Consider the following 55279-nt stretch of genomic DNA (forward strand, 5'->3'; position numbering starts at 1 on the left):
GCGACCAACAGCACGGCCCGCCAGCCGACATGATCGGCGACGAGGCCGGAGAAGGTAGCGCCCGCCATCTGTCCGATGATCATGATAACGAGGAAACGGCCGAGCATGATCTGCCGCTCGGCCATCGGCGCGCGATCCCCGATCGCCGCCATCGCCGCCGGGATGACGCCGCCCGCCATCACGCCGCCGGCAGCGCGCAGGATGAGCAGGACCCAGAAGCTCGTGGCGAAAGCCGCTAGCACCGACAGCACGCAGAGTAAGGCGAGGCAGGTCGAGATGCTGCGCAGCTTTCCGACCGAGTCGGCGATCGGCCCGAGGAAGGGTTGGCCGAGCGCGTAGCAGCCGGAGAAAGCCGTCGCCAGGAATGCGATCTGGTGCACGCTCTGGCCGAACTCGAAGGCGAGCGTCGGCACCAGCGGGTCGATCAGCCGCATCGTGAACGTCGATGCGAATCCACATAGCCCGAGGACCGGGATCAGGGCACCGAGATCGGACCTGGACGCCGGCGCGGGCTCAGACATAGGCGACGGCTGGGGCCGGGCGGTTCTTGGCGAGGCGGTCGAACCCCTGCAGCTCGGCGATGAGGCCGTGGAACTCGGAGAGCGGCACCATGTTCGGGCCATCCGAAGGCGCGCGGTCGGGGTCGGGATGCGTTTCGATGAAGAGACCGGCGACGCCGACGGCGACCGCCGCGCGCGACAGCACCGGCACGAACTCGCGCTGTCCGCCCGTCGAGGCTCCCTTGCCGCCCGGCTGCTGCACGGAGTGCGTGGCGTCGAAGATCACGGGTGCGCCGATCTCCGCCATGATCGGCAGCGCGCGCATGTCGGTGACCAGCGTGTTGTAGCCGAAGGAGGCACCTCGCTCGGTCAGCATGACATTGGAGTTGCCGCTTTCGGTCACCTTCGCCGCGACATTGACCATGTCCCAGGGTGCCAGGAACTGGCCCTTCTTGACGTTGACGACGCGGCCGGTCTGGGCCGCCGCTACGAGCAGGTCGGTCTGGCGGCAGAGAAAGGCCGGAATCTGCAGGATGTCGACGACCTCCGCCACCGGGGCGCATTGGGCGGCGTCATGCACGTCGGTCACGACGGGGAGCCCCGTGCGCGCGCGGATTTCGGCGAAGACGGGCAAGGCGGCTTTCATCCCCATGCCGCGGGCGCCCCTGACGCTGGTGCGGTTCGCCTTGTCGAAGGAGGCCTTGAAGACGAGTCCGATGTTGAGAGCGGTCGCGATGTCCTTCAGCGCCAGGGCGCATTCCAGCGCATGGTCGCGGCTTTCCATCTGGCAGGGACCGGCGATCAGGGCGAGCGGCAGGGCATTGCCGAAGCGCACGGGCCGGGCGAGATCCTCGCCGATGGTGACGACGGCGTTGGGGGTCATGGCGATTTCCTTCATCCAGCGGCCCGAGGGGCTTATGTCCGGCGGGTACGATGGGTCAAGCGGCGGGGCGCTTGGCTGCCATGTCGCGAAGAGTTGGGTGCAGGAGGCGGGAACGGGCTGGCGAAGCGGCGGAGAGGTCTGTAAATTCGCAAGCGAAGCACTATCTCGGGTGGGAACGCAGGATCGATTTGGACCGGGTTTCGGCAGGCATGGCGCGGACGGGGACGATGCAGGCAGGCAAGGACACAGCAATGCGAGCCGATCCGACATCGCCCGTGCGGGCGGGTTCGGGCGGGCTTGTCATGGCTGATCGTCCCAAGCGCGCCGGACCGCCTGTCGATGGCGGGCGCGACGGCACAGGCACCGCGGTGCTGACCCGCACCCGCACACGCAAGCCGAACCTCTATCGTGTCCTGCTGTTGAACGACGATTACACCCCCATGGAGTTCGTCGTTCACGTTCTGGAGCGGTTCTTCAACAAGGACCGCGCCGAAGCGACGCATATCATGATGCATGTGCATCAGAACGGCGTCGGCGAATGCGGCGTCTTCACCTACGAGGTCGCCGAGACCAAGGTTACGCTCGTCATGGATCTTGCACGCAAGCACATGCATCCGCTGCAATGCGTGATGGAGAAAAAGTAGCCTTGGGTCCGATCGCACACTCCGCAAACAGATAGGAGCGCTCCCCTTGCCGAGTTTCTCGCGCAGTCTCGAACAGGCGCTTCACCGGGCTCTGGCCCTGGCCAATGAGCGCCGTCACGAATACGCCACCCTCGAACATCTCCTGCTCGCCCTGGTCGACGACCAGGACGCGGCCGCGGTCATGCGCGCCTGCAGCGTCGATCTCGACCTGCTGCGCCGCAACCTCGTCGACTACATCGACTCGGAGCTGACGAATCTCGTCACCGACGGCCGCGATGATTCCAAGCCCACCGCCGGATTCCAGCGCGTGATCCAGCGCGCGGTGATCCACGTCCAGTCCTCGGGCCGCGAAGAGGTGACCGGCGCCAACGTGCTCGTCGCGATGTTCGCAGAGCGGGAAAGCCACGCAGCCTATTTCCTGCAGGAGCAGGACATGACCCGTTACGACGCGGTCAACTACATCAGCCACGGCATCGCCAAGCGCCCCGGCGCCAGCGAGAGCCGCCCGGTGCGCGGCTCCGAGGAGGAGGGCGAACCGCAGCGCGAGCAGCGCTCCGAGCAGGGCAGCAGCAGCGAGGACAAGGACAAGAAGAAAAAGGAAAGCGCGCTCGACGCTTACTGCGTCAACCTGAACCGGAAGGCGAGGGACGGGCGCATCGATCCGCTGATCGGCCGCGAGGCCGAGGTGCAGCGCACGATCCAGATCCTCTGCCGCCGCCAGAAGAACAACCCGCTGCTGGTGGGCGACCCCGGCGTCGGCAAGACCGCGATCGCCGAAGGCCTCGCCCTCAAGATCACCCGCGGCGAGGTGCCGGAGGTCCTGAAGGACGCTACCGTCTTCTCGCTCGACATGGGCACGCTGCTCGCCGGCACCCGTTATCGCGGCGATTTCGAGGAGCGCCTCAAGCAGGTGATGAAGGAGATCGAGCAGCACCCCAAGGCGATCATGTTCATCGACGAGATCCATACGGTGATCGGCGCGGGCGCGACCTCGGGCGGTGCGATGGATGCCTCGAACCTGCTGAAGCCGGCGCTCGCCTCTGGCACGCTGCGCTGCATCGGCTCGACCACCTACAAGGAATACCGCCAGTATTTCGAGAAGGACCGGGCGCTGGTGCGCCGCTTCCAGAAGATCGACGTCAACGAGCCGTCGGTGCCGGACACGATCGAGATCCTCAAGGGCCTCAAGCCCTATTTCGAGGAGTTCCACAAGCTGCGCTACACCAACGACGCCATCAAGGCGGCGGTGGAGCTGTCGGCGCGCTACATCCACGACCGCAAGCTGCCTGATAAGGCGATCGACGTCATCGACGAGACCGGCGCCTCGCAGATGCTGCTGCCGGAGCACAAGCGCAAGAAGACCATCGGCGTGAAGGAGGTCGAGATCGCGGTCTCGACCATGGCCCGCATCCCGGCGAAGACCGTCTCCAAGGACGATGCCGAGGTGCTGCGCAATCTCGAGCAGACGCTCAAGCGCACCGTCTATGGCCAGGAGAAGGCGATCGAGGCGCTGTCCTCCTCGATCAAGCTCGCCCGCGCCGGCTTGCGCGACGGCGAGAAGCCGATCGGCTGCTACCTCTTCGCCGGCCCGACCGGCGTCGGAAAAACCGAGGTGGCGCGCCAGCTCGCCTCCTCGCTCGGCGTCGAGCTGATCCGCTTCGACATGTCCGAATACATGGAACGCCACACCGTCTCGCGGCTGATCGGCGCGCCTCCGGGCTATGTCGGCTTCGACCAGGGTGGCCTGCTGACCGACCAGATCGACCAGCATCCGCATTCCGTGCTGCTGCTCGACGAGATCGAGAAGGCCCATCCGGACCTGTTCAACATCCTCTTGCAGGTGATGGACCACGGCAAGCTGACCGACAACAACGGCAAGCAGGTCGACTTCCGCAACGTCATCCTGATCATGACGACCAATGCCGGAGCCGCCGACATGGCCCGCAACGCCTATGGTTTCACGCGGAGCAAGCGCGAGGGCGACGATACCGAGGCGATCAACAAGCTGTTCGCGCCGGAATTCCGCAACCGGCTCGACTCCGTCATCTCCTTCGGCCACCTGCCGAAGACGGTGGTCGCCCGCGTCGTCGACAAGTTCGTGCTCCAGCTCGAAGCCCAGCTCGCCGACCGCAACGTCACTATCGAGCTCTCGGACGAGGCCCGCGAATGGCTGGTCGAGAACGGCTATGACGAGGCGATGGGCGCCCGGCCGATGGCCCGGCTGATCCAGCAGACCATCAAGACCCCGCTTGCCGACGAGGTGCTGTTCGGGCGCCTCAAGAATGGCGGTGCCGTCAAGGTGGTGGTCGTCCAGTCCGAGACCGGCATCAAGGTCCTCGGCCTCGAATTCCCGGACGGGCCGGCGAAGCCCAAGCCCGAGAAGGATGTCGAAGCCGCGACCGCCAAGAGGTCGCCGAAGCCGCGCGCCAAGGCGGCGGCCGGCGGCAAGGCGGCGAAAGCCACGCCGCGGCGAAGCCCGAAGGGCGGAGCCGGGCCGGATGACGGGCCTGGTACACCGCCCAAGGCCTCCGGCCGTGCTGCGGTCCGTACCGTGCCGAAGGTTCCGCTGACAAAGGCCTGAGAACGTGTTGTTCAAACGCAAATCCGCGACCCTCGCCGCCGAAACCGGCGAGGGCGTGCCAGCCACCCAGGCACAGGCCCGCCCGGCGAGAGAGAAGCTGGGCTGGTTCGAGAAGCGCGACCGCCGCCGGCGCCGCCGCAAGATCTTCGAGGAAGTGCTCGGCTGGATCCTCGTGCCGGCCTTGGTCTATCTGATCTATCTCGGCATCAAGGCGGTCGGCGGCATTCCCAAAGAGCTGATCGACTTCGCCAATGAGCTGATCGCCGTGGCGATGAAGGGCGGCAAGAGCTGACCGGCGCACGCGGCTCTGCGAGCAATGCAGGGCCGTCACTCCCTGCGACGCCTTGGCGAGCCTTCCCGGCATAAGCCATAGGGACAACAGGCCCGGCTCCCGCGCGGGCGGTTTCGTTTTCCCGAGGCTGCTCGCAGCAATGATCCGATGAGCGTATCCGCAGACTGTAGCTGGCAGCGCGTGGCGCTGGCCGGCATGCGCGATGCGCTGCTGCTCCCGGCCTGGATCGTCGGCTTTGGTCTGATCGGCATCGGCTCTCTGGCGCGCGACGTCGGCTATCCCGTCGATGTCGCCGTGCTCTCGACCATCCTGGTCTGGGCCGGCCCGTCGCAGGTGCTGTTCTTCGCCTCGATCGCCGCTGGCGCCGCCTGGAGCGCCATCGCGATCGCCATCGCCTTCGCCTCGCTGCGCTTCCTGCGGATGACGATGGCGATCCTGCCGCTCCTGCGCCGGCCGGGCCAGAGCGTCTGGCAGCAGCTTTTCCTCGCGCACTACGTTGCCGTGACAGCCTGGACGGAAGGGCTTCGCCGGCTGCCGGGCATCCCGGTGAACCAGCGCGTGGCCTATTTCCTCGGCTTCGCCAACACCTGCATGGCGGTGAGTGCGATCGGAACCTTCGCCGGGTATTACCTGCTCGACGCGCTGCCGATTCCGTTTGCGGCCGGGCTGCTCTGCCTGACCCCGATCTTCTTCCTGGTCTCGCTGACGGCGGGGCTGCGTCATCGCGGCGACGTCACCGCATTGGTCTTGGGGCTGGCGCTCGCGCCGATCTGCGAGCGTTTCATTGGCGGCGGCTTCGATCTCATCGTCGCCGGCTTGAGCGCCGGCAGCATCGCCTTCCTGGTCGGCCGCCGGCGCAGAGTGGCCGCATGACCCAGCCGATCGCCCTGCTCGACGGGCCGCTGTGGCCTTATCTCGCGCTCATGCTCTTCGCCGTGCTGCCGACCGAGATTTGGCGCTGGCTCGCCGTCGGATTCGCGCGCGGGCTCGCCGCCGATTCCCCGCTGCTCGAATGGGTGAGGGCGGTCGCCACGGCGCTGCTCGCCGGCATCGTCGCCAAGCTGATGGTCTCGCCGCCGGGGGCATTGGCGCACGCACCGCTGTTCATCCGCGTCGCCGCGCTCGCCACCTCCGCCGCCGTGATGGCCATCAGCCGCCGCCGGATGATGCTGGCCGTGCTTTCGGGCGAGGTGGTGCTGATCGGGGGCGTCTGGCTGTTCGGGGCGGTCTAGCTGGTGGTCGCGTTGAGCCGGTCCCGCACGGGACCGAGCTTGTCCGGGTTGCGGATGACGTAGATCGCCTGGATCTGCCCGTCGCGGATGTCGAGCACCACGGCCTGCTCCGTGTCCGTTTCGGCGCTGATATAGCCGGGCATGCCGTTGATCAGCACCGGCTCGTAGCGGGTCACGAAGCCCTGCTGTTCCGGCTTGCGGGCGAGACCGGCGAAGAAGCGGCCGATCTTCTCGCTCCCGAAGATCGGGTTGAGCACCGAGTTCGCCTTGCCGCCGCCGTCGCCATGGAGCACCGCGTCCTGTGCGAGCAGGCCCTTCAGCGCGGTCGGATCAGTGCTGTGGGCGGCCTCGAAGAAGGCGGTCGCATAGCGTTTCGCCTCCTCGGGCGAGAGCGGATGGCGCGGCCCATCCTGCCGCGCATGCCGGCGCGCCCGCGAGACGAGCTGGCGGCAGGCTGCCTCGCTGCGCCCGAGCGTGTCGGCGATCTCGGAAAAGGGCAGGTCGAAGACATCGTGCAGCAGGAAGGCGGCGCGTTCGAGCGGCGACAGGCGCTCCAGAGCGAGCTGGAGCACATAGGGAACGTCGAGCCCCTCATCACTATTGGACGCGCCGCCGATCTCCTCTATCAGCGGCTCGGGCAGCCATGCCCCCACATAGTTCTCGCGCCGCCGCCTCGCCGATTTCATCAGGTCGAGGCAAAGCCGCGTCACCACGCGCCCCAGCCAGGCGCGCGGGTTCGCCAACGCTTCCGGGGCGGAATCGTGCCAGCGCAGCCAGGCGTCCTGCACCACATCCTCGGCGTCGCTGAGCGAGCCGAGCATGCGGTAGGCGAGGCGGGTCAGATAGGACCGATGCGCCTCGAAGAGGCTGGCGGGTGCTGTTGTCATGCTCCGGTGGCGTCGGACGGCTCAGGCCGCTGCGGCCTTCGGAGCCCTGTCGTTGGGATGGTGCGAGCGGAAGCCGACCGCGACCCGGTTCCAGACATTGATCGTGCCGATGAGCAGCGTGAGCTTGACCATCTCCTCCTCGCTGAAATGGCGCAGCGTCTCTTCATAGTCGGCATCCGGCGCGTGGGTCTGCGGCAGAAGCGTCAAGGCTTCCGTCCAGGCCAGTGCGGCGCGCTCGCGCGGGGTGTAGAGGGCGGATTCGTGCCAGGCGCTGAGCAGGTAGAGCCGCGCCTCGCTCTCGCCGGCCTTGCGGGCATCGGCCGAATGCATGTGCAGGCAATAGGCGCAGCCATTGATCTGCGACGCCCGCATCTTGACGAGCTCGATCAGGCTGTATTCCAGGCCGGAATCCTTGATCGCCGATTCGAGCGCGATCAGCGGCTTCATGACATCGGGCGCGACTGTGTAGGGGTTGAGACGTTTGCTCATCGTGGTTCTCGCTGGCAGTGCGGCTCCCGGCCTTCAGGTTCGGCCTCAGGGCCGGGAGCGTCAAGAGGTGGAGGTCAGGCGGCAGCCCTGGCAGGCTTGTCGGCCGGATGGCGCGAGCGGAAGCCGGCATTGATCCGGTTCCAGGCGTTGATCGTGCTGATCGACAGCGAGAGATCGACGCATTCCTTCTCGCTGAAATGGGCGCGGAGTTCCGCAAAGGCTGCGTCGCTCGGGCTCGCTTCCGACAGTCGGGTCAGGGCCTCCGTCCAGCCGAGAGCGGCCTTCTCGCGCGGCGTGTAGAGCTCGGATTCGTGCCAAGCGTCGAGCAGATAGAGCCGCGCCTCGGTCTCGCCGGCCTTGCGGGCGTCCATCGCGTGCATGTGCAGGCAGTAGGCGCAGCCGTTGATCTGCGACGCCCGCATCTTCACCAGCTCGAGCAGGCTGTGCTCGAGCCCGCTCTCATTGACGTAATTCTGCGTCTTCAGCAGCGCTTCGATCGCTCCGGGCGCGACCTGGAAGGCATTGAGGCGTTGGCTCATGGTCATCTCCATCGGTTGATGACGATAAGACGAGGCAGCCTCCGCCCCTGTGACATCCGCCGTCAGATTTTTTTCAGGGCCTCGCGAATTTTCTCGGCATTGTCAGCCAGCACCTCGTTCTTCTCCATCGCGCCGGTGTGCGGCCGCAGCGCCACGCCGTCGAAACGCGGCATGACGTGGACGTGGAGATGGAACACGACCTGCCCGCCGGCGGCCTCGTTGAACTGCTGGATGGTCACGCCCTCGGCGGCGAAGGCGGTCTTGACCGCCAGCGCCAGCTTCTGCGTCGACAGCGCGACGGCCTTCAGCGCCTCGGCCGGCGCGTCGAATACGTTGCGGCAGGCCGCTTTCGGGACCACCAGCACATGCCCGTCGGCGCGCGGCATGATGTCCATGATCGCGATCGTCTCGGCGTCCTCGTAGACGGTGTGCGAGGGCAGCTCGCCGCGCAGGATCTTGGCGAAGACGTTGGACGGATCATAGGCGGTCATGGCGGTTCCGGACGGCTGGACGCGGTACATGCAACCTGTGGCCCGCTCGCGAGGGCGTCAAGGCCGCGAAATCGGACCCGTCCTGCGTCAGGCACCCAGCGACAACGTCGTCTCGACGGCGCTGTCGAGCACGAGATCGTCGCAGGCGCCCATGACCTGCAGCTCCATCACGGTCAGGCGCAGGAGCGGCTCGTTCCACCAGCGCGAGACGATGTCGGCCAACGCTGCCGTCTCGGCGGCATCGAGATCGTCGACGAGATTGTAGAGGCCGACGAGCCAGAGGTCGCCGGGCGGACGCCCGAACGCGGCTTGCGCGGCCTGCAGCATGTTCCTGCCGCCGCGCTTCTCCGGATAGACGGCGAGGTAGAGTCGGCCGCGATTGACGTTGCCGGAGAACAGCCCGCGCAGCTCCACGGCGAAAGGTCCCACCTGCCGGAGTGCCCTGGCGGTCTCCTCGGCGATGGCCGGCGGGTGATCGAGGCCGAGCGAGCCGCAGACCGTGGCGTGGAGCCTGTCCTGTCGCTTTGGAAGGATGTCCCAGGCGATCTTGCGGGCGAAAGGCGCGGCCTTCAGGTCCTGCTCCAGCGCGACAAAGGCGGGCGAGGCACGTAGCGCTGCATCCTCGACCGGCAGCACCAGCGAGAACACGCGCGGGTGCCGCCCCATCTCGTAGAACCCGTCCGCACGCCGGGCGATCACGCCCGGATGCTCCGGCGCGACCAGCGGCAGATGTGCCAGCCGGTAGCTGTCGTCGAGCCGAAGCGGTGTCGAGAAATCGGTGAGGCTGCGCCGGTAGCCGAGTTCGGCATCCCCGCAGAAGCTCGACGCGGCCGGCGCGGCCGCAATGCCCGGGGCGTCATTCATCGGCCGTATCACTCTTGCGGAAGGGGCTTTCAGCGGCGAGCGCCAGTTGTGCCGCTGCGATCTGCTCGCGCTCCTGCGCGATGTAGGCCGCGACCGGACGGCGCAGGCCGGGATCGGCGATATGGTGCAGGGAGCGGGTGATGACGGGCCTGTAGCCGCGCGCCAGCTTGTGCTCGCCCTGTGCACCGGCTTCGACGCGGGTGAGCCCATGCGCGATCGCATAGTCGATGGCCTGATGGTAGCAGACCTCGAAATGCAGGAAGGGGTGATCCTCGATGCAGCCCCAGTTGCGGCCATAGAGCGTGTTGGCACCGCGGAAGTTGATCGCGCCCGCGATATAGCGGCCGGCGCGCCTGGCCATGATCAGGACGACGCGCTCGCCCATCGCCGCGCCGACTTGCGAGAAGAAAGCACGGTTGAGATAGGGGCGGCCCCATTTGCGCGAGCCGGTGTCCTGGTAGAAGCCGAAGAAATCGTCCCAGACCGCCTCGGTGAGATCGCGGCCCGACAAAGCTTCGATGGTGATGCCGGCGGAGACGGCCTCGCGCCGTTCGCGCTTCAGCGCCTTGCGCTTGCGCGAGGCCAGCGTGGCGAGGAAGTCGTCATAGGTGCCGAAGCCTTCGTTCTGCCAATGGAACTGCAGATCGTTGCGTTCGAGATAGCCGGCCTGCTTCAGCGCAGCGATATCGGGCTCCTGCGCGAAGGTGACATGGACGGAAGAGGCTTGCGTCTGCGCGCGCAGCGCTTCCAGCCCCGCGATCAGGGCCGCGCGGGCTTCCTCAGCGCGCGGGCCGTCGGCGACGAGCACGCGCGGGCCCGTCGCGGGCGTGAAGGGCGCCGCCACCTGGAGCTTGGGGTAGTAGCGACCGCCCGCGCGCTCATAGGCGTCGGCCCAGCCATGGTCGAAGACATATTCGCCCTGGCTGTGGCTTTTCAGGAAGCTCGGCGCGGCGGCGAGGATCTGCCCCGCGCCATCCTCGACGACCAGATAGGCGGGCGACCAGCCGCTGCGCCCGCCGGTGCAGCGGCTCTCCTCCAGAGAGGTGAGGAATTCGTGGCTGACAAAGGGGTTGTCCCGGTCGATGGCCGGGCCCGGGTAAGCGCTGCCGGGCACCGAGACGGCATCCAGCAGCGCGTGAGGATTGGCGCAGGCGTTCCACGCGCCTGCGGGGACGGCCTTGAGGGAGGTCGCGACACGAACGGTGAGATCGCCGCCCTCAGGCTCGCTCAAGGGCGAAAACCCTCGAAGACCATCTGGTCGGCGTATTTCGCCGCCCGCTGCCGTTCCCCCGGCGTGCGCACGGTCCAGCTCATCAGCGGCAGGCCCAGCGCGTTGCGGCAGAGATAGGGCGCGGCGCTTTCGAGATCGACGACCTTCCAGGACAGGAAATGCGGCCGGCTCTCGGTGAAGTGCAACAGATTGGCGAGCGCGTGTTTCCGCTCCGGGGAGAGCCTGTCGTAGTCCCCATAGTCATAGGCGTTCATCGCCACGATGCCGCGCGGAATGTCCGGCGCGAGTTCACGCAACGCGGTCACGATTGCGGGATCGAAGGATTTGATCACGATCGGATGATCCCGGTAGCCGGCGACAACCTCGACGGTCCGGCGCGTCAGCGCCAGATTGCCGTCGAAGCGGCTCTTGATCTCGATGACGAGTGGCACCCGCCCGCCGATCAGGTCGAGGAAGGCCGAGAGCGTCAGGATAGGGTCGTTGCTGCCTTTGAGCGTGATGGCGGAAAGTGCTTCGGCCTTGCGCTCGACGACCGCGCCGGTCTCGCCCGTCAGGCGGTCGAGCACGAAATCGTGGAACACGACCGCCTCGCCATCGGCGGTGAGCTGGACGTCGCACTCTATGCCGAAGCCGCCGGCGATCGCAGCCTGTGCGGCCGAAGGGCTGTTCTCGATCACACCGGCGGCAAGATCGTGCAGGCCGCGATGGGCGATCGGCCGCGCGATCAGCCAGCCGAGATCGGGCCGGCCAGCGTCCCTGGAAGCCTGAGCCATCAGATGATCTCGAACATCGCTTCGACCTCGACTGCGGCATCGGCCGGCAGCTCGGCGACGCCCACGGTCGAACGGGCATGGCGGCCCTTGTCCCCGAGCACTTCGACCATCAGGTCGGACGCGCCGTTCATGATCGCCGGAAGCGCGGCGAAATGCGGGGCGGCATTGATGAAGCCGCCGAGGCGGACACAGCGCACGATGCGGCCGAGATCGCCGTCGAGCGCGGCCTTGGCCTGGGCCAGCACGTTGATGGCGCAGAGCCGCGCGGCTTCCAGCCCGGCCTCGTTGAAGATCTCGGCGCCGAGCTTGCCCTTGTGCGAGTCGGACAGCTTGCCGTCGAGGCCGAAACAGATCTGCCCCGAGATGATCAGAAGATTGCCTGTGATCACGTAAGGCACATAGTTGGCGACGGGCGCGGCCGGGCTCGGCAGGGTGATGCCGAGTTCGGCGAGACGGGTTTCGACGACGTTCATGGCGTGGCTCCGCGAGCGAGGCAGGGTCTTTCGAGACGGTCTTTCATGGCCGAAGCCCGGACTGCCCGCAAGCATCGCGCCATGCCGCCTCGGCAGGGCCGCTGCGCCGCTCGCGAAACGGTGTTTCGCCATGTTTGCGCCATTGCCGCAATGCACCTAGATTTCCAACGAGGACGGAACGGAAAGCGGCGCATGAACGGAACAGGTTTGAGGCTCGCGGCTTACGCGGGCCAAGTCGGTATCGCAGCGTTGATGCTGGCCGCGGCGCCGGCCTGGGCGCAGGGAACGGCGGCTCAATCGGGGGCGGATCGCGTGATCCTCGCCCCGCATCGCGCGGTCTATGATCTCGTGCTCGACAACGCCAAGCCTTCCGGCAACATCGAGACGGCGCGCGGCCGCATTGCCTTCGAGTTCACCGGCGATGCCTGCGAGGGCTATGCCCTGTCGTTCCGGCAGGTCACGCAGCTCGGCACCGAAGCCGGCCCGCGCGTCATCGATGCCCGCACCACCAGCTTCGAGGCGGGCGACGGCGCCAGCTACCGCTTCAAGACCGAAAGCTCGTCCGGCGGCGCCAAGCCTGAGACCGTCGACGGCACCGCCGCGAAGAACGGCGGCGGCTACGAGGTGAAGCTGCGTCAGCCCAAGGACGAAACCCATCGGGACGGAAGCGACGCGCTCTTCCCGAATGCCCAGATGAAGGCGGTCATCCAGGCCGCGCGCGCCGGCCAGCATACGCTGAACGTGCGGCTCTATGACGGCGCGAACTCCGGCAAGGAGGTCTACGACACGCTTTCGGTCATCGGAAAACGCATCGAGAGCGAGCCGACGGAGAAGCCGCTGCAGCGTCCCGAATTCGAGAAGACCGCGCGCTGGCCGGTCACGATCTCGTATTTCAAGGTCGGCTCGGGTGAATCGACGCCGTCCTATACGATCTCGTTCGAGCTCTATGACAACGGCGTCACCGGCGCGATCAAGCTCGACTATGGCAGCTTCGCGCTGCGCGGCACGCTCACGCGTCTGGATCTTCTTCCACAGGAAGCTTGCGCGAAGTAGCCGGATCGCCCGAGCGCCGCTGCGGCAGCCTGAGGCTGAGCCCCTTGCCGATCGCTTCGTCGCCGAAGCGGGCGCGCAGCTTGTCGAGCGCGCCTTCCATCGCCTTCAGGCGTGGCGTCGCCGTGTCGGCGAGGTCGCCATGGTCCGCTTCAGCGGGCGGGCTGAAATCGCTCGTGCCGATGCCGATCAGGCGATAGCGCGGTCCTGTGCATTCGCGCTTCAGCAGATCGCGGCCGGCGGCGAAGAGCCGCGCGGCAAGCTGTGTCGGCTCGGGGAGCCGGGTGGCGCGGGTGATGGTGTGGAAATCGGCCGTCTTCAGCTTCAGCGTGATGCTCCGGCCGGCAAGCTCCTGCGCTTTCAACCGTTTCGAGGTCTTCTCGCAGAGCCGCCACAGGATCGGCTCCAGCTCGTCGAAGCCCGAGAGATCGACATCGAGCGTCGTTTCGCTGGAGACGCTCTTCGTCTCACGCTCCGGCGTGACCGTGCGCGCATCGATGCCGTTGGCGAGGTTCTTCAGGCGGGGTCCGTCCTTGCCGGCGAGCCGGAACAGCTTCTCGACCGGCGCCTCGCGCAGATCCCCGATCAGCTTGAACCCGCCTTCCGCCAGCTTCGCGACGCTCGCCGGGCCCATGCCGGGGATGAGGCTGACCGGCTTGTCGGCGAGGAAGGCGACCGCTTCGCCGCGGCCGATGATCGAGAAGCCCCGCGGCTTGTCGAGGTCGGACGCGACCTTGGCCAGGAACTTGGCATAGGACAGGCCGACCGAGATGGTTATGCCGAGCTCGGCCTCGATGCGCCTGGCGAAGCGCGCCAGCGTCGCGGCGGGGCTGGCATGATGCAGCCGTTCCGTGCCGGACAGGTCGAGGAAGGCCTCGTCGATCGAGAGCGGTTCGACCAGCGGCGTCAGCTCGCGCATCATCTGCCGGACCTCGCGGCCGACGGTGACGTACTTCGCCATGTTCGGCTTGACCACTACCGCTTCGGGGCAGGCCTTCAGCGCCTTGAACATCGGCATGGCCGAGCGGACGCCATAGGTGCGGGCGATGTAGCAGCAGGTCGAGACGACGCCGCGCTTGCCGCCGCCGACGATCACCGGCTTGTCCTGCAGGCTGGGATCGTCGCGCTTCTCGATCGTCGCGTAGAAGGCGTCGCAGTCGATATGGGCTAGGCTGAGCGTGTCTCGCTCGGCGTGGCGGATCAGGCGCGGCGAGCCGCAGGCCGGGCAGCGCCGCAACGGTTCGGGTCCATCATGGTCCGCCAGGCAATCGCGGCACAGGCTGCGCAGCGAGAGGGCTGACGCGCTCAAGCGAAGTCGTCCGGCTCCGGCCCGGCGAGCAGGCGGCGCGCTTCGCCGACTCTTTCCGGATTCAGCCTTAAATTCTCTGCAAACTCTAGCAGTAGCGAATCGCTGCCCGAGATATGGTCGAGCACGGCCGCCAGGAAGCCGGGTTCGCTCGCAGCGGAGCGGAGATTCGCGGGGCCGAGGCCGGTCGTGCTCAGGAACGGCTCGATCCGCTCCGGTGCGGCGGCAAGGAAGCCGAGGGCACGCAGTGCCAGCGCTTCTGCGTCCTCGTAGGTCAGTCTGAGTGCCATGGGGCTTGGAGTCGCGTATCCGGTTTGCGTTTCGTCAACTGCTCGCGTGCTACTGCAATCATCCAACGACGCCGCCATTTTGGGAAGACCACCGCCTCACGGCGGGTATCCCTGGCGCAAATGAAGGGCGGCCTGATGAAGACGGTTCTGATCGTCGAGGACAACGAGCTTAACATGAAGCTCTTCAACGATCTTCTCGAAGCGCATGGCTATGCGACCTTGAAGACGTCGGACGGCATCGAGGCCATCGAGCTGGCGCGGACGCATCATCCGGCGCTGATCCTGATGGATATCCAGCTTCCCGAAGTCTCGGGCCTCGAGGTCACCAAATGGATCAAGGAGGACGACGACCTCAAGATGATCCCGGTGGTCGCGGTCACCGCCTTCGCGATGAAGGGCGACGAGGAGCGGATTCGCGAAGGTGGCTGCGAGGCCTATCTTTCCAAGCCGATCTCGGTCGCGAAATTCCTGGAGACAGTCCGCACCTATGCCGGTGCGGCCTGAGCGACCCTAGAGCGATCCATGCCCGCCCGCATTCTCGTCGTCGATGACATAGCCGCCAATGTGAAGCTGCTCGAGGCCAAGCTTTCGGCCGAGTACTTCGCCGTGGTGACGGCATTGAGCGGCGCCGAGGCGATCGCGATCTGCGAGCGCGGCGAGGCCGACATCGTGCTGCTCGACGTCATGATGCCCGGCATGAACGGTTTCGAGGTCTGCCGCCGGCTGAAGAGCACGCCGGCCACCGCCCATATTCCCGTGGTCATGGTGACGGCGCTGGACCAGCCGCGCGACCGCCTGCAAGGACTCGATGCCGGGGCCGACGACTTCCTGACCAAGCCGCTCGACGATGCGGCTCTTTTTGCGCGTGTCCGCAGCCTGGCAAGGCTGAAGGCGATGACGGACGAGCTGCGCGGCCGTGCCGTCGCCTCGGTCCGGCTCGGCATCGCCGATCCGCTGGTGGCTGCCGCCGCCGAGACGGGGCTCAATGGCCGCATCCTGCTGGTCGAGGACCGTCCGCATGTGGTCGAGCGGCTTCAGAACGCGCTTTCGGCCTTCCACGCGGTCGAGGTCGAGAGCGATATCCAGCAAGCCGCTGTGCGGGCAGCCGAAGACAGCTTCGACAGCGTCATCATCAGCCTCGACTTGAAGGACCAGGATGGCTTGCGGCTGTGCAGCCAGCTGTGTTCGCTGGAGCGCACGCGCAACATCTCTGTGCTCCTGATGGGGGAGGTCGAGGACCGCGCCCGCATCCTGCGTGGCCTCGACATCGGCGCGCATGACTTCCTGATGCGTCCGATCGACCGCAACGAGCTTCTTGCCCGCGTCCGTACCCAGGTGCGCCGCAAGCGCTTCACCGAGCGGCTGCGCGACAGCGTGCAGTCCTCGATGGAGATGGCGGTGATGGACCAGCTCACGGGCCTGTACAACCGCCGCTTCATGGACAGCCGGCTGGCGATGATGTTCGACGAGTCGGCTTTGCGCGCCCGTTCGCTGGCGATCCTCGTGCTCGATGTCGACCACTTCAAGGCGGTCAACGACAGCTGGGGGCATGATGCCGGCGATGAAGTGCTGCGCGAATTCGCCGACCGCGTCCGTGCCTGTACGCGCGGCATCGATCTCGTCGCCCGCATGGGCGGCGAGGAGATCGTCGTCGTCCTGCCCGATACCGGGCGCGATGCCGCCTGTCAGGTCGCCGAACGCATCCGCGAGAGGGTCGAAAGCGAGCCATTCGCGATCCAGAACAAGACGCGCGACATCAGGGTCACGGTTTCGGTCGGCGTCGCGAATCGTCGCGCGGGGGATGCCTCCTCGGCCGATATCATGAAGCGCGCAGACGACGCCGTGTATCGGGCGAAAGCCAACGGCCGCAATCGCGTCATCGTCGCCAGCGCTGCCTGACGGCGCTCCCGGCGCCATTCCCAATTCCGAAGAGGCGTAGGAGCGGCTCGGGTCGATCCAGCGGCGGCTTCGGCCGCGTCGATCGTTCGGGCTTCGGCGCGCTTCGGTGAGGGTTCTCATCCAATGCGCGAAGAACCGCGGGCAAGATTCTGAAGTTATTTTGACAATTGCCGTAGAGTCAGGTCGGCATCCCGGAAATTTAAGATTAGCAGGTAGGGTTAACGATCGATGAACATTAGCGAATCGGTCGGATTTGATTGATTCGGATACGCTGCATTGTAAGGGTTCTTGCGAGGCAGCGATCCACGGATCGCTCCCAAATGCCCCTCGGGTGCTCAGGTCCGCCGCATCTCCTGGGAAACCGGAGGGCTCGGTCGGTCGGTGACGGAATTCTGGCCTCCTCAGAACCGCCGCCGGCCGGCCACCTCGTTTTTCGGCGCAGGGTCAGTGACCGAAATAGCCGGCAATAGCTGCCGGCAGCCAGTATCCCACCGCGCCGAAAGCCGCGAGCAAGGCGATCAGGCCGAGTGCCGCCGCAGCGCGTGTCGTTAGGAAACGCGAGGAATCGATCTCGACCAGTAGTTTCAGCAGCCCTCGCAACATGCCGTTCGCGCCCTGTCGCGCCTGCCGATCTCGTTCACCGCACATCCGAGGCGAAGGCCGGCCCTTGAGGGGAACGTGGCCTCGCTGGTCATGCGTCGAAAGATTCAGGTCGCGTGACCTCGTTGAAGGGTCATCTGGCCGGCGCTTTCCCGAAAGAGTCAATGGCGGATGCTGCTGGGCAGCTCCCGGGGGAGGCAGGCTCAAAATTCTCGTGCTCGATGGCTATCGACGGCCTGTGGCCGGCCTCGAGCTGTTCAGCTTTGCGGAGGCGGCTGTTGCTGCTCTGTGGCTTCGATGAAGCCATGTCGGGCGACGAGCGTCATGATTTCCCTGGCTGCGGCTTCAGGGATGATCGCGTCCAGCACGATATGTACACAATTAGGAGCATACCGCTTGGCCGAAAACTCGAAGGAGGAGCGCTGGCCTCGACGAGCCTTCGGGTTCCAGCCGCGGGAAATCAGGAGCGAATCCAATCGCTTGCCGAATTCGCCGAGCTCGAGATCCAGCCCGGCTTCAGAGAGTTCGTCCATGTCGGGCTGCTCCACAGGTGTCATGCAGCCTTCATCAACGCGATTCTGCTCAACAAATTCATTTACAAAACATTAAAATTCTAGCTATTGCCGCGCGGGGAATCGGGGGCAGTAGCGTCATGGTCGAAGCCTTGTTGGTGGCCGTCCTCATGCTGGGCACGGGCCTGTTGTCGTGGCTCATCGCCGATCGCACGCATCTGCCGCTCGAAATCTAGCCGCTTTGGCCGCTCGATAGGGCTTTGCGCTCGCTCGATCCGTGGGTGCTGGCGACGAAAAGCACACTGAAATCCAGGCAAGAAAAAACCGCCCGAAAGGGCGGTTTTATGTTGTGCCAGATCGGTAAGGCCAAGCCTTACTTGATCTTGGTTTCCTTGAACTCGACGTGCTTGCGCGCGACCGGGTCGTACTTCTTCTTCGACATCTTCTCGGTCATCGTGCGCGAGTTCTTCTTCGTTACGTAGAAGAAGCCCGTGTCGGCGGTCGAAAGCAGCTTGATTTTGATCGTCACGGCCTTGGCCATGGGACTATCCTCGAACCATGCGGGCCGTCGGCCCTCGGAAAAGAAAATGGCCGGGCGAACCCGGCAAACCGTCAGCGCGGGGAATGCCGCAACGGGCCGGTGAAGTCAAGAAAGAATAACGATTGGACGACGTCGGGCCCGTATGGACAGGCATCTGCGCCGTCAGAGCTCCTCGCGCACGAAGCTGCCGCGCTTCTCCCAATAGAACGGAACCGGCAGATAGGGCGCAAAGCCCCCGGCAATGCGGGTTTCGACCTCCTGGATGATCACCTTGGTGATCGTCGGCAGGTCGAGTTCCTTGGCCTCGTCGAAATCGACCCAGACAAGATCCACGAGTTCCGAATCGGGGCCGATCACGCCTTCGACCTTCTTGGCGACGGCCGAGGCGTCGATCGTGAAGAAGCGCGTGTCGAAGCGCTTCGGCCGGCGCGGCGGCGTGATCGCACGGGCGACGAAGGTGACCGCAGAGAGATCGGGGAAAACGCCCTGCGCCGCAAAATCGGCCCAGCTTCCGGGCGGCGGACTCTCGGGCGCGCCGAATTCATCCGAGCCGAAGAGCAGCCCGGTCTCCTCGAAGGTCTCCCGGATCGCCGCGAGCGCCAGCGCGCGCGCCTTTCCGGCGCTCGGGCGCAGGCAGCGCTTGCCGAGGCGGTCCTCGCAGATCTGCGGCACCGCACCGGTCGCGACCATGCGCCGGTCGCCCTCGTCGAGGCGTCCACCGGGGAAGACGTATTTGCCCGGCATGAATTTGTGGCTTGCATGGCGCTTGCCCATGAGCACCTTCGGCCGCGCCCCGCTGCGGTCGAGGATCATCATGGTGGCGGCGTCCTTGGGCCGCAGATTGACCCCGGTTCGTGCCCGTTCGGCCTGGGTCAGGGTGACGGTGTGATCGGTCATGACGCGGTTCGTTTCAGGCTTGGGGGCCGGGTGAGGGCAGGGGCTGGCGATCGGGCCTGTCGGGCTCGCCGCCGAAGCCATGCATGCGCACGGCCCATTGCAGGCCGACGACACCGCCCTTCACGGGCTGCATCAGGACCAGCGACAGGATCAAGGTGAGCACCGGCCAAAGCGCCATGTGCCACCACATCGGCCAGTCGGCGTATTTCTCGGCGAGCAGGATACCGCCGACCACGATATGGCCGACGATGGTGATGACGATATAGGGCGGCAGGTCGTCGGCGCGCTGGTGGTGCAGGTCCTCGCTGCAGGCCTCGCAGCGGTCGACCGGCTTGAGGAAGGCGCGGAACAGGCGGCCGCGCCCGCAATGCGGGCACTGGCCCTTCAGCCCGCGGGCCACGGCCTGGCGCCAGTCGCGAGTCTCGACATGCATGCCTGCGCTATGGATCTGGACGCCCATCACCGCCTCTTGCCGGGCTTTCCCCAGTTCGGCTTGCCCTTTTTGGCAAAGCTGGCCGGCCGGCTCTCGCCATATGGCGCGCCGCCGCGCCGCTTGCCAGCGCGTCCCGTCGCCACAGTCCGGCCGGCGGAGAGCAATTCGAAGCGCAGAGCGCCCGCCACGGGGGCTGCCTCGACCAGCTTGACGTGCACCCTGTCGCCCAGCCTCCAGCTCTCGCCGGTGCGTTCGCCGATGAGGGCATGCGCGGCCTCGTCATAGCGGTAGTAGTCGCCGCCCAGTGTCGAGGCTGGAATGAAGCCGTCTGCACCGGTCCCGTCGAGCTTCACGAAGAGCCCGGCCCGGTTCACGCCGCCGATGCGTCCGTCGAAGCTGGCGCCGATCTGGTCGGCAAGGAAATGCGCGATCTGCCGGTCGGTGGTCTCGCGCTCGGCCGCCATGGCGCGCCGTTCGGCGGCGGAGATGCGCGTCGCGACCTCGCGCAGTTCGGCAAGCGTCGTGCTCTTCGGCAGGCCGTCATCGCCGAGCCTGAGCGCGGAAATCAGCGCGCGATGCACGATCAGATCGGCATAGCGCCGGATCGGCGAGGTGAAATGGGCATAGCGGCGCAGGTTGAGGCCGAAATGGCCGTAATTCTCGGCGACGTATTCGGCCTGGGCCTGCGTGCGCAGCACCACCTCGTTGATCAGCGTCTCGTTTTCCGAGCCCTTGATCATGCCGAGGATGCGGTTGAACAGCACCGGCCGGAGCGCTCCATCCTTGGGCAGCTTGATGCTGATCGAGGCCAGCACCTCGCCGAGCGCGCGCATCTTCTCGAGCGAGGGCTCGTCATGACAGCGATAGATCAGGAGGCTCCCGGCCTTCTCCAGCGTTTCGGCCGCCGCGACGTTGGCGAGGATCATGAACTCCTCGATCAGCCGGTGCGCCGCCAGCCGTTCCGGCGTGATCACGCGATCGACCGCACCGTCCGGCTTCAGGACGAGCTTGCGTTCCGGCAGGTCGAGTTCGAGCGGCTGGCGCTGATCGCGGGCGCGGGCCGCGATTCCATAGGCCGCCCAGAGCGGCATCAGGATGCTCTCGCGGATCGGCCCGGTCTTGTCGTCGGGATTGCCGTCGATCGCGGCCTGGGCCTGCTGGTAGGAGAGCTTGGCGGCCGAGCGCATCAGGATGCGATGGAAGGAATGGCCCTTCTTCGACCCGTCCGCCTTCAGCACGAGCCGGACGGCGAGCGCCGGCCGATCCTCGTGCTCGCGCAGCGAGCAGAGGTCGTTCGAGATCCGCTCCGGCAGCATCGGCACGACACGGTCGGGGAAATAGACCGAGTTGCCGCGCTCCAGCGCTTCGCGATCGAGCGCCGAGCCTGTCCGGACGTAGGCCGCGACATCGGCGATGGCGACGGTGACCACGAAGCCGCCGGGATTGTCGGGGCTTTCGTCGGGCGCCGCATGGACGGCGTCGTCATGGTCCTTGGCGTCGGCGGGGTCGATGGTGACGAGCGGCAGGTCGCGCCAGTCCTCGCGCCCCTTGAGACTGGCGAGCGGCGCCTCGGCGGCTTCCTTGAGGGCGGCCGGCGGGAATTCATGCGGGATGCCGTGCGCATGGATCGCGATCAGGCTGACCGCGCGCTCCGACTTGATCGAGCCCAGCCGCTCGCGCACCTGCGCCTCCGGCGGGCCGAACCGGCTCTCCCGGCGTAGTGACACCGAGACGAGGTCGCCGTCCTGCGCGTCGCCGGTGCGGCCCTTCGGAATGATGGCTTCTCGCTCACGCGCCTTCTTGTCGACCGGCACCAGCCGGCCCGAGCCGTCTGGCAAGGCGCGGAAGATGCCGAGAATGGCGGCCTTGGCCTTGCCCATCACCTTCAGGACGCGGCCGGAATAGCCGAAGCCCTCCACGCCGCGCAGCCGCGTCAGCTTAAGGATGACCTGGTCGCCGACACCCGGCGCGGGCGCGGCGGTCTTTTCCTTCCGGCGCCCTTCGCGCGACCTCTCGATCAGGATCTGCGGCGGGGCGCCATCCTCGGCTTCGTTCCATTCGAGAGGTTGGGCGATGAGGTCGCCCTCGCGGTCGCGGCGCTTGATCTCGGAGAGCATCACGGGCGGCAGCGCGCCGCGCGGATGGACGGGGCGCTCCTTGCCGTCGCCGCCGATCTCGCCCTCCTCAGCCATTTCCTTCAGCAGGCGCTTCAGCCAGATCTTGCCGCCCTGATCGAGCCCGAAGGCCTTGGCGATCTCGCGGCGGCCGACCTCGCGGCCAGCGGCGCGCTCCTCCTCGATGAAGTCGAGGATGGCTTCGCGGCTCGGCTCAGGAACGGTCACGGCCGGGGCTCATTTGGCGGAGTAGGAAAAAACCAGGACACGGCGCCTGTCTGCCATGCCTTGCGCTCTCGCGCCAGCATTCGCCAGAGCATCGGACCGAAAAGTGGGTCCCGATTTTCGGAGAAATCCGATGCGGCAACAAATATCTGCGTCAAAAGAAGAAGGGCCGTCCTTTCGGACAGCCCTTCCATTGTCGAACCGCGATCCAGCGAACCGGATCAAAGGTGCGAAAACTCACGCGGAACACGAACCCCGGGAAGAAGAGGTCCAGGTCCACCCGCTTTGCACCAGCGGCTGATGACAATGAGACACTGGATCACCTCCTTTCAGTTGTTACCGACGAAGATGAGGCTAAGGCGATTCTCCGGGACTCGTAAATGCCAAAAAAAGCGCTGTGCCCCGCTATGCAAAGCCAGTGCGTGTCGATGAAATTCCGGGCAGATGCTGCGATGCATAAACAAGTGGCAAGGCATATGTCTATAAAATAGGCGGATTCGGCCTTGGATGCCGGATGATTGCGTAACGGCACGACGCTTTCGCAGGAAGTTCGGCAAACGCGACGCTGGCAGCAGAGATTTGCGTCACTTGGATGACGTTGGGCACGCTTGGCACGGCGCTTGCCAATACCCCTCACGGGCCAGGGAGGCCTGCCGGCGTCGAGGGGCGCCGCCAAACAAACATCCTTCGGGAGATGTCCGTGAACAGCAATCGTCGCGAATTCCTCGGCACGGCTCTGGCCGGTGCCGCTTTCCTCGGATCCTCCTATCTGCCGGCGGCGGCGCAGCAGGAGACGATCAAGGTCGGCATCCTTCATTCGCTCTCGGGGACCATGGCGATTTCCGAGACGACGTTGAAGGACGTCATGCTCATGCTCATCGAGGAGCAGAACAAGAAGGGCGGCCTCCTCGGCAAGAAGCTGGAGGCCGTCGTCGTCGATCCCGCGTCGAACTGGCCGCTCTTCGCCGAGAAGGCGCGCGAGCTGATCACCAAGGACAAGGTCGCGGCCACCTTCGGCTGCTGGACCTCGGTGTCGCGCAAATCGGTGCTGCCGGTCTTCAAGGAGCTCAACAACATCCTGTTCTACCCCGTCCAGTACGAGGGCGAGGAGAGCGAGCGCAACGTCTTCTATACGGGCGCCGCGCCGAACCAGCAGGCGATCCCCGCCGTCGACTATCTCGCCAAGGAGGAGAAGGTCGAGCGTTGGGTGCTGGCCGGCACCGACTACGTCTATCCGCGCACGACCAACAAGATCCTCGAGGCCTATCTGAAGTCCAAGGGCGTGAAGGCCGAGGACATCATGATCAACTACACGCCCTTCGGCCATTCCGACTGGCAGACCATCGTCTCCGACATCAAGAAGTTCGGCTCCGCCGGCAAGAAGACGGCGGTCGTCTCGACCATCAACGGCGACGCCAACGTGCCGTTCTACAAGGAGCTCGGCAACCAGGGCATCAAGGCGACCGACATTCCGGTCGTCGCCTTCTCGGTCGGCGAGGAGGAGCTTGCCGGCATCGACACCAAGCCGCTGCTCGGCCATCTCGCCGCCTGGAACTATTTCCAGTCGATCAAGACGCCGGAGAACGACGCTTTCATCAAGCAGTGGCAGGCCTTCACCAAGAACCCGAAGCGCGTCACCAACGACCCGATGGAAGCCCATGTCGTCGGCTTCGCCATGTGGGTGAAGGCGGTCGAGAAGGCCAAGACCACCGACGCGGACAAGGTCATCGACGCGCTGCCGGGCATCGAGGCGCCGAACCTGACCGGCGGAATCTCGAAGATGCTCCCGAACCACCACATCACCAAGCCGGTCTTCATCGGCGAGATCAAGGACGACGGGCAGTTCGACGTGGTCTGGAAGACCACAGGCCTCGTTCCGGGCGACGCCTGGTCGAAGGAGCTCGACGGCTCGAAGGACCTTGTCGGCGACTGGGTCGACAAGAAGTGCGGCAACTTCAACGTCAAGACCGGCAAGTGCGGCAGCGCCTGATGGGCTGCATGTGAGATCATGAAGGGGAAGGGCGGCACGGGAAAATCCCGGCCGCCCTTCATTCACCCGCCCTTCCACCTGCGCTGTTCGCCACCGCTCCGTCGTCCCGGCCGGAGCGAAGCGCAGAGCCGGGATCCATGCCTGAGCTCTTTCCGGGAGGGGTTCAGGCATGGATCCCGGGTCGCCCTCCGGGCGCCCGGGATGACGTGAATGCGGAAGCTGGTCTCAATGTCCTTACTTCACCGCCTGAAGCACGCGGTCATCATTCTTGTGGCGCTGGCCGCGGCCTCGGTGGCGTCCTTCGCGCAGACGGCCGACGAAGCCTTCGCGCGGCTCGCGGCGGACAGCTATTCCGACACCTCCCGTGCGATCGAGATCCTGATCGCGACAGCGCATCCCAATGCGGCCGTGATCGTCGAGGCGCTGAGCGACGGGCGCCTGCTCGCCGGTGGCGGAGCCGTTGTGGTCAAGACGCCGACGGGTGGCTTTGTCGATGCCCGGACCGGGCAGGCCCTGACCTCCGCGCCAGAGGGGCTGAAGCCGGTCCGCCTCAACAACGCCGTGCGCCGGACCGTGCAGGCCGCGCTCGGCGGCCTCGGCCTGCTCAATCCCGATCCCGGCAAGCGCGCGGCTGCGGCGGAAGCCGTGTTCAAGTCGCGCGACGCCAGCCTCCTGCCGGTCGTCGAGGCTGCCATCGGCAAGGAAAACGACCCGCGCGCGCTTGCCGCGCTGCGCCAGGCCCAGGCCGCGATCCTGATCGCCAAGCCCGACGCTCAGCCGCTCGACCGGGTCGCGGCCGTCGAGGTCCTGCGCGAGCGGGGCGACCAGGATGCGCTGGCCGCGCTGCGCGGCCTATCCGGCGAGGTATCTCCTTCGCTGAGGGATGCGCAGACGAGGGCGATTGCCACCATCGAGGGCCGGCTCGCGCTTTGGCGCGTCGCGCAGAACCTCTGGTACGGGCTCTCGCTCGGCTCGGTGCTGCTGCTGGCTGCGATCGGCCTTGCCATCACCTTCGGCGTGATGGGCGTCATCAACATGGCTCATGGCGAGATGGTCATGCTCGGCGCCTACACCACCTTCGTGGTGCAGGAGCTGATCCGCACCAATGCGCCCTGGCTGTTCGACTGGTCGCTGGCCATCGCCCTGCCCGCCGCCTTCATCGTCGCCGGTGCGGTCGGCATCGCGATCGAGCGCGGCGTCATCCGTTTCCTCTACGGTCGCCCGCTGGAGACGCTGCTGGCGACCTGGGGCATCAGCCTCATCCTGCAGCAGGCGGTCCGCACCGCCTTCGGCCCGACTAATCGCGAGGTCGGCGCGCCGTCCTTCATGTCGGGCGCCTTCGAACTCGGCGGGCTCGCCATCACCTATAACCGGCTCTGGATCATCGTCTTCGCGGCGCTGGTCTTCGGCGCCCTGCTGGCGATCCTGAAGCTGACGCCGATGGGCCTGCAGATGCGGGCCGTCACCCAGAACCGGCGCATGGCCTCTGCCATGGGAATCCGCACCGGGCGCATCGACGCGCTGACCTTCGGGCTCGGCTCGGGCGTGGCGGGGCTTGCCGGTGTCGCGCTCTCGCAGATCGACAATGTCAGCCCGAACCTCGGCCAGAGCTACATCATCGACTCGTTCATGGTCGTGGTCTTCGGCGGCGTCGGCAATCTCTGGGGCACGCTGGTCGGCGCGATGACGCTCGGCGTCGCCAACAAGCTATTGGAGCCTTACGCGGGCGCCGTGCTCGGCAAGATCGCGTTGCTGGTCTGCATCATCCTCTTCATCCAGAAGCGCCCGCGCGGCCTGTTCGCGCTGAAGGGCAGGGCGGTGGAAGCATGATCACCCGCTTCCTCCTCCAGAACATGGACAAGCGCGGCGGCATCTTCCTCGCCATCCTGCTCGGCCTCGCTGTCCTCGTGCCATTGGCGAACCTGCTGCTTCCGCCAAGCTCGCCATTCCATGTCCCGACCTCGACCATGTCGCTCTGGGGCAAGTATCTCTGCTATGCGCTGCTCGCGATCTCGCTCGATCTCGTCTGGGGCTATTGCGGCATCCTGAGCCTCGGCCACGGCGCCTTCTTCGCGCTCGGCGGCTACGCCATGGGCATGCATCTCATGCGCCAGATCGGCGCCCGCGGCGTCTATGGCAATCCGATCCTGCCCGATTTCATGGTCTTCCTGAACTGGCAGGAGCTGCCCTGGTATTGGTGGGGCTTCTCTTCATTCCCCTTCGCCATGCTGATGGTGCTGCTGGTGCCTGGCCTGCTCGCCTTCGTCTTCGGCTGGTTCGCCTTCCGCTCGCGTGTCACCGGCGTCTATCTCTCGATCATCACCCAGGCGCTGACCTACGCGCTGCTGCTCGCCTTCTTCCGCAACGACATGGGCTTCGGCGGCAATAACGGCCTGACCGATTTCAAGGACATCCTCGGCTTCAACATCCAGGCGCAAGGGACTCGCGCCGCGCTGTTTTCCATGACCTGCGTGATGCTCGCCGCCGGCTTCCTGATCGCACGCGGCATCGTCGTCTCGAAGCTCGGCAAGGTGGTGATCGCGATCCGCGACGCGGAATCCCGCACCCGCTTCCTCGGCTACCGGGTCGACCGCTTCAAGCTCTTCGTCTTCACCGTCTCCGCCTGCATGGCAGGCGTCGCGGGCGCGCTCTACGTGCCGCAGGTCGGAATCATCAATCCCAGCGAATTCGCCCCGGCCAACTCGATCGAGACCGTGATCTGGGTCGCGGTCGGCGGGCGCGGCACGCTGGTCGGCGCGGCGCTCGGCGCGGTCGTGGTCAACTGGTCAAAGACCGTCTTCACCTCGGGCTTCATGGCGCCCTACTGGCTCTTCGCGCTCGGGGGCCTCTTCGTCGTCGTCACGCTCTTCCTGCCCAAGGGCATCCTCGGCACGGCCGAAGCACTGTGGGCGCGCCGCCGCAAGCCCGAACCGACCCCGGCCGCCGAGCCGGCCCCGGCGGAGTAAAGGCGATGAACGCTCCCGTTCCCGGCGCCCTGACCTCCTCGCTGCTCTATCTCGACGGCGTCAGCGTTTCGTTCGACGGCTTCAAGGCCATTCGCAATCTCTCGCTCACCATAGCGCCCGGCGAGATGCGCGCGATCATCGGCCCCAACGGCGCCGGCAAGACCACGATGATGGACATCATCACGGGCAAGACGAAGCCCGACCTCGGCACGGTGATGTTCGGCGGCACCGTCGACCTGACCAGGCTCGACGAAGCCGCGATCGCCAATCTCGGCATCGGCCGCAAGTTTCAGAAGCCGACGGTCTTCGACTTCCACACAATCGAGGACAACATTCTGCTGGCGCTGAAATCGAAGCGCACGGTCGGCAAGACGCTGTTCTGGAAGACCGAGGAGCCGCAGCAGAAGCGCATCGACAACATCCTCGGCATCGTGAAGCTCGCCGACAAGCGCGACCGGCTGGCCGGCTCGCTCTCGCACGGCCAGAAGCAATGGCTCGAGATCGGCATGCTGCTGGCGCAGGACCCGAGGCTTCTGCTCGTCGACGAGCCCGCCGCCGGCATGACGGATGGCGAGACGGCGCAGACCGCCGTGCTGCTCAAGGAGATCGCCAGGGATCATTCGGTGATCGTCGTCGAGCACGACATGGGCTTCATCCGCGAGCTCGGCGTTAAGGTCACGGTGCTGCACGAGGGCTCGGTGCTGGCCGAAGGACCGCTCGACCAGGTCAGCGCCAACGAGCGCGTCGTCGAAGTCTATCTGGGGCGGTGAGGATGATGAGTCTGTCTTATTGCTCTTACCGTCGTCCTAGCTTCACCGTCATCCCGGCCGGAGCGAAGCGAAGCGCCGGGATCCATCTTCGAGCCACGACGGTGCTCTATGATGAATCCCGGATCTGCGCGGCTTCTCCGCTTGTCCAGGATGACGGCGCCTTCTCTTCCGACGTTTTGGCTGGGATCGGGTCGAGCCCATGCTGACCGTCGAAGCCATCGATCTTCATTACGGTGCCGCCCAGGCCCTGCGCCGCGTCTCGGTCGCCGCCGAGGCCGGCAAGGTCACCTGCGTGATGGGCCGTAACGGTGTCGGCAAGACCTCGCTGATGCGCGCCATCGTCGGCCATCAGCCGATTTCCGGCGGCCATATCCGCTTCGATGACGAGGACATTTCCGGCCTGCGCAGCGAGGATCGCGCGCGCGCCGGCATCGCCTATGTGCCGCAGGGGCGGGAAATCTTCCCGCTGCTGACGGTGAAGGAGAATCTGGAGACGGGGTTCGCGCCGCTGAAGCGCAAGGACCGCTATGTCCCGGATGAACTCTTCGACCTGTTCCCCGTGCTGAAGTCGATGCTCGGCCGGCGCGGTGGAGACCTCTCGGGTGGCCAACAGCAGCAGCTCGCCATAGCGCGGGCGTTGGTCACCCGGCCCAAACTGCTGGTTCTCGACGAGCCGACCGAGGGCATCCAACCCTCGATCATCAAGGATATCGGCCGCGCCATCGACTATCTCCGCCAGAAGGGCGGCATGGCGATCGTGCTCGTCGAGCAGTATTTCGACTTCGCCCGCGACCTTGCCGACACGATGTTCGTGATGGATCGCGGCGAGGTCGTCCTCTCCGGCCCTATGAACGAGCTGGACGGCAATCAGGTGCAGCGGCTGATCCAGGTGTGAGGGCGAGACCCGCTGATCAGGAGTCAGCGGGTCCAGCCAAGCTTCGCTTCACGCTGCGAGATCACGCGCCGCAAACACCTCATTTGCCGCGAAAAGCCCGTTGAGCGCTGCGGGAAACCCGGCATAAACAGCCATCTGCATCAGGATTTCGGTGATCTCCTGGCGCGATAGGCCGACATTCAGCCCCGCCTCGATATGCACCTTGAGCTGCGGCGCGGCGTTGCCCATGGCGGCCAGCGCGGCGATCGTCGCGACCTCCCGGGAGCGCAGGTCGAGGCCGGGGCGCGAATAGATGTCGCCGAACGGGAATTCGAACACGTAGTCGGCGAAGTCCGGCGCGATGTCGGCGAGCGCGGCGATCACCTTGTGGCCAGCCTCGCCGTCGATTTCAGCGAGCGCGCGCTTGCCGCGTTCGCGCCGGCTGCTTGTGGGGTGGGAAATGTCTTGCGTCATGGTCGTCGATCCTCTTCTCCACGTCGGCATAGCCGGCGATCTTGGTGTCGAGGACGAGAAGGCAGGCGCCGAGTTCGGCGATGCGGGTTCGGACCTGTTCGCGATGTTGCTCCAGCAGCGCGCGTCTTTCGGCTTCGGTGTTTGCACCCCGTTCCCTCAAGGCAGCGTAACGCAGCATATCGCGGATCGGCATGCCCGTGGTCTTGAGCCTGCCCAGGAACTCGGTCCAGGAGAGGATCGAGGCATCGTAGTCGCGTTGGCTCGACCGGTCCCGGTCTGCATAAGGCAGAAGCCCGATCCGCTCGTAATAGCGGATCGTATGGGCCGTCAGCCCCGAACGCCGGGCCAGTTCGCCGATCTTCATGGCCGCCTTCTTCTCGTCGTGACGCCCCGGAAGCTACGAGTTCGAGCGCACTCTAAGTCAACAGCGCAGCCGAGAAATTTTTCGACGCCTCGAGAGGGTGCTCAAAACGCCAGCGGCGCGTTGTCGACGACCTCCTTCATCACGAAGAAGGTCCGCGTCTGCCGCACGCCGGGCAGCGCGATCAGCTTGTCGGCGTGAAGCTTGTTGAAATCGGCCATGTCGCGGACCCGGATCTTGAGGATGTAGTCGAAGTCGCCGGCGACGATGTGGCAGTCCAGGATCACCGGCATGCCCCGTATGGCGGCCTCGAAGTCGCCGAAGCTCTCGGGCGTCGAGCGGTCGAGCACCACGCCGACGAAGGCGAGCGTCCCCATCTCGACCTTATGCGGCGACACCTGCGCCCGGACCGAGGTGACGTAACCCTCCGTGAACAGGCGCTGGATCCGGCGGTGGCAGGTCGCGGCGCTGGTGTTCACCCGCTTGGCGATCTCGGCATTGCCGAGCCGCCCGTCCGATTGCAATAGGCGCAGGATTTTGAGGTCGGTCCGATCGAGATTCAGAGTCATGAAAGAATCTTCCAGATTGAGGCCATATTCTGGGATCGCAGCTATAGCGAATGCCACTATTACGTTGATCGGAGGCAGAAAGATGCCTCACTTCGGAAGGACGTTCCAGCCGCTTTTCAGTAGGTTTCCGGCCATCGAACCCGATGAAGGACCGGCTGCCATGCGGAGTAAATTCGAGCGTTATCCCCTGACATTCGGCCCGACGCCGATCGAGAAACTGCCGCGCCTTTCGGCTCATCTCGGCGGCCAGGTCGAGCTCTTCGCCAAGCGCGAGGATTGCAATTCAGGATTGGCGTTTGGCGGCAACAAGCTGAGGAAGCTCGAATATATCGTTCCCGACGCGATCGCCTCGGGTGCCGACACGCTGGTCTCGATCGGCGGCGTGCAGTCGAACCACACCCGCATGGTCGCCGCCACCGCCGCCAAGATCGGCATGAAGTGCCGGCTGGTGCAGGAGAGTTGGGTGCCGCACGACGATGCGGTCTATGACCGTGTCGGCAACATCCTGATGTCCCGCGTCATGGGCGCCCATGTCGAGCTGGTCGATGAAGGCTTCGACATCGGCATCCGCGCGAGCTGGGAAAATGCCCTGGCGGATGTGAAGGCGAAGGGCGGCAAGCCCTACGCGATTCCGGCCGGAGCTTCCGTCCATAAATACGGCGGGCTCGGCTATGTCGGCTTCGCCGAGGAGGTGAGGGCGCAGGAGGCCGAACTCGGCTTCACCTTCGACTATATCGTCGTCTGCACCGTTACGGGCTCGACCCATGCCGGCATGGTCGTCGGCTTCGCCGAGGATGGCCGCCAGCGCAACGTCATCGGCATCGACGCGTCATTCACCCCGGCCCAGACCAAAGCGCAGGTGCTCGAGATCGCGCAGAACACCTCGGCCTTGATCGGCGGCAAGGAGATCGTCGAAGCGGACGTCGTCCTCAATGAGGACTACGCCTATCCGGTCTACGGCGTACCCTCGCAGGAGACCATCGAGGCCATCCGCCTGTCCGCCCGGCTCGAAGGCATGATGACCGACCCCGTCTATGAGGGGAAATCGATGCAGGGCATGATCGATCTGGTGAGGAAGGGGTTCTTCCCCGCGGGCTCGAAGGTGCTCTACGCCCATCTCGGCGGCGTACCGGCGATCAACGGCTACAGCTACACCTTCCGAAACGGCTGAGCCGCGATGGAAGCGCTGCTTCTCCTCGAATACGACGCGCAGCCGTTCAGCACCCGGCCAGCGCTGCTCCGCCGGGTCGAGGCGCTGGCTCTGGCCCGCCAGGGCCGGCTGCGCTTCGTCGCCAGGCAGCGGATCGCCGGGGGCATGGTCCGCGAGATCATGGCCATCGATCTTGCGAAAACGGGCGACGCCAGCGCGATCCTGGCGCGCTGGCAGGCGGATTCCGCATTTCCGGGTGGGGTCGATACGCGGTTGCTGACGATCGAGCCGGTCCGTGGGACAGAGCCGCCCGAGCCGCTCTTCCCGTGAACGCATCAGCCGTGCAGCTTCAAGCCCTTGATGATCTTGTCGATCTCCTTGCGCTCGGCGTGGAGCGCGAGGCCGACAAGGTCGAGCTCGGCGGTCGGGACGGCGGCAACAGCTGCACGGTTGTCGACATCGTTGCCGGTGGCGAAAAGAGCGTTCGTGTAGAGATGGGGCCGGACGCCGCGCTGCTGGGCTCGCTGCAAGACACCCGTCAGTTCTTCGGCGGTCGCAGCGAAGATCAGCACCGGCTGGCGGATCAAGGGCCCGTAGAAACGGCCGGAGCCGTCGCTGTAAGGTTCGCCCCCGCCAGTTCAGGCGAGGAGCCGACGAGGCCGCCGGCCAGAAAGCTGGCGACATTGAGTTTCTGCCAGGTTGCGAGATTATCGCGAACCACGATGGCGATCTTGGTATCGTAACGCATGGCTGCATCGCTAACCGAGGCCGGGAAGGCCCGTCTTGAACGATCGTGCAAACCGCATGACGCGGACTGGATGCGCCACGGCACCGCCGCCGCCGGCATCGAGCGCATCGAGGCCTTCTTCCGGGGCTATGCCTACGACCCGCACCGGCACGACACCTATGCCTTCGGAGTGACGCTCTCGGGCGTGCAGTCCTTCGACTATCGCGGCGCCCGGCGCGACAGCCTCGGCGGCCACGCCATCGTCATCCACCCAGATGAAGTCCATAACGGCCGCTCCGGCATCGCCGATGGCTTCCGCTACCGCATGCTCTATGTCGAGCCGCGCTTGATCCGCGAGGCGCTGGGCGAGCGTGGCCGGGCCTTGCCCTTCGTATCCACGGCAGTCTCGCAGGATCCGGCGCTCGTTGCGGCCGTCGCACGCGCGCTGCGCGATCTCGACGGGCCGCTCGATGCCATGGCCGCGGAGGACATGGTCGAACGGCTGGCCGACGCGCTGCTCGCGCTCGATCCCTCTGCGGCTGGAACGCGGCCGGGGCGCATCGATTCCGTCTCGCTGGCCAGGGCGCGCGCCTATCTCGATGCCCATGCCACGGACGCCGTGGATTCGGCCCGGCTCGAGGTGGTCACGGGGCTCGGTCGCTTCGCCCTGGCGCGCCAGTTCCGGGCCGCCTTCGGCACCAGTCCCTACAATTATCTCGTGATGCGCCGGCTCGACCGCGCCCGCCACATGCTGATGCACAACAGCTCTCTTGCCGATGCGGCCTTCGCCTGCGGCTTTGCCGACCAGAGCCATCTGACACGGCAGTTTCGCCGTGCCTTCGGTGTCACGCCCGGGCGCTGGCGCGCCCTTCAGAATGGTTCCAAAGCATCGCGCTGAAGCGCCACCGGCTTGCTCAGCCCGCTGCCGCCATGCTTCAAGCAGGCACGCAAGCCGGCTTTGCCGCAGGAGTGTCTGACATGCAGCTCGGAGTGATCGGCCTCGGCCGGATGGGTGGCAACATCGTGCGCCGGCTGATGCGCGCCGGCCACGAATGCGTGGTCTATGACCGCGACCCGAAGCCGGGCCAGGCACTTGCCGCCGACCGCGCCGTGCTGGCCAATGACCTCAAGGACATGGTCGCCAAGCTGAAGGCGCCTCGTGCGATCTGGGTGATGCTGCCGGCCGGCAAGATCACGGAGGGGACGCTGGCCGAGCTCGCCGGCCTCGTCGATGCCGGCGACACGCTGATCGACGGCGGCAATGCCTTCTGGAAGGACGATGTCCGCCGCGGCAGGGAGCTGGCGGCCAAGGGCATCCACTACATGGATATCGGCACATCCGGCGGCGTTCATGGGCTGGAGCGCGGCTATTGCCTGATGATCGGCGGTGACAAGGAAGCCTTCGACCGGCTGGAGCCGATCTTCAAGGTCCTTGCGCCGGGCAAGGGCGAGATCGAGCCGACCAGGCACCGCGAAGGCCGCAACCCGACGAGCGAGCAGGGCTATCTGCACTGCGGCCCGACCGGCGCCGGCCACTTCGTCAAGATGGTCCATAACGGCATCGAATACGGCATGATGCAGGCCTTCGCCGAAGGCTTCGACCTCTTGCGCAACGCTTCCGCCAAGGAAGGCCTGCCCGCCGAATACGGCTTCGACTTCGACGCAACCGAGATCGCCGAGGTCTGGCGGCGCGGCTCGGTCGTCACCTCCTGGCTGCTCGACCTGACGGCCGAGGCGCTCGCCGCCGACGAGGAGCTCTCCTCCTATACCGGCAACGTTTCGGATTCGGGCGAGGGCCGCTGGACGGTCGATGCCGCCGTCGAGACGGCGACGCCGGCCGAGGTGCTGACCTCCGCGCTGTTCGCCCGCTTCCGCTCGCGCGTCGATCACACCTTCGGCGAGAAGATCCTCTCCGCCATGCGCGCCGGTTTCGGCGGCCATATCGAACCCAAAAAGCAGGGCTGACCAGCTTGAGCGCAGAACATAAGGGCGGCGGTCCGGCCGTCGTCGTCGTGATGGGCGTCGCCAGCTCGGGCAAGACCTCGCTGGGCGAGCGGCTGGCGGAGCGCCTCGGCTGGCCCTTCCGCGACGCCGATTCCTTCCACCCGCCGGAGAATGTCGCCAAGATGGCCGGTGGCACGCCGCTGACCGACGAGGACCGCAAGCCCTGGCTCGCGGCGATCGCTGCCTGGATCGACGATCTCAGGGCGACGGGCGAGCACGGCATCGTCACTTGCTCGGCGCTGAAGCGCGCCTACCGGCAGGTGATCGTCGGCGATCGGCCTGATGTGGCGCTGGTCTACCTCAAGGGATCGCGTGAACTCATCGGCCGGCGCATGGCGGCCCGCCAGCATCACTTCATGCCGCCGGCGCTGCTCGACAGCCAGTTCGCCGCGCTGGAGGAGCCCGGCGCCGACGAGAGACCGCTCGTCGTCTCGGTCGAGGACAGCAAGGACGCGATCGTGCAGGACGTGATCGACCGGCTGGGGTTGTAAGGTCGTCTAGGGACCGACCTACCTCACGCGGTCATCCCGGGCGACCGGAGGGAGACCCGGGATCCATGCCGGAACATCTCCGCTTGAGTTCAGGCATGGATCCCGGATCGGCGCGACTTCGTCGCTTGTCCGGGATGACAGGGTGTTTCCGCCTTAGCCTTTACGTCACCTCGAACCAGCTCCACACGCCGAGGTCGAAGCGCTCCAGCACGGTCGAGGAGATCAGCCAGCGGCCCGGATTGTCGGCGATGAAGGCGATGTGCAGCTTCTTGCGCTCCGGGATCTGCACGGTGTCGAGGAAATAGGCCTCCCAGCCGTCGTCGAGAGGGTGCAGCAGCCGGAAGCTGTGGCCGTGGACGTGAAACGGCTGGATGAAGGCGGTGCGGTTGTCGATGGCCAGCACGATCGGCGTGCCGCGCTTGACGCTGAACAGCGGTTTGCCGTCGAGGCTGCCGACGCCCCCGTTGACCCGCCAGGGCCTCGCGAAATCGACGCCGGAGAAATCGAGCTTCTGGTCGTCGCTCAGCTTCGCTCCGCCTTCAATCACGATCTCCGGGCGCGTCGCATCCTGCATTCGGACGGCAGCGGGCAGCGTTGGGTTGAGCTTGAGCTGGGGAACTGCGGCGGGCGGTACCTTCGGCTCTCCCGCGGTCACGATTCGCACGAGCGGCAGGCCCGGCCCGATGAGGGCGGTGACGTTGACGGAGGCGCCGACTTCCACCGGCAGATCGAGGATGACGTCGTAGCGCGTGCCCGGCGCGAAAGGCAGTTGCGAGCGGACCGGCTCGAAGCTTTCCGTCGGCTGGCTGTCGACCGCGATCACGGTCGGCTTGCCGCCGTCGAAACGCAGCCGCATGATCCGCGCGTTGCAGGCATTGGCGAGGCGCAGACGGATGCGCGCGCCAGGCCGGGCGGTGACGGGCCGCGGCGGCGAACCGCGGTTCACGGTCACCCAACTGCCGAGCCGTCCCGCCGAGGCGGCAGGGTTGCCTTGCAGGACGAAGGGCTGGAGCGACTGGTCGTCGCCCAGCAGCCAGTCCGTCACCAGCACCGGCAGATCGAGATCGACCGCCGGCGGCTCCTTCTCCTCGACGATGAGGAGGCCGCTCAGCCCGCGGCCGCAGGGCTCCGACGAGCCGCCGAGCACGAGCGGCCGATAGAGCAGGGTGCCCGTGTCGGGCGGCGTCAGGCGGACCTCGCCGGTCTCGCCCGGCAGGATGGGCGGCTGGCTGAAGCCGCCGACGCCGTCGCTCGCCGCATCGCCGCGCGATCCGTACCAGTGCAGCCCGAGCGGCGCAGTCGTCCGGTTTTCGAGCTTCAGGTTCACGGTCTCGCCCTGCTTGATTCGCAGCGTAGGCCCGGGCGTGGCGCCGTCGAACGTCCAGATCTCGGTATCGAGCGGCGGTGTCGGGCGTAATCGCGCCTTGGCCGAGGCAGCGACGAGGGTGCGGGTCTGTGGATCGGCCGGAGCCTTGAGAGGGTCGGTCTGTGTCTGCGCGAGGGCTCCCAATGACGGAAACATACCGGTGCCACCTATTCCCGCCAGCAGATGGCGGCGGGATATGCGGGAGGATCGGGCGGAGTTCTGCTTCGTCATGGCCTATCGCATAATCCGGGCGGCCCGCTCTGGCGAGAGGCGGCTTCTCGCCCGCGCCGAAACGCGGCTGCGCGGGCTTCTTCGCAGAACCGTCATTTTTTTGCTGCAAGCGCCGGCTGAAATGCGTATAGCACCGCGGCCCAATGATGGCCGCGCTGCGTTTGCTCGCGCGCAGCGCTATCGGGCCGGCGGGCGTGGCGGAATTGGTAGACGCACTGGTTTTAGGTACCAGCGGCGAAAGTCGTGGGGGTTCGAGTCCCTCCGCCCGCACCATCGGTTTGGTTTTTTCGCGAGCGCGGCGGCGGTCGATCCGGCGTCGCGCTTTGGACATTGAGACGTAAACGAGCTGTTGGCGGTACAAAAATGAACGTGACCGAAACCCTGTCCCAGGGCCTCAAGCGCGAATTCCAGGTGGTGCTGAACGCCGCCGACCTGAAGACCAGGCTCGACGACAGCCTGCAGGACCTTCAGGGCAAGGCCAAGATCAACGGCTTCCGCCCGGGCAAGGTGCCGGTCGCGCATCTGCGCCGCCTCTATGGCCGTTCGGTGATGTCCGACGTGCTGCAGAACGCCGTCAACGAGGCGAACCAGAAGATCGTCGCCGACAACAACCTGAAGCTCGCCTTCGAGCCGCAGATCCGCTTCCCCGAGAACAAGGAAGAGATCGAGGCCGCGATGGAGGCCAAGGGCGATCTCGCCTTCACCGTGGCGCTCGAGGTTCTGCCGAAGATTGAGCTCGCCGACATCTCGGACGTCGCGCTGGTCAAGCCGGTCGCCGAAGTCCCGGACGCCGATGTCGACGCCGCGCTGGAGCGCATGGCTGCCGGCAACCGCAGCTATTCGCCGAAGGGCGAGAAGGCCAAGGCCGAGACCGGCGACCGCCTGATCATCTCCTATGTCGGCACCATCGAGGGCGAGGCCTTCGAGGGCGGCACCGGCGAAGGCATCCCGCTCGATCTCGGCTCCGGCCAGTTCATCCCGGGCTTCGAGGAGCAGCTCGAAGGCGTGAAGCAGGGCGAGAGCCGCACCATCAAGGTGACCTTCCCCGAGAACTACACCGCGACCCACCTCGCCGGTAAGCCGGCGGAGTTCGAGGTCACCGTCACCGAGGTGCAGGGCCCGGACGCCGTCAAGATCGACGACGAGCTCGCCAAGGCGTTCGGCATGGAGTCGCTCGACGCCCTGAAGACCGCGGTGCGCGAGCAGATCGGCCGCGACTTCCAGGCGCAGTCCCGCCGCAAGCTCAAGAAGGGCCTGCTCGACTCGCTTGACGAGAAGTACAGCTTCGATCTGCCGCCGACCCTGGTCGAGCAGGAGTTCAACAGCGTCTGGAGCCAGGTCGAGGCCGACATGAAGGCCGCCAACAAGACCTTCGCGGACGAAGACACCACCGAGGACGCCGCCCGTGCCGACTATCGCAAGATCGCCGAGCGTCGCGTCCGCCTCGGCCTGGTGCTGGCCGAGATCGGCGAGCAGGCCAAGGTGCAGATCTCCGAGGACGAGGTCACCCAGGCCCTGATCGAGCGCGCCCGTCAGTTCCCCGGCCAGGAGAAGCAGGTCTGGGAGTTCTACCGCAAGAACCCGCAGGCGCTGGCCGAGATCCGCGCCCCGATCTTCGAGGAGAAGGTCGTCGACCATCTGCTCGGCCAGGTGAAGGTGGAGGACCAGACGGTCTCGCGCGAGGCGCTCTACGCCGACGACGAGGCCGAGGAGACCGCCGAGGCCAAGCCGAAGAAGGCCGCCGCGAAGAAGACCAAGAAGGCCGAGGCCAAGGCTGACGAGAAGGCCGACGACGCTTCGGCCTGAGGGCCACGGCAACCTTAATGCCACTATTTGCGCCGCCGGCTCTCGCGACCGGCGGCGCTTCCCTTTTCAGCCACGCTTGGCGTGCTTATGTGGGTGTCTTCCTGAACACCGCTGATTCGACCAATCGCCGCTACAGGCGCATTCACCCGAGGACAGATCCATGCTTCGCGATCCGATCGAGACCTACAACAATCTCGTCCCGATGGTGGTCGAGCAGTCCAGCCGGGGCGAGCGCGCCTTCGACATCTATTCGCGCCTGCTGCGCGAGCGCATCATCTTCCTGACCGGCCCGGTCGAGGATTATTCGGCGTCGCTGATCGTGGCGCAGCTCCTCTTCCTGGAGGCCGAGAACCCCAAGAAGGAGATTTCCTTCTACATCAACTCGCCCGGCGGCGTGGTCACCTCGGGCCTGTCGATCTACGATACGATGCAGTTCATCCGCTGCCCGGTGACGACGCTCTGCGTCGGCCAGGCCGCCTCGATGGGCTCGCTGCTGCTGACGGCCGGTGCCAAGGACATGCGCTTCGCCCTGCCGAACGCGCGCATCATGGTCCACCAGCCCTCCGGCGGCTATCAGGGCCAGGTCACCGACATCCTGATCCATGCCAAGGAAGTCGAGAGCCTGAAGAAGCGGCTCAATGAAATCTACGTGAAGCACACCGGCCGTCCCTACGAGGACGTCCACAACGCCCTGGAGCGCGACAACTTCATGACCGCCGAGCAGGCCAGGGATTTCGGGCTGATCGACCAGGTCATCGAGAGGCGCCCGGAAGAGGCGGCTTGATGCCTGCGACGCGTGGTCTCGAAGCTGTGGGTTGGCGCGCCGGCCCGCAGGGACCATATTGAAAGCAGGCCGGCCCCGTGTTTGCATGGGGTCGGGGGTGAGCGGACAAGCGCTCCATGTTGATCCGGTTTGGATCGGTCCAGCGTATCCGGATGTATCGGAACGGGCCGTTAACCTAATCATCGTGATCTGGGCGCTTAATTTATGACGGAGAGACGACGGTTGCATCCGCCTAGGCTGGTGTTGTCCCGGTCTCCGGAACTGGAGATGGAAAATGGCTAATAAGCCCGGCGGCGACTCGAAGAGCACGCTGTACTGCTCTTTCTGCGGCAAGAGCCAACACGAGGTCCGCAAGCTCATCGCGGGCCCGACCGTGTTCATCTGCGATGAATGCGTCGAGCTCTGCATGGACATCATCCGCGAGGAATCGAAATCCGCGCTTGTGAAGTCCAAGGACGGCGTGCCGACTCCCAAGGAGATCCGGAAGGTTCTGGACGACTACGTCATCGGCCAGGAGCACGCCAAGAAGGTGCTCTCCGTGGCGGTTCACAACCACTACAAGCGCCTCTCGCACGCGACGAAGCACAACGACGTCGAGCTCGCGAAGTCGAACATCCTGCTGATCGGGCCGACCGGCTCGGGCAAGACGCTGCTCGCGCAGACGCTCGCCCGCATCCTCGACGTGCCCTTCACCATGGCCGATGCGACGACGCTGACCGAGGCCGGCTATGTCGGTGAGGACGTCGAGAACATCATCCTCAAGCTGCTGCAGGCCTCCGACTACAATGTCGAGCGGGCTCAGCGCGGCATCGTCTATATCGACGAGATCGACAAGATCAGCCGCAAGTCGGACAACCCCTCGATCACCCGCGACGTGTCGGGCGAGGGCGTCCAGCAGGCGCTGCTGAAGATCATGGAAGGCACCGTCGCCTCCGTGCCGCCGCAGGGCGGGCGCAAGCATCCGCAGCAGGAGTTCCTGCAGGTCGACACCACCAACATCCTCTTCATCTGCGGTGGCGCCTTCGCCGGCCTCGACAAGATCATCTCGAGCCGCGGCAAGGGCACCTCGATCGGCTTCGGCGCCAAGGTGCAGTCGCCGGACGATCGCCGCACCGGCGCGATCTTCCGCGAGGTCGAGCCCGAGGATCTGCTGAAGTTCGGCCTGATCCCGGAATTCGTCGGCCGTCTGCCCGTTCTGGCGACGCTGGAGGATCTCGACGAGCCGGCGCTGAAGACCATCCTGACCGAGCCGAAGAACGCGCTGGTCAAGCAGTATCAGCGCCTGTTCGAGATGGAGGACACCCAGCTGACCTTCACCGACGAGGCCGTCAGCCTGATCGCCCGCAAGGCGATCGAGCGGAAGACCGGCGCGCGCGGCCTGCGCTCGATCATGGAGGGCATCCTGCTCGAGACCATGTACGAGCTGCCGGGGCTGGAAGGCGTCGAACAGGTGGTGATCGGCCCCGAGGCCGTGGAGAACAAGGCCCGGCCGCTGTTCATCTACGCCGAGCGCGAGGACGAGACCAAAACGGCCTCGGCCTAATCCTTCGTGGCCCTGCGACAACGCAACGCGCGCCTTTGGCGCGCGTTTTGCGTTTGATAGACATGAGCTGGCGCGGTGCTGCATCGCGGCAGCTCGACACGAGACCGAACCGCCACAGGTTGCGGTATCCGCCCTTCGCCCGTTGCAGGACAGCGGTGCATGGCCCGGATACCTCGCTTGAAAGCCGGCGAGGAAGTCTCCACTTTAGGTGCACTTGCGAGAGTCGCATGCCTAAGAGGGTGCGATGCGCGAGGGCGGAGGAGCGAATGGTCGCGTCCCTCCGCACACGTCCGATCGCTCCGCCCATCTTGGGGGTCCGCCGGGCGCAACTGCAAAGGAACTGCCATGACTGGCTCGACGCCACGCGCTCCCTTCGTCCCAGGCGAGACCGGCACCTACCCGGTTCTGCCGCTGCGCGACATCGTCGTCTTCCCGCATATGATCGTCCCGCTTTTCGTGGGCCGCGAGAAGTCGATCCGCGCGCTCGAGGAGGTGGTGAAGACGGACGGGCTCATCCTGCTGGCGACCCAGAAGAACGCCGGCGACGATGACCCGCAGACCACGGACATCTACGAAATCGGCACGCTCGCCCGCGTGCTCCAGCTGCTCAAGCTGCCCGACTCCACCGTCAAGGTGCTGGTCGAGGGCGTCGGCCGCGCGAAGGCGCTTTCCTACTCGGCCGCCGAATCCTTCTATGAGGCGGAGGCTACCGGCCTTGCCGAGGAAGAGGGCAAGAAGGTCGAGGTCGAGGCGCTGGGCCGTTCGGTCGTCAGCGAGTTCGAGAGCTATGTAAAGCTCAACAAGAAGATCTCGGGCGAGATCGTCGCTGCGGTCTCGCAGATCGACGAGCCGACCAAGCTCGCCGACACCGTGGCCTCGCATCTGGCGGTCAAGATCGCCGATCGTCAGGGCGTGCTGGAGATCACCAACGTCGCCCACCGTCTGGAGAAGGTCCTGTCGCTCATGGAGAGCGAGATGTCCGTGCTCCAGGTCGAGAAGCGCATCCGCTCGCGCGTCAAGCGCCAGATGGAGAAGACCCAGCGCGAGTACTATCTCAACGAGCAGATGAAGGCGATCCAGAAGGAGCTGGGCGACGGCGAGGAAGGCCGTGACGAGCTGGCCGAGCTGGAAGAGCGCATCGCCCGCACCAAGCTGACCAAGGAAGCCCGCGACAAGGCGACGGCGGAGCTGAAGAAGCTGCGCCAGATGTCGCCGATGTCGGCCGAGGCGACCGTCGTGCGCAACTATCTCGACTGGATGCTCGGCATTCCGTGGGGCAAGCGCTCGAAGATCAAGAAGGACCTCAACGCCGCTCAGCTGGTGCTGGATGACGATCACTTCGGTCTCGACAAGGTCAAGGACCGCATCGTCGAGTACCTCGCCGTGCAGCAGCGCACCAACAAGCTCGCAGGTCCGATCCTGTGCCTCGTCGGCCCTCCGGGCGTCGGCAAGACCTCGCTCGGCAAGTCGATCGCCAAGGCGACCGGGCGCGAGTTCGTGCGCATGTCGCTCGGCGGCGTGCGTGACGAGGCCGAGATCCGCGGTCACCGCCGCACCTATATCGGCTCGATGCCCGGCAAGATCATCCAGTCGATGAAGAAGGCCAAGACCTCGAACCCGCTCATCCTGCTCGACGAAATCGACAAGATGGGCCAGGACTTCCGCGGCGATCCCTCGGCGGCCCTGCTGGAGGTGCTCGACCCCGAGCAGAACTCGACCTTCAACGACCATTACCTCGAGGTCGATTACGACCTGTCGAACGTGATGTTCGTCACGACGGCGAACACGCTGAACATCCCGCCGGCCCTGCTGGACCGGATGGAGGTGATCCGCATCGCCGGCTACACCGAGGAAGAGAAGACCGAGATCGCGCGCAAGCACCTGATCGCGAATGCGATCAAGAAGCACGGGCTGTCCGGCAAGGAGTGGTCGGTCACCGACGAGGCTCTGCAGACCCTGGTGCGGCGTTACACCCGCGAGGCCGGTGTCCGTAACCTCGAGCGCGAGATCTCCAACACGGTCCGCAAGGGCGTGAAGGACATCGTGCTCGGCAAGAAGCAAAAGGTCGTCGTCGACGAGACGCTGCTCGAGGAATATCTCGGCCCGCCGCGCTATCGCTACGGCATGGCGGAGACGGAGGATCAGGTCGGTGTCGTCACCGGTCTGGCCTGGACCGAGGTCGGCGGCGAGTTGCTGACGATCGAGGGCGTCATGGTGCCCGGCAAGGGCCGCATGACCGTCACCGGCAACCTCCGGGACGTGATGAAGGAATCGATCTCGGCGGCGGCCTCCTATGTCCGCTCGCGGGCCGTCGATTTCGGCATCGAGCCTCCGCTCTTCGACCGGCGCGACATCCACGTCCACGTTCCCGAAGGGGCGACCCCGAAGGACGGGCCTTCGGCAGGTATCGCGATGGCAACCGCCATCGTCTCGATCCTGACGGGCATCCCGACCAACCGCGACGTCGCCATGACCGGCGAGGTCACGCTGCGGGGCAGGGTGCTGCCGATCGGCGGCTTGAAGGAGAAGCTCCTGGCGGCGCTGCGGGGCGGCATCAAGAAGGTGCTGATCCCGGAGGAGAACGCCAAGGACCTGATCGACCTTCCCAAGTCGGTGAAGGACGGCATGGAGATCGTCCCGGTCTCGCGCATGGAGCAGGTGCTGAAGCATGCGCTGACCCGCCAGCCGGTTCCGATCGTCTGGGAAGAGGATCTCAAGGCCGTGCCCGCTCCGAGTGCGGACGACGAGGCAGCGGGCGTCGTCGCCCACTGACCTCTCGCGAGAGACATGAGAGCCGCCGGTGCGCAAGCGCCGGCGGTTTTCTTTTGGGCGCGGGACAGGACGCATCGTGCCGCAAAGCGGGCCGGCGTCCTTAAGGAAGGGATATCGGGAGAAATGATGGTGGGCGGTGACGGGCTCGAACCGCCGACCCTCTCGGTGTAAACGAGATGCTCTACCAACTGAGCTAACCGCCCCCGGGCGCTTGCGTTTAAGGCTTCGGGAGCGGCATCGCAAGCGCTCTCGGCCGGCGCCCCTCACGAATCCACGGGCAAGGGCAGAATTCCGCCATCTTCATCGGCAGGCTGGCGCGTGTGAATACGCCATTCCTGAGCCGCTTGAATGTCCGCCGCCGCCTCTCGGCCGTCGCCGGCTTTTCCGTCATGCTGGGCGTGCAGCCTGCCTTCCCGCAATCGCTGCTGCCGGATGCGTTCTTCGCCGGTCGCCCGGCCTTCTCGCATCCCGAGCAGCCGGGCAAGCCGGCGAGCTGCGAGGACATCGCCGGGCAGCTGCCCGACTCGGTGCCGGCCGATTCGCGGGTAGACATGGCAATCGCGGGCGAGGTCAGTCTGGTTCGGACGGACGGCGCGCTTTGGTATGTCGCCATCTGCGCGGAGCCGGGCGTGCGCGTGCTCTGCGTGACCTACAGCGCCAACGACCTCAAACTGGGCGACAAGGCGATCCTGCGGGGCGGATATAACCGCCAGGACCGCCGCCATGTCCTGCTCGATCCCTGCCTCGCATCGCCTGCGAATGACGGCGGTGTCCCCGAGCCCTGAGTGCCGGCGAAGGGGATTTTTCCCCAGAGGCAAATTTGCCGGCATCACGCGCTTGACACTTCCGGCCGGGGGCAATACTCACCACGTCGCTGGCGGCGAATGCCTCAGCCGCCCTGCGCGGGCGTAGCTCAGTTGGTTAGAGTGCCGGCCTGTCACGCCGGAGGTCGCGGGTTCGAGCCCCGTCGCCCGCGCCATATACTTCAAGGGCTTAGAGCTCTTCTCCCCTCGGCCGCTACACTTTTTCAAGTGAGGCCGTTACAATATCCGCCCCCGGTTTGTTCTGCGGAAATTTGCCTGGCTTTCGCGCTGGCTTGCGCCAACACCCCGACCTCGAGCGCGCTACTTTTCATAGAACCACGCTAGTCATCCCGGGCTTGACCCGGGATCCATGCCAGAGCCTGCCTGGATGAGGTTCAGGCATGGATCCCGGATCTCCGCTTCGCTCCGTCCGGGATGACCCGCGTTTCGACGAAAACGCAGCAGGCTCTAGGGTCGTCTGCCGGGTGTGGATCGGTCTCGGCTCGATATCCGCGGCATCATTGAAATCGCTGGCGCGCAGACCGGGGTACACGCCGTAAGGCTTTATCGCCTGCGTGGTGACAGCGCCGCCGGACGGCCGGGGCGCTGGGTTCCTTCTCAATCGAGCAAGACTGCGCCGGAATTCCGCTCGGGGTCGATATCCGCGACAAGCCTGCCCGCCGGGGCGGCTGCGGGGCCGCCTTTTCGGCTCAGCCAGCGCCCGGAGCCCGGATCGGCCCGCAGCGCGCCATCGGCCACGATGTCCTCGCCCCGGACGAGGACACGCTCCGGCCAGCCCGTGACGCTGCGGCCGGCGAAGGGCGTGAAGCCGGTTAGGTCATGCATCGCCGCGTCGGTGATCGTGACCGTCTTCTGCGGATCCCAGATCGCGATATCGGCGTCATAGCCCGGCAGAAGCGCGCCCTTGCCCGGCAGGTTGTAGATCGCGGCGGGCGCGGTCGCAGTCAGCTCGACGAAGGCCTCCACCCCCCGCCCGGCGAACTCAGGCCGGCCTTTCGAGACCAGCGCATCGAAGAGCAGCGGCAGCCGTGTCTCCAGCCCAGGCAGGCCATTGGCGATCTGCTTGAAGGTCGGGTTCGGGCCGGCCGAGAGTTTGCCGGTCTCGTCGAAGCGATAGGGCGCATGGTCGGACGAGACCGTCTGAATGTCGCCGAGCGCAAGAGCCTGCCAGAGCGCCTCCTGATCCGCCACCTCGCGCGGCGGCGGCGAGCACATCCACTTCGCGCCTTCCAGCCCGGGCTTGTCGAGATCGTGCCGGGTAAGGAAGAGATATTGGGGGCAGGTCTCGGCGAAGACCTTGAGCCCGCGTCCACGCGCTGCGCGGATCGCCTGCGCGCCCTCGGCGGTCGAGACGTGGAAGATCATGATCGGCTGGTCGAGCAGCTCGGCCGCCGTGATCAGCCGGTTGAAGGCTTCGGCCTCCGAGCCGCGCGGGTGGCTGATCGCATGGTATTTCGGCGCGACATAGCCCTTCTCGACCAGCTTCCTGCCCATCCAGGAGATCATGCCATGGTTCTCGGCGTGGACGCAGATCAGCGCCCGGTTCTGCCGCGCCGTCAGCAGCAGGTCGAGCAGGGGCTCGTCGTCGACCTTGATCAGGTCGTAGGTCATGAAGACCTTGATCGAGGCGTGGCCCTCGCCGATCAGCGCCGGCAGATCCTGCTCGATCGTCTTGCGGTCGGGATTGGCGACGATGAGGTGGAAGGCGTAGTCGATCAGCGCGCCGCGCCGGGCGAGCGCCGCATAGTCGTCGACGACCTGCCTGAGATCGAGGCCGCGATGCTGGGCGGCGAAGGAGATCAGCGTGGTGTTGCCGCCGAAGGCCGCCGAGGCCGTGGCGCTCTCGAAGGTGTCGGCGTTGAGCAGCCCGCCGGCCGAGACCTGCTCGACATGGGCGTGGGTGTCGATGCCGCCCGGCAGGACGAGCCTGTCGCTGGCGTCGATCTCGCGGGCGCCTTGCGCGAGGCCGAGGCCCAGCGCGGCGATCTTGCCGTCCTTGACCGCGACATCGGCCCGGAAGCTGCCGGTCGCGGAGCCGACAGTGCCGCCCCGAATGACCAGATCATAGGTTGTCGTCATGCTGCTTGCCTCTCGCATTCCACGGCCAGTTTGATCCTTGTCGAGCTCTCGTCCCGAGGAGCCGTGTAGCGGCGTCCCGAAGGATGGTCGAGATGGTCCCGGAGCCTCCTGAAACATCCTTCGAGACGCATTTCGCAACTGATTCTTAGGATGAGGTTTCGTGGGCAGGCCCTTCTCAACGCACCATAATCGCGCCGATCGCCATCGCGACCGCGGCCTGGGTCGGGTCGATGACGGGGATGCCCAGCGCATCCTCCAGCGGCCTGCGGTGGCGCGCCATGCCGGCGCAGCCCATGACGATGGTGCCGGCGCCGTCCTCGTCCCGAAGCTCGCGCCCGATCGCGATCATGCGCTGCAGCGTGCCTTCGCCCGAGGCGCTTTCCGCGACCGACATTTCGAGCGGTCGTTCGCCCGCCAGCCGGTCCATCTGTCCGATCTGCCTGAGATAGCGGATGTGGCGCGGGATGGAGCGCGACTTGATCGCGATGACGCCGAAGCGGTCCGCCCGCGTCAGCGCCGTCAGCACGCCGCATTCCGCGATGCCGAAGACCGGGCTCGCCGTGCCCTCGCGCGCGACGTGAAGACCGGGATCGGAATAGCAGGCGATGACGAAGGCATCGATGTCGTTGGCGGCTTCGATCCGGCGGCGCAGGGGCAGGGTGACGCTCTCGACATGCTCTTGCGTCTCGATGCCGGCAGGACCCTCTCTGAGCGTCTCGCAGACGATCTCCGGCCCCTCCGCGAAGGTGAGCGGCACAAGCGCCTGCCGCAGCCCTTCCGTGACCGCTTCGTTCGAATTGGGGTTGATGACGAGGATGCGGGGGCGGCGGCTCATGGGCGAAGTCCTGAAAAGAATGACTCGGTACCTGCTGATTTTGCATCAAACCACGCAGTCATCCCGGGCTTGGCCCGGGATCCATCCCTGAGCCCTTCCGATGGAGGCTGAGGCATGGATCCCGGCTGTTCGTCTCGCTCCGGCCGGGATGACCCGCGTTTCCGATCAAAAGCTGCATGGTCCAGGTTTCAACATGGCACCGCTCGCCCGTTCAGGCGACCTCTCTCGCCACCCAATCGGCCAGGATCGTGCAGGCGGCGAGGAAGTCGTCGATCTCCATCGCTTCCTGCGGATTGTGGCTGCCGTGCTCGTTGCGCACGAACAGCATGGCGATAGGCACGCCGGCCGCGGCGAAGGCGGCCGAATCATGGGAGGCCGGGCTGCCGAGCGGCATCGTCGCGATGCCCTGGCGCGCCGCCGCCGCCTCGAGCCCGGAGACGATGGCGGGGTCGACCGGCCCGACGGCGGCGCTGGCGCGCGCGCCGAGTTCGAAGATCACGTGCCGGCGCGCCTCGATCTCGCGGACAGCCGCCGGCATCCTCGCCTCGACACGCTCCAGCACGGCGGAATCATAGGCGCGCACGTCGAGGCTGAAGGCGAAGCTGCCGGGAACCGTGGTCAGGCCATGAACGGCGGGGTCGGTGTGGAAGCGACCGAGCGTGACGGCCATCGGGAAGCCCGCCTCTTCCTCTTCCTGCCAGAGTCGGTCGATCATCACGGCGAATTCGGCGCCGGCCATGGCGGCGTCGCGGCGGAAGCGGCGCGGCGTGCCGACATGGTCGTGCCGCCCGATGATGCGCGCATCCGGATAACGGAAATTGCCGGGCACGCCGGTGCAGATCGCGACCGGCAGCCCGGATTCGACCAGGCTCGGCGCCTGCTCGATATGGACTTCGAGGAAGGCCCGGATCGCAGCCGGATCGAGATGGCGCTGGCGCCGGCGGATCGCTGCGGAATCGCCGCCGCTGGCGTCGATGCTCGCCGCGAGCACGCGGCCGTCATCGATGCGCCGCGCCTCCAGCGCGCCGTCCGGCAGCGTCCCGAGCGCCGAGCGGCTGCCGATATAGGAGACCTGGAACCAGACACTCTCCTCGGCCCGCACACCCATCGCGGTGACGTCGCAGCGCGGCTTAATGCCGAGCGCGCGCAGGGTCTCGATGACGACGAGCCCGGCGATGACGCCTGCCGCGCCGTCGAAATTGCCGCCATGCGGCACGCTGTCGAGATGCGAGCCCATCAGGATGCGCGGGGAGGCGGCATCGCGGCCCGGCAATGTGACATAGCTGTTGGCAGCGAAGTCATGCGAGACGACGAGGCCGCGGTCCTTGCCGTGCTCTGCCAGCAGCCGGTGGCCGAAATCTTCGCCCGCGCCATAGGTGTCGCGCGTGATGCCGGGCTCGTCACGGCTGCCGGCCGCCAGCCGGTCGAAGAGGGTCTTCGCCCAGTCGCGCTGGGCGGCGACGGCCTCGGCGATCGCCGTGTCGGCGCGGGGCGTCTGGACGGTTGCGGTCATGGTCGTCGTCGATCCGGTCGGTTGAGCCTGCGTCCGGCCGGGATCGATGATCCGCGGTGGACGCGATGTCGCTGCCGGCAGGCGGCCCTGAAACCTTGGGCCAGCCTGCGCGGCCGTACAATGGCGTCGCCTATGCGGAATTTCGGGGTGACATTCGCGTGTTGAATACCGCGGGAGCACTCAGGCTTGGCCGAGTTTGGCGGCCGTTTCGGCGGCAACGAGCCTGACTTCGCGCAGAAAGGCCTCGGCGGCGCGCGAGATCGGGCGCTTGCGCGAGCGGACGGCCGAGGCGATCACCTCGGAGGCCGGAACGAAGGGGCGGATCGCCAGCTCGTAATGCCCACAGAAGACCGGGGAGAGAGGGTCGACGACGGCGACGCCGACACCGCTTTCCGCGAGAACGCAGGCCGTGTTGCAATAGCGGACCTCGACGGAAAACTTGAACGGCACGTCGGCCTGGGCAAAGGCCTTGCGGACGATCGTGCCCATGCGGGTGCCCTGTTCTAGGGCGATATAAGGCACCGCGCGCAGATCCTCCGGGGTGATTGCGGCTTTCGCGGCCAGCGGATGGTCTGGGCGCATGACGCACACCATGTTCCCGGCGAAGAACGTTTCGGAATCGAGACCCCGATCATCGTCCAGGCCCATGACAAAGCCGAGCTCCGCCGTGCCGTTCTCGACGCTCTCGACGACGTTCTCGAAGCGCCGCACATCGAAGGAAACCCGCACCTTCGGGCGCTTGGCGAGGTAGTTGCGCAGCGCCGACGGGATGACGCCATAGCCCAGCGGCGGCGTGGCGATGATGCGGATATGGCCGGCGCGATTCTCCTTGATGTCCTGCAGCTTTGCCTCGAAGGCGGCATGCAGGCTGAAGATCGGGTCCGAATCCTTGTAGAGCATGCGTGCTTCGGCCGTCGGGAACAGCCGGTTGTTGACGCGCTCGAACAGCGGGAAGCCGACCTGGCTTTCGAGATGCTTGATCGCGTTGCTGACCGCCGGCTGCGACAGGCCGAGTTCATGCGCCGCGCGAACCGTCGTCTCGCAGCGGACGACGGCGCGCAGAAGCTCGATCTGGCGAAGGTTCATATGCCCGCTCCGAATAGAGTGGCCCCACTCTATTCGCTCCGCAAATCATATGCCAGCTTCAGGCCCAGCGCAGGCTCGGCGGAGCAAGCTCGTCCATGGAGCGCCCGGCCCAGTCTAGCGACGAGGCCTTGGCGAGCGCGCGCCGCTGCGCGGCTTCGAGCCCCTCGGAGGCCGCCGGGTAGTCCATGGTCACGACCTTGCCATCGGCGACGATCTGCTTGCCCTGCACGAAGACATGGGCGACGGCGCGGTCGGCTGCGGCGTTGACGAGGCTCTTCAGCGGGTCGCGGGTCGGGCGCATCATCGGGTGGGTCAGGTCGACCATGACGAGGTCTGCCTGGGCGCCCGTCGCCAGCCGGCCGATATCGTCCCGCCCGAGCAGCTTCGCCCCGCCCAGCGTCGCAGCGCGGAAGACCTGTCCCGTCGTCACCACCGCATGGCTTTCGCCGGTGATGCGCGCATAGACGCCGGCATGGCGCAATTCCTCCAGCATGTTGTGCGGGAAGCTGTCGGTGCCGATGCCGATATTGACCCCGGCCTTCAGATAGCGGCCGAGGTCGCGCAGCGTGAAACCGCGCCGGCCGAAGACGGTTGGGCAATGGGCCACCGAGGTGCCGGTCTCGGCGAGGCGCGCGAGATCAGTGCAGGTCGGCCAGCGCACCCAGGGATGGTCGTCGAGGAAGATGGCATGGGCAATCGAGGCGTTCGGCGCGAGGAAGCCGACGCTGTCCAGCCACTGGATCGGCGAAAGCCCGCTGCGGCGGACCATCTCGTGGAACTCGCTGATCGACTGGCCCGCATGGGTCTGGATCGGAATCTTGCGCTCGGCGGCGGCGGCGATCGAGGCGCGGAACAGCTCTTCCGTACAGGTGTCGATCTGGGCGGGGCAGGCGAGGCCGGATAGCCGGCCGGATTCATGGGCGAGGGCGGCGTCGATGACCTTGAAGGCCTCCTCCATCGCCTTGCGGCCGGCGGCATCGTCGAGCTCGTATTCGACGGTGTAGCCGTTGCGGGTGAACCAGCGGCCATTGCGGTACATCGGCGCCATCACCATGCGCAGGCCGCTTGCCGCGGCGCGGTCGAGCCAGCCATCGCTCGGGAAGGAGAGGTCGACCAGCGTGGTGACGCCGGACATCAGCAATTCCGACCAGGCGACATGGTTGAGATGCGGAATGCCCTCCGCATCGGCGCGGAACAGCCAGAGGAATTCATAGAGCGAGGAGTTGTAGAGCTTCGGCGTGCCGACCTCGTCGGTCATGCCCTTGTTGCCGGGCTCGCTCGACGGGTGGGAGTGGATATCGACCAGGCCCGGCATGACCATGAAGCCCTTGCCGTCGATCTCGCGCGCCACCTCGCCGGCGAAGCCCTCGCCGAGATGAAGGATGCCGCTTGCGTCGAAGACGACGTCGAGATTGCGCCGATAGACATGGTCGTCTGCGGCCGGGTCATAGGCGATGACGATGTCGGCGTTGCGGATGCGGGTGGTCATGGCTGGGTCTCGCTGCGATGGGAAGGCGGGGAGGGCGTCATGCCCGGGCTTGACCCGGGCATCTCGTGACGCGGAGGTTCGGGCGCCTCTCCCGGTTCGAGATTCTCGGGTCGAGCCCGAGAATGACGGCGGTTGCCCGTAAGTGGGCGCGCAGTGTCGCTCAGCCGTTCGCAGCCTTTTCCTGCGCGAGGAAGTGCTCGGCGATCTCCTTGCCCGTTGCAATCCAGACATCGCCATAGCCGCGGGCGCGCGCCAGGAAGTCGCGCATGATGCCGATCCGCATCGGCCGCCCCGAGACCTGCGGGTGCATCACCATGGAGACGAGCCCGCCCCATTCGCGCGTCTGGTCGAGCTCGTCGTTCCAGATCGAAAGCACGTGCTCCTTCGGGAACATCGGGCGCGGCGAGAAGCGCTGCGACAGGCCATAGAGCCAGTCGTCGAACGACATGTTGACCGGCAGCTCGACGGGCCCCTTCGAGCCGTCGCGAAGCTTGTGGCGGTAGGGGCGGATGTCGTCGCGGAAGGAGGAGGAATAGACGATGCCCTTGTCGCGGAGATAGCCGAGCAGCTCGTCGTAGTTCTCGCCCGAAGGCGCGCGGTAGCCGATCGGCGTCACCCCGAGGATGCGCTTGAAGATATCGAGCGTCTTGTCGATCTCCTCCTTGTCGGCGGTGAAGTCGTCGGGGTCCGGCCGCTTGTGCGAATAGCCGTGATGGCCGACCTCGTGACCGTCCTTGACGATGGCCTCGCACATCCCAGGATGCACCTCGACCACCCAGCCGGGGATAAAGAAGGTCGCCTTGATCTCGACCGAGCGGAGATGGTCGAGGATCTTCGGAATGCCAACCCGCTCCTCGTAGCCGCCGAAGGACAGCGTCACCAGCCGGTCGGTGTTCTTGGCGTCGTATTGCAACCAGGCGGTCTCGGCATCGACGTCGAAGGCCGGGAACACCGCGCACCGGTGTCCGGCCGGCCAGGGATAGTCCGGGGCCGGGTCGGCGGGGTTGGCGATGCGGTGGGGGAAGTCGGTGAGCATGGGCGTTCGTCTTTCGCTGGAAAGTGCCCGGCCTGCGGAGCCGGGCTCAACGGAGGCGGTCAGTTCTTGGCTTCGCTGTTGATCATGAGCTTGTCGACCTTGGCGTCGCCCAGCTCCCACTTCTTCAGCACGGCGGCATAGCTGCCGTCGGCGAGCATCTCGGTGAAGGCCTTGGCGACGGCGTCGCGCAGTTCGGTATCCTTCTTGGCGAAGGCCAGGCCCTGGTAGACGGTGGTGAACGGCGTCCCCAGGATGGCGTAAGTGCCGGGCTCCTGATTCATCAGATAGGGCAGGGTCTCGCTGCCATGCACGGCGGCATCGAGGCGCGTTTGCCGGAGCTGGGTGCGCGCGTCGGCCGAGCCTTCCGTGCCGACGATCTGGAGCGCGGGCTTGCCCTTCGCTTCGCAGTTTTCCTTGCTCCAGCCCTCCATCTCCTTGGGAAAGGAGGTGCGGCGGCTGGCGCCGACCTTCTTGCCGCAGAGGGCGGCGAGGTCCTTGAACTCGTCCTTGCGGTCGGCATTGGTGTAGAACTGCGCGCCCGACGCCAGATAATCGACGAAATCCAGCGTCTCGCGCCGCCCCGGCAGATCGCTCATGCCCGACAGGATCATGTCCACGCGGCCGGTGGTCAGCGCCGAAACCATTTGCTCGAAGCTGATCTCCTCCCATTTGACGGCGATGCCGAGCTTCTTGCAGAGCGCTTCGCCGAGATCGATGTCGAGGCCGGTCAGCTTCGAGGTCTTGGGGTCCTTGAATTCCAGCGGCGGATAGTTCGGCACGTTGGCGACGACGAGCGCCTTCTTTTCCAGGATTCGGGCTGGCAGGCTCTGGGCCTGGGCGAGGCCGGCGGCAGCCCAGAACGCTATGGCCGAAAGGCCGAGCAGGATGGATTTCGACATGGTTTTCCCCTTTTTATCGTCAGTGTCTGACGGCATTGATGAAGGTGCGGGTGCGCGGCTCCTTCGGATCGACCAGCACTGCGCGTGGATCACCGAGTTCGACGATCTGGCCCTGGTCCATGAAGGCGACGCGATGGCCGACATCGCGTGCGAAGCCGAGTTCGTGCGTCACGCAGATCATGGTCATCCCGCTTTCCGCGAGATCGCGCATCACCTTCAGCACTTCCGAGACCAGCTCGGGATCCAGCGCCGAAGTCGGCTCGTCGAAGAGCAGGAGCTCCGGACGCATCGCGAGCGACCGCGCGATGGCGACGCGCTGCTGCTGGCCGCCGGAAAGCTGGGAGGGGTAGGCGTCGCGCTTGTCCGAGAGCCCGACCCGCTCGAGCAGCGCGAGCGCACGCTCCGTCGCGTCCCTGGCGGGCTCTCCGAGCACCTGCACCGGCCCCTCGACGATGTTCTGCAGGGCGGTCAGATGCGGGAACAGATTGAAGCGCTGGAACACCATGCCGATCGAGCGGCGCTGGCGGGCGATCGCGGCGTCGTCGAGCTCGTAGAGCTTGTTGCCCTCGCGGTGGTAGCCAACACGCTCGCCCGAGACCCAGAGCGCGCCGCCATCGATGCGTTCGAGCTGGTTGATGCAGCGCAGGAAGGTGCTCTTGCCCGAGCCTGACGGGCCGATGATGCAGAGCACCTCGCCTTTCGGAATGGCGAGGTCGATGCCTTTCAGGACCTTGAGCTGCCCGAAATGCTTCTCGACCTTCTGGGCGAGGACGAGCGGGGCGCCGGCGGCGAGATGGTCGGGGTCGATCGTCCTGACATTGGGGAGGGCGGCTTGAGCGAGGATGTCGGTCATCGCGCCACTCCTCAGCGTCGCGCCGGGGCGGCGACGCCGCGGGCATAATAGGCCTCGGTCCGACCCTGGATCAGGCTGAGGACGGTGACGACGATCACGTACCAGATCGCGGCGACGATCAGCAGTTCGATCACGCGCGAATTGGCGTAGTAGATGTTCTGTGCGCTGTGCAGGATTTCGGCGAACTGGATCACGCTCGCCAGCGAGGTGAGCTTCACCATGCCGATGAACTCGTTGCCGATGGGCGGCACGATCACGCGCATGGCCTGCGGCATGATGATCCGCCGCAGCAGCTTCAGACGCGTCATGCCCAGGGTTTGCGCCGCTTCGTATTGGCCGTTGTCGACGGAGAGCAGGCCGGCGCGCACCACTTCCGCGGTGAAGGCGCCTTGCTGGATGCCGAGGCCGAGGAGCGCCGCGACGAAGGGCGTCATCACCTCGACGGTTTTGAACGAGAACAGGCCGGGTATGCCGATGGTCGGGAAGATCAAAGCGAGATTGAACCAGAGCAGCAGCTGCAGAAGCGCCGGCACGGCCCGGAAGAACCAGATATAGCCGACCGCCGTCTTCGACAACACGGGATTGGCGGACAGCCGCATGATCGCGAAGACGACGCCGAGCGTGACGCCGAGGAACATCGCCAGGATCGCCATCACGATCGTATTGACGAGACCTTTCATGATGGCTTCGACCGTCAGGAACTCGGCGACGTAGCTCCACTCGATCTGCCCGACCGCGAAGGCGCGCACGATCGCGGCCAGCGCCAGGCAGACGATCGCCGCGCCGACGATCCGCCCGAAGTGCCGGCGGGGGACGATGATGAGGTTGTCGGATTCTGCGATCATCTTGCCTCGATGGCTTCAGGTCGTCGGGGGAGCATGAGGGATAGGCGCAGGCTTGCCGCGCTTTCGATCCTACCGAAGGGGAACCGGCATAGGACGCGGTTCCGCCGCGCGCGCTTATGATTTATCCCGCTGCGGTATTCGCGTGCCTTATACGCAGACGTCGTTGTCGGTCGCCCCGGTGCGCGAGGCCGGACCGTCCTCGCAAGCGAGCACCTCCGGCCTGCGCAAGCGAGGCAGCCTGACGGCTTTCATCGGCCGGGCATTACTGCCCGGCGTCGACGGTCGGTTCCGGAAGGCTCTGCCGCTCGAGGCCGAACTTCTTCAGGGCCTGCTGGTAGCTGCCGTTCTTCATGACCGTCGAGGTTGCCTTGGCGACGGCATCGCGCAGCTCGGTGTTCTTCTTGTCGAAGGCGAGGCCGAAGAGCGTCTTGTTCAGCGGTTCGCCGACGAAGGCATAGGTGTTGGGCTCATCCGCCATGAGATAGGCGACGTATTCCGGGCCGAGCACGGCGGCGTCGAGCCGGCCCTGCTTGAGTTCGAGTCGGGTCGCCGTGGCGCCGGCCGTGCCGTTGACGGTGATCGCCGGCTTGCCGGCCCCGGCGCAGTTCTTCTCGCTCCAGGCGGCAGTGACCGGCATGTAGCTCGTGGTGCGGGGCGCGCCGACCGTCTTGCCGCACAGATCGGCATTGCTCTTCAGCACGCCGGCCTTGGTCGCCAGCGCGAAGGGCTGCGCGCCGGTGGCGAGGTAGTCGACGAAGGTCAGCTTGTCGCGGCGAGACGGCAGGTCGCTGATCGCGGTGCCGATCATGTCGATGCGGCCGGTCGTCAGCGAGGTCATGAGCTGCTCGAAGCTCATTTCCTCCCATTTGACGGGGATGCCGAGTTCCTTGGCGATCGCGTTGACGAGCTCGACGTTGAAGCCGACGCGCTCGTTGGTCTTCGGATCCTTGTAGGCCATGGGCGGGTAGGTGGTTTCGATGCCGACCGCGATATGCCCGGCGGATTTGAGCGAGGCGGGCAGCGGGACGCTGCCCTGCTGGGCGGCGGCCGGCGTCATTGCCGTCAGGCTGAGCGTCAGGGCGAATGCGGCTGTCGGGAGATATCGTCGGGCTGCGATTTTGGCGGTCATTGTTGTTCCCCGTTTTGTCGCTGACGAGATCGCGGGCGCCCCAAGGGCAGCCACGCTCGACAGGCGG

The 55279-nt window shown here is 66.1% G+C and carries 55 protein-coding genes, 3 tRNA genes and 1 pseudogene (1 of these 59 running past the window's edge); 25 read left to right on the forward strand and 34 right to left on the reverse strand.

Translation table 11 applies throughout. From position 1 onward, the window contains the following. Nucleotides 1–623: the 5' end (the start) of an MFS transporter gene (locus NWE53_RS03765; RefSeq protein WP_320109549.1), read on the reverse strand. 676 nt of this gene lie to the left of the window's left edge; the window shows 623 of its 1299 coding nt (coding positions 1–623); it begins with the start codon at nucleotides 621–623; its stop codon lies beyond the left edge, outside the window. Beyond that, nucleotides 514–1383, reverse strand: coding sequence for a 3-deoxy-8-phosphooctulonate synthase (kdsA, locus tag NWE53_RS03770; RefSeq protein ID WP_265053045.1), 870 nt, complete (start codon nucleotides 1381–1383; stop codon nucleotides 514–516). The genes NWE53_RS03765 and kdsA overlap by 110 nt, the downstream gene beginning before the upstream one ends. Before the next feature lie 302 nt (nucleotides 1384–1685). On the opposite strand from kdsA, the gene clpS reads away from it, so the two are divergent. From clpS to NWE53_RS03795, 5 genes are all read left to right on the forward strand, one after another. Continuing rightward, a complete protein-coding gene (gene clpS, locus NWE53_RS03775) occupies nucleotides 1686–2027 on the forward strand; it encodes an ATP-dependent Clp protease adapter ClpS (RefSeq protein WP_265054809.1) in 342 nt (113 codons plus the stop codon). Between the two features lie 46 nt (nucleotides 2028–2073). After that, complete coding sequence (gene clpA / locus NWE53_RS03780; protein ID WP_265053046.1) at nucleotides 2074–4608, forward strand: ATP-dependent Clp protease ATP-binding subunit ClpA; 2535 nt, start codon at nucleotides 2074–2076, stop codon at nucleotides 4606–4608. Between the two features lie 7 nt (nucleotides 4609–4615). Beyond that, complete coding sequence (locus NWE53_RS03785) at nucleotides 4616–4900, forward strand: hypothetical protein (RefSeq protein WP_265053047.1); 285 nt, start codon at nucleotides 4616–4618, stop codon at nucleotides 4898–4900. 147 nt (nucleotides 4901–5047) lie between these two features. After that, a complete protein-coding gene (locus NWE53_RS03790) occupies nucleotides 5048–5773 on the forward strand; it encodes an AzlC family ABC transporter permease (RefSeq protein ID WP_265053048.1) in 726 nt (241 codons plus the stop codon). Then, complete coding sequence (locus NWE53_RS03795; protein ID WP_265053049.1) at nucleotides 5770–6132, forward strand: AzlD domain-containing protein; 363 nt, start codon at nucleotides 5770–5772, stop codon at nucleotides 6130–6132. Before NWE53_RS03790 ends, NWE53_RS03795 begins: the two co-directional genes overlap by 4 nt. Here NWE53_RS03795 and NWE53_RS03800 read toward each other — a convergent pair. The 8 genes from NWE53_RS03800 to NWE53_RS03835 all read right to left on the reverse strand — a co-directional run bounded on the left by NWE53_RS03800 (nucleotide 6129) and on the right by NWE53_RS03835 (nucleotide 11879). Continuing rightward, nucleotides 6129–7019 carry a sigma-70 family RNA polymerase sigma factor gene (locus tag NWE53_RS03800; RefSeq protein WP_265053050.1) on the reverse strand — a complete coding sequence of 297 codons (891 nt, stop codon included), beginning with the start codon at nucleotides 7017–7019 and terminating at the stop codon, nucleotides 6129–6131. The genes NWE53_RS03795 and NWE53_RS03800 overlap by 4 nt on opposite strands. Nucleotides 7020–7040: 21 nt before the next feature. Next, nucleotides 7041–7508 carry a carboxymuconolactone decarboxylase family protein gene (locus tag NWE53_RS03805; RefSeq protein WP_265053051.1) on the reverse strand — a complete coding sequence of 156 codons (468 nt, stop codon included), beginning with the start codon at nucleotides 7506–7508 and terminating at the stop codon, nucleotides 7041–7043. 74 nt (nucleotides 7509–7582) lie between these two features. After that, entirely contained in the window at nucleotides 7583–8047 is a 465-nt protein-coding gene (locus tag NWE53_RS03810; protein WP_265053052.1) for a carboxymuconolactone decarboxylase family protein, read from the reverse strand. Between the two features lie 62 nt (nucleotides 8048–8109). Then, a complete protein-coding gene (locus NWE53_RS03815; protein WP_265053053.1) occupies nucleotides 8110–8538 on the reverse strand; it encodes an HIT family protein in 429 nt (142 codons plus the stop codon). An 87-nt stretch (nucleotides 8539–8625) separates the two neighbouring features. Beyond that, nucleotides 8626–9402: a hypothetical protein gene (locus NWE53_RS03820; RefSeq protein ID WP_265053054.1), complete on the reverse strand. Its 777-nt coding sequence runs from the start codon at nucleotides 9400–9402 to the stop codon at nucleotides 8626–8628. Beyond that, complete coding sequence (locus NWE53_RS03825) at nucleotides 9395–10633, reverse strand: GNAT family N-acetyltransferase (RefSeq protein WP_265053055.1); 1239 nt, start codon at nucleotides 10631–10633, stop codon at nucleotides 9395–9397. Before NWE53_RS03825 ends, NWE53_RS03820 begins: the two co-directional genes overlap by 8 nt. Continuing rightward, nucleotides 10630–11406: a glycerophosphodiester phosphodiesterase family protein gene (locus NWE53_RS03830; protein WP_265053056.1), complete on the reverse strand. Its 777-nt coding sequence runs from the start codon at nucleotides 11404–11406 to the stop codon at nucleotides 10630–10632. Before NWE53_RS03830 ends, NWE53_RS03825 begins: the two co-directional genes overlap by 4 nt. Beyond that, on the reverse strand, nucleotides 11406–11879 hold the full coding sequence (locus NWE53_RS03835; RefSeq protein WP_265053057.1) for a RidA family protein: 474 nt from the start codon (nucleotides 11877–11879) through the stop codon (nucleotides 11406–11408). The genes NWE53_RS03830 and NWE53_RS03835 overlap by 1 nt, the downstream gene beginning before the upstream one ends. A 192-nt stretch (nucleotides 11880–12071) precedes the next feature. Between NWE53_RS03835 and NWE53_RS03840 the strand changes: the two genes are divergently transcribed. Beyond that, entirely contained in the window at nucleotides 12072–12932 is an 861-nt protein-coding gene (locus tag NWE53_RS03840) for a cell envelope integrity EipB family protein (RefSeq protein WP_265053058.1), read from the forward strand. On the opposite strand, the gene NWE53_RS03845 is transcribed toward NWE53_RS03840, so the two are convergent. Together NWE53_RS03845 and NWE53_RS03850 are read right to left on the reverse strand one after the other, a co-directional pair. Continuing rightward, nucleotides 12889–14238: a DNA polymerase IV gene (locus tag NWE53_RS03845; protein ID WP_265053059.1), complete on the reverse strand. Its 1350-nt coding sequence runs from the start codon at nucleotides 14236–14238 to the stop codon at nucleotides 12889–12891. The two genes, NWE53_RS03840 and NWE53_RS03845, sit on opposite strands and share 44 nt — an antisense overlap. Continuing rightward, nucleotides 14235–14525 carry a DUF3572 domain-containing protein gene (locus tag NWE53_RS03850; protein ID WP_265053060.1) on the reverse strand — a complete coding sequence of 97 codons (291 nt, stop codon included), beginning with the start codon at nucleotides 14523–14525 and terminating at the stop codon, nucleotides 14235–14237. Before NWE53_RS03850 ends, NWE53_RS03845 begins: the two co-directional genes overlap by 4 nt. A gap of 132 nt (nucleotides 14526–14657) precedes the next feature. Between NWE53_RS03850 and NWE53_RS03855 the strand changes: the two genes are divergently transcribed. Both NWE53_RS03855 and NWE53_RS03860 read left to right on the forward strand, forming a co-directional pair. Next, nucleotides 14658–15029 (forward strand): response regulator, encoded by a 372-nt coding sequence (locus NWE53_RS03855; RefSeq protein WP_265054810.1) that lies wholly within the window; start codon nucleotides 14658–14660, stop codon nucleotides 15027–15029. Nucleotides 15030–15047: 18 nt separating this feature from the next. Beyond that, a complete protein-coding gene (locus tag NWE53_RS03860) occupies nucleotides 15048–16424 on the forward strand; it encodes a PleD family two-component system response regulator (protein ID WP_265053061.1) in 1377 nt (458 codons plus the stop codon). Nucleotides 16425–16868: 444 nt separating this feature from the next. Here NWE53_RS03860 and NWE53_RS03865 read toward each other — a convergent pair whose 3' ends face one another. The 6 genes from NWE53_RS03865 to rnr form a co-directional block, all read right to left on the reverse strand. Further along, nucleotides 16869–17027: a hypothetical protein gene (locus NWE53_RS03865; protein ID WP_265053062.1), complete on the reverse strand. Its 159-nt coding sequence runs from the start codon at nucleotides 17025–17027 to the stop codon at nucleotides 16869–16871. A gap of 254 nt (nucleotides 17028–17281) precedes the next feature. Beyond that, on the reverse strand, nucleotides 17282–17557 hold the full coding sequence (locus NWE53_RS03870; RefSeq protein WP_265053063.1) for a hypothetical protein: 276 nt from the start codon (nucleotides 17555–17557) through the stop codon (nucleotides 17282–17284). Nucleotides 17558–17909: 352 nt separating this feature from the next. After that, a complete protein-coding gene (gene rpmG / locus NWE53_RS03875; RefSeq protein ID WP_038367996.1) occupies nucleotides 17910–18077 on the reverse strand; it encodes a 50S ribosomal protein L33 in 168 nt (55 codons plus the stop codon). Between the two features lie 162 nt (nucleotides 18078–18239). After that, nucleotides 18240–18974, reverse strand: a complete 735-nt coding sequence (locus tag NWE53_RS03880) for an NUDIX hydrolase (protein ID WP_265053064.1) — start codon at nucleotides 18972–18974, stop codon at nucleotides 18240–18242. A gap of 13 nt (nucleotides 18975–18987) precedes the next feature. Continuing rightward, entirely contained in the window at nucleotides 18988–19434 is a 447-nt protein-coding gene (locus tag NWE53_RS03885; RefSeq protein ID WP_265053065.1) for a DUF983 domain-containing protein, read from the reverse strand. After that, on the reverse strand, nucleotides 19434–21749 hold the full coding sequence (rnr, locus tag NWE53_RS03890) for a ribonuclease R (protein WP_265053066.1): 2316 nt from the start codon (nucleotides 21747–21749) through the stop codon (nucleotides 19434–19436). The genes NWE53_RS03885 and rnr overlap by 1 nt, the downstream gene beginning before the upstream one ends. A gap of 697 nt (nucleotides 21750–22446) precedes the next feature. Between rnr and urtA the strand changes: the two genes are divergently transcribed. From urtA to urtE, 5 genes are all read left to right on the forward strand, one after another. Further along, the gene (gene urtA / locus NWE53_RS03895) at nucleotides 22447–23736 is read left to right on the forward strand and encodes an urea ABC transporter substrate-binding protein (protein WP_442864948.1); all 1290 of its coding nucleotides are present in this window, start codon (nucleotides 22447–22449) and stop codon (nucleotides 23734–23736) included. Nucleotides 23737–23964: 228 nt separating this feature from the next. After that, nucleotides 23965–25566 (forward strand): urea ABC transporter permease subunit UrtB, encoded by a 1602-nt coding sequence (urtB, locus tag NWE53_RS03900; RefSeq protein WP_265053068.1) that lies wholly within the window; start codon nucleotides 23965–23967, stop codon nucleotides 25564–25566. Beyond that, the gene (gene urtC, locus NWE53_RS03905) at nucleotides 25563–26702 is read left to right on the forward strand and encodes an urea ABC transporter permease subunit UrtC (protein ID WP_265053069.1); all 1140 of its coding nucleotides are present in this window, start codon (nucleotides 25563–25565) and stop codon (nucleotides 26700–26702) included. Before urtB ends, urtC begins: the two co-directional genes overlap by 4 nt. Before the next feature lie 5 nt (nucleotides 26703–26707). Next, nucleotides 26708–27472, forward strand: a complete 765-nt coding sequence (urtD, locus tag NWE53_RS03910; protein ID WP_265053070.1) for an urea ABC transporter ATP-binding protein UrtD — start codon at nucleotides 26708–26710, stop codon at nucleotides 27470–27472. A 199-nt stretch (nucleotides 27473–27671) separates the two neighbouring features. Next, on the forward strand, nucleotides 27672–28367 hold the full coding sequence (gene urtE, locus NWE53_RS03915) for an urea ABC transporter ATP-binding subunit UrtE (protein ID WP_265053071.1): 696 nt from the start codon (nucleotides 27672–27674) through the stop codon (nucleotides 28365–28367). A gap of 48 nt (nucleotides 28368–28415) precedes the next feature. Here the strand turns inward: urtE and NWE53_RS03920 are convergent, their stop codons facing one another. The 3 genes from NWE53_RS03920 to NWE53_RS03930 form a co-directional block, all read right to left on the reverse strand. Then, on the reverse strand, nucleotides 28416–28820 hold the full coding sequence (locus NWE53_RS03920) for a carboxymuconolactone decarboxylase family protein (RefSeq protein WP_265053072.1): 405 nt from the start codon (nucleotides 28818–28820) through the stop codon (nucleotides 28416–28418). Then, nucleotides 28756–29184 carry a MerR family transcriptional regulator gene (locus NWE53_RS03925; protein WP_265053073.1) on the reverse strand — a complete coding sequence of 143 codons (429 nt, stop codon included), beginning with the start codon at nucleotides 29182–29184 and terminating at the stop codon, nucleotides 28756–28758. Before NWE53_RS03925 ends, NWE53_RS03920 begins: the two co-directional genes overlap by 65 nt. Nucleotides 29185–29285: 101 nt before the next feature. Continuing rightward, on the reverse strand, nucleotides 29286–29750 hold the full coding sequence (locus NWE53_RS03930) for an Lrp/AsnC family transcriptional regulator (RefSeq protein WP_442864950.1): 465 nt from the start codon (nucleotides 29748–29750) through the stop codon (nucleotides 29286–29288). A 160-nt stretch (nucleotides 29751–29910) separates the two neighbouring features. On the opposite strand from NWE53_RS03930, the gene NWE53_RS03935 reads away from it, so the two are divergent. Together NWE53_RS03935 and NWE53_RS03940 are read left to right on the forward strand one after the other, a co-directional pair. Beyond that, entirely contained in the window at nucleotides 29911–30921 is a 1011-nt protein-coding gene (locus NWE53_RS03935) for a 1-aminocyclopropane-1-carboxylate deaminase (RefSeq protein ID WP_265053074.1), read from the forward strand. Between the two features lie 6 nt (nucleotides 30922–30927). After that, nucleotides 30928–31230: a hypothetical protein gene (locus tag NWE53_RS03940; protein WP_265053075.1), complete on the forward strand. Its 303-nt coding sequence runs from the start codon at nucleotides 30928–30930 to the stop codon at nucleotides 31228–31230. 5 nt (nucleotides 31231–31235) lie between these two features. Here the strand turns inward: NWE53_RS03940 and NWE53_RS03945 are convergent. Continuing rightward, nucleotides 31236–31648: pseudogene (locus NWE53_RS03945) on the reverse strand (DUF2000 family protein). A 70-nt stretch (nucleotides 31649–31718) separates the two neighbouring features. On the opposite strand from NWE53_RS03945, the gene NWE53_RS03950 reads away from it, so the two are divergent. The 3 genes from NWE53_RS03950 to NWE53_RS03960 are packed head-to-tail and all read left to right on the forward strand — an operon-like array spanning nucleotide 31719 to nucleotide 34122. After that, complete coding sequence (locus tag NWE53_RS03950) at nucleotides 31719–32525, forward strand: AraC family transcriptional regulator (protein WP_265053076.1); 807 nt, start codon at nucleotides 31719–31721, stop codon at nucleotides 32523–32525. Nucleotides 32526–32557: 32 nt separating this feature from the next. Further along, complete coding sequence (gene gnd / locus NWE53_RS03955) at nucleotides 32558–33592, forward strand: phosphogluconate dehydrogenase (NAD(+)-dependent, decarboxylating) (protein ID WP_265053077.1); 1035 nt, start codon at nucleotides 32558–32560, stop codon at nucleotides 33590–33592. 5 nt (nucleotides 33593–33597) lie between these two features. After that, nucleotides 33598–34122, forward strand: a complete 525-nt coding sequence (locus tag NWE53_RS03960) for a gluconokinase (protein ID WP_265053078.1) — start codon at nucleotides 33598–33600, stop codon at nucleotides 34120–34122. A gap of 160 nt (nucleotides 34123–34282) precedes the next feature. On the opposite strand, the gene NWE53_RS03965 is transcribed toward NWE53_RS03960, so the two are convergent. Continuing rightward, the gene (locus NWE53_RS03965) at nucleotides 34283–35719 is read right to left on the reverse strand and encodes a multicopper oxidase family protein (protein WP_265053079.1); all 1437 of its coding nucleotides are present in this window, start codon (nucleotides 35717–35719) and stop codon (nucleotides 34283–34285) included. A 188-nt stretch (nucleotides 35720–35907) separates the two neighbouring features. Between NWE53_RS03965 and NWE53_RS03970 the strand changes: the two genes are divergently transcribed. From NWE53_RS03970 to lon, 5 genes are all read left to right on the forward strand, one after another. Beyond that, nucleotides 35908–35992: transfer RNA gene (locus NWE53_RS03970), tRNA-Leu, on the forward strand. 90 nt (nucleotides 35993–36082) lie between these two features. Continuing rightward, nucleotides 36083–37525, forward strand: a complete 1443-nt coding sequence (gene tig / locus NWE53_RS03975) for a trigger factor (protein ID WP_265053080.1) — start codon at nucleotides 36083–36085, stop codon at nucleotides 37523–37525. A 160-nt stretch (nucleotides 37526–37685) separates the two neighbouring features. Beyond that, on the forward strand, nucleotides 37686–38309 hold the full coding sequence (locus NWE53_RS03980; protein ID WP_265053081.1) for an ATP-dependent Clp protease proteolytic subunit: 624 nt from the start codon (nucleotides 37686–37688) through the stop codon (nucleotides 38307–38309). A 274-nt stretch (nucleotides 38310–38583) separates the two neighbouring features. Next, nucleotides 38584–39852: an ATP-dependent Clp protease ATP-binding subunit ClpX gene (clpX, locus tag NWE53_RS03985; protein ID WP_265053082.1), complete on the forward strand. Its 1269-nt coding sequence runs from the start codon at nucleotides 38584–38586 to the stop codon at nucleotides 39850–39852. Nucleotides 39853–40197: 345 nt separating this feature from the next. Then, nucleotides 40198–42624 (forward strand): endopeptidase La, encoded by a 2427-nt coding sequence (gene lon / locus NWE53_RS03990; RefSeq protein ID WP_265053083.1) that lies wholly within the window; start codon nucleotides 40198–40200, stop codon nucleotides 42622–42624. Between the two features lie 127 nt (nucleotides 42625–42751). Here the strand turns inward: lon and NWE53_RS03995 are convergent. Continuing rightward, nucleotides 42752–42827, reverse strand: a tRNA-Val gene (locus NWE53_RS03995). Between the two features lie 117 nt (nucleotides 42828–42944). Here NWE53_RS03995 and NWE53_RS04000 point away from each other — a divergent pair. Further along, complete coding sequence (locus NWE53_RS04000; RefSeq protein ID WP_265053084.1) at nucleotides 42945–43409, forward strand: hypothetical protein; 465 nt, start codon at nucleotides 42945–42947, stop codon at nucleotides 43407–43409. Nucleotides 43410–43526: 117 nt separating this feature from the next. Next, nucleotides 43527–43603 (forward strand) — tRNA-Asp (locus tag NWE53_RS04005). Nucleotides 43604–44045: 442 nt separating this feature from the next. Here NWE53_RS04005 and hydA read toward each other — a convergent pair. The 10 genes from hydA to NWE53_RS04055 all read right to left on the reverse strand — a co-directional run bounded on the left by hydA (nucleotide 44046) and on the right by NWE53_RS04055 (nucleotide 55212). Continuing rightward, nucleotides 44046–45527 (reverse strand): dihydropyrimidinase, encoded by a 1482-nt coding sequence (hydA, locus tag NWE53_RS04010; RefSeq protein WP_265053085.1) that lies wholly within the window; start codon nucleotides 45525–45527, stop codon nucleotides 44046–44048. A 175-nt stretch (nucleotides 45528–45702) separates the two neighbouring features. Then, the gene (locus NWE53_RS04015) at nucleotides 45703–46362 is read right to left on the reverse strand and encodes an aspartate/glutamate racemase family protein (RefSeq protein ID WP_265053086.1); all 660 of its coding nucleotides are present in this window, start codon (nucleotides 46360–46362) and stop codon (nucleotides 45703–45705) included. Nucleotides 46363–46573: 211 nt separating this feature from the next. Further along, nucleotides 46574–47875 carry a Zn-dependent hydrolase gene (locus NWE53_RS04020; RefSeq protein ID WP_265053087.1) on the reverse strand — a complete coding sequence of 434 codons (1302 nt, stop codon included), beginning with the start codon at nucleotides 47873–47875 and terminating at the stop codon, nucleotides 46574–46576. 180 nt (nucleotides 47876–48055) lie between these two features. Next, the gene (locus NWE53_RS04025; RefSeq protein ID WP_265053088.1) at nucleotides 48056–48961 is read right to left on the reverse strand and encodes a LysR family transcriptional regulator; all 906 of its coding nucleotides are present in this window, start codon (nucleotides 48959–48961) and stop codon (nucleotides 48056–48058) included. 58 nt (nucleotides 48962–49019) lie between these two features. Next, nucleotides 49020–50450 (reverse strand): amidohydrolase family protein, encoded by a 1431-nt coding sequence (locus tag NWE53_RS04030; RefSeq protein ID WP_265053089.1) that lies wholly within the window; start codon nucleotides 50448–50450, stop codon nucleotides 49020–49022. Between the two features lie 160 nt (nucleotides 50451–50610). Beyond that, a complete protein-coding gene (locus NWE53_RS04035) occupies nucleotides 50611–51486 on the reverse strand; it encodes a polysaccharide deacetylase family protein (RefSeq protein ID WP_265053090.1) in 876 nt (291 codons plus the stop codon). A 59-nt stretch (nucleotides 51487–51545) separates the two neighbouring features. Next, nucleotides 51546–52385 (reverse strand): ABC transporter substrate-binding protein, encoded by an 840-nt coding sequence (locus tag NWE53_RS04040; RefSeq protein ID WP_265053091.1) that lies wholly within the window; start codon nucleotides 52383–52385, stop codon nucleotides 51546–51548. Between the two features lie 19 nt (nucleotides 52386–52404). Then, nucleotides 52405–53238, reverse strand: coding sequence for an amino acid ABC transporter ATP-binding protein (locus NWE53_RS04045; RefSeq protein WP_265053092.1), 834 nt, complete (start codon nucleotides 53236–53238; stop codon nucleotides 52405–52407). Nucleotides 53239–53249: 11 nt separating this feature from the next. Next, entirely contained in the window at nucleotides 53250–54083 is an 834-nt protein-coding gene (locus NWE53_RS04050; RefSeq protein ID WP_265053093.1) for an amino acid ABC transporter permease, read from the reverse strand. Nucleotides 54084–54345: 262 nt separating this feature from the next. Beyond that, the gene (locus NWE53_RS04055) at nucleotides 54346–55212 is read right to left on the reverse strand and encodes an ABC transporter substrate-binding protein (protein WP_265053094.1); all 867 of its coding nucleotides are present in this window, start codon (nucleotides 55210–55212) and stop codon (nucleotides 54346–54348) included. Between the last annotated feature and the right edge of the window lie 67 nt (nucleotides 55213–55279).

It is taken from the genome of Bosea sp. NBC_00550 (assembly GCF_026020075.1).
Lineage (GTDB): Bacteria > Pseudomonadota > Alphaproteobacteria > Rhizobiales > Beijerinckiaceae > Allobosea.

Coding starts and splice junctions, on each gene's coding strand:
- kdsA (WP_265053045.1), bottom strand. CDS start 1,383: ATGACCCCCAACGCCGTCGTCACCATCGGCGAGGATCTCGCCCGGCCC.
- clpS (WP_265054809.1), top strand. CDS start 1,686: ATGGCTGATCGTCCCAAGCGCGCCGGACCGCCTGTCGATGGCGGGCGC.
- NWE53_RS03790 (WP_265053048.1), top strand. CDS start 5,048: ATGAGCGTATCCGCAGACTGTAGCTGGCAGCGCGTGGCGCTGGCCGGC.
- NWE53_RS03795 (WP_265053049.1), top strand. CDS start 5,770: ATGACCCAGCCGATCGCCCTGCTCGACGGGCCGCTGTGGCCTTATCTC.
- NWE53_RS03800 (WP_265053050.1), bottom strand. CDS start 7,019: ATGACAACAGCACCCGCCAGCCTCTTCGAGGCGCATCGGTCCTATCTG.
- NWE53_RS03805 (WP_265053051.1), bottom strand. CDS start 7,508: ATGAGCAAACGTCTCAACCCCTACACAGTCGCGCCCGATGTCATGAAG.
- NWE53_RS03810 (WP_265053052.1), bottom strand. CDS start 8,047: ATGAGCCAACGCCTCAATGCCTTCCAGGTCGCGCCCGGAGCGATCGAA.
- NWE53_RS03815 (WP_265053053.1), bottom strand. CDS start 8,538: ATGACCGCCTATGATCCGTCCAACGTCTTCGCCAAGATCCTGCGCGGC.
- NWE53_RS03820 (WP_265053054.1), bottom strand. CDS start 9,402: ATGAATGACGCCCCGGGCATTGCGGCCGCGCCGGCCGCGTCGAGCTTC.
- NWE53_RS03830 (WP_265053056.1), bottom strand. CDS start 11,406: ATGGCTCAGGCTTCCAGGGACGCTGGCCGGCCCGATCTCGGCTGGCTG.
- NWE53_RS03835 (WP_265053057.1), bottom strand. CDS start 11,879: ATGAACGTCGTCGAAACCCGTCTCGCCGAACTCGGCATCACCCTGCCG.
- NWE53_RS03840 (WP_265053058.1), top strand. CDS start 12,072: ATGAACGGAACAGGTTTGAGGCTCGCGGCTTACGCGGGCCAAGTCGGT.
- NWE53_RS03850 (WP_265053060.1), bottom strand. CDS start 14,525: ATGGCACTCAGACTGACCTACGAGGACGCAGAAGCGCTGGCACTGCGT.
- NWE53_RS03860 (WP_265053061.1), top strand. CDS start 15,048: ATGCCCGCCCGCATTCTCGTCGTCGATGACATAGCCGCCAATGTGAAG.
- NWE53_RS03865 (WP_265053062.1), bottom strand. CDS start 17,027: ATGTTGCGAGGGCTGCTGAAACTACTGGTCGAGATCGATTCCTCGCGT.
- NWE53_RS03870 (WP_265053063.1), bottom strand. CDS start 17,557: ATGGACGAACTCTCTGAAGCCGGGCTGGATCTCGAGCTCGGCGAATTC.
- rpmG (WP_038367996.1), bottom strand. CDS start 18,077: ATGGCCAAGGCCGTGACGATCAAAATCAAGCTGCTTTCGACCGCCGAC.
- NWE53_RS03880 (WP_265053064.1), bottom strand. CDS start 18,974: ATGACCGATCACACCGTCACCCTGACCCAGGCCGAACGGGCACGAACC.
- NWE53_RS03885 (WP_265053065.1), bottom strand. CDS start 19,434: ATGGGCGTCCAGATCCATAGCGCAGGCATGCATGTCGAGACTCGCGAC.
- urtB (WP_265053068.1), top strand. CDS start 23,965: ATGTCCTTACTTCACCGCCTGAAGCACGCGGTCATCATTCTTGTGGCG.
- urtC (WP_265053069.1), top strand. CDS start 25,563: ATGATCACCCGCTTCCTCCTCCAGAACATGGACAAGCGCGGCGGCATC.
- urtD (WP_265053070.1), top strand. CDS start 26,708: ATGAACGCTCCCGTTCCCGGCGCCCTGACCTCCTCGCTGCTCTATCTC.
- urtE (WP_265053071.1), top strand. CDS start 27,672: ATGCTGACCGTCGAAGCCATCGATCTTCATTACGGTGCCGCCCAGGCC.
- NWE53_RS03920 (WP_265053072.1), bottom strand. CDS start 28,820: ATGACGCAAGACATTTCCCACCCCACAAGCAGCCGGCGCGAACGCGGC.
- NWE53_RS03925 (WP_265053073.1), bottom strand. CDS start 29,184: ATGAAGATCGGCGAACTGGCCCGGCGTTCGGGGCTGACGGCCCATACG.
- NWE53_RS03930 (WP_442864950.1), bottom strand. CDS start 29,750: ATGACTCTGAATCTCGATCGGACCGACCTCAAAATCCTGCGCCTATTG.
- NWE53_RS03935 (WP_265053074.1), top strand. CDS start 29,911: ATGCGGAGTAAATTCGAGCGTTATCCCCTGACATTCGGCCCGACGCCG.
- NWE53_RS03940 (WP_265053075.1), top strand. CDS start 30,928: ATGGAAGCGCTGCTTCTCCTCGAATACGACGCGCAGCCGTTCAGCACC.
- NWE53_RS03950 (WP_265053076.1), top strand. CDS start 31,719: ATGCGCCACGGCACCGCCGCCGCCGGCATCGAGCGCATCGAGGCCTTC.
- gnd (WP_265053077.1), top strand. CDS start 32,558: ATGCTTCAAGCAGGCACGCAAGCCGGCTTTGCCGCAGGAGTGTCTGAC.
- NWE53_RS03965 (WP_265053079.1), bottom strand. CDS start 35,719: ATGACGAAGCAGAACTCCGCCCGATCCTCCCGCATATCCCGCCGCCAT.
- tig (WP_265053080.1), top strand. CDS start 36,083: ATGAACGTGACCGAAACCCTGTCCCAGGGCCTCAAGCGCGAATTCCAG.
- NWE53_RS03980 (WP_265053081.1), top strand. CDS start 37,686: ATGCTTCGCGATCCGATCGAGACCTACAACAATCTCGTCCCGATGGTG.
- clpX (WP_265053082.1), top strand. CDS start 38,584: ATGGCTAATAAGCCCGGCGGCGACTCGAAGAGCACGCTGTACTGCTCT.
- lon (WP_265053083.1), top strand. CDS start 40,198: ATGACTGGCTCGACGCCACGCGCTCCCTTCGTCCCAGGCGAGACCGGC.
- hydA (WP_265053085.1), bottom strand. CDS start 45,527: ATGACGACAACCTATGATCTGGTCATTCGGGGCGGCACTGTCGGCTCC.
- NWE53_RS04015 (WP_265053086.1), bottom strand. CDS start 46,362: ATGAGCCGCCGCCCCCGCATCCTCGTCATCAACCCCAATTCGAACGAA.
- NWE53_RS04020 (WP_265053087.1), bottom strand. CDS start 47,875: ATGACCGCAACCGTCCAGACGCCCCGCGCCGACACGGCGATCGCCGAG.
- NWE53_RS04025 (WP_265053088.1), bottom strand. CDS start 48,961: ATGAACCTTCGCCAGATCGAGCTTCTGCGCGCCGTCGTCCGCTGCGAG.
- NWE53_RS04030 (WP_265053089.1), bottom strand. CDS start 50,450: ATGACCACCCGCATCCGCAACGCCGACATCGTCATCGCCTATGACCCG.
- NWE53_RS04035 (WP_265053090.1), bottom strand. CDS start 51,486: ATGCTCACCGACTTCCCCCACCGCATCGCCAACCCCGCCGACCCGGCC.
- NWE53_RS04040 (WP_265053091.1), bottom strand. CDS start 52,385: ATGTCGAAATCCATCCTGCTCGGCCTTTCGGCCATAGCGTTCTGGGCT.
- NWE53_RS04045 (WP_265053092.1), bottom strand. CDS start 53,238: ATGACCGACATCCTCGCTCAAGCCGCCCTCCCCAATGTCAGGACGATC.
- NWE53_RS04050 (WP_265053093.1), bottom strand. CDS start 54,083: ATGATCGCAGAATCCGACAACCTCATCATCGTCCCCCGCCGGCACTTC.
- NWE53_RS04055 (WP_265053094.1), bottom strand. CDS start 55,212: ATGACCGCCAAAATCGCAGCCCGACGATATCTCCCGACAGCCGCATTC.